The following is a 56665-nucleotide window of genomic DNA, read 5'->3' on the forward strand; positions in this document are numbered from 1 at the left end:
AGGAAGCGCTCGGCCAGGATGGCGTTGCTCGGCACTTCGCACATCATGATGACCTTGAGGTCGTCCTTGCCGCGCTGAAGGCCATGGGTGGCCAGCAGCTTGGTCACGCGCTCGGCCTGGCCCAGCGTGCGCACAAACGGCACCATCACCTGCACGTTGGTCAGGCCCATGTCGTTGCGCACGCGCTTGAGCGCCTCGCACTCCATGGCAAAGGCTTCACCGAAGTCTTCGCTGATGTAGCGGGCTGCGCCACGGAAGCCGAGCATCGGGTTTTCTTCCTCGGGCTCGTAGCGGCTGCCGCCGATCAGCTTGCGGTATTCGTTGGACTTGAAGTCAGACAGGCGCACGATGACGGGCTTGGGCCAGAAGGCGGCGGCGATGGTGGCCACGCCTTCGGCGACCTTGTCCACATAGAACGCCCTGGGGCTGGCATGGCCACGAGCCACGGACTCCACGGCCTTCTTCAGGTCGGCATCGATCTGGGGGTAGTCCAGGATGGCCTTGGGATGCACACCAATGTTGTTGTTGATGATGAACTCCAGCCGGGCCAGGCCTACGCCTTCATTGGGCAGCTGGCAGAAGTCAAAGGCCAGCTGGGGGTTGCCCACGTTCATCATGATCTTGGTCTTGATGGGGGGCATCGCGCCGCGCTGCACTTCGGTCACTTCGGTTTCAAGCAGGCCGTCATAGATCTTGCCCGTGTCGCCCTCGGAGCAGCTCACCGTGACCAGCGTGCCGTCCTTCAGCCGCTCGGTCGCGTCGCCGCAGCCGACCACGGCCGGGATGCCCAGCTCGCGCGCGATGATGGCGGCGTGGCACGTGCGGCCACCCCGGTTGGTGACGATGGCGCTGGCGCGCTTCATCACGGGTTCCCAATTAGGGTCGGTCATGTCGGTCACGAGCACATCGCCGGGCTGGACCTTGTCCATCTCGGAGATGTTGTGCACCAGGCGCACGGGGCCGGTGCCAATCTTCTGGCCAATCGCGCGGCCCTCGGCCAGCACGGTGCCATGGCCCTTGAGCTTGTAGCGCAGCTCGGCCTGGCCCTTGGACTGGCTCTTCACCGTCTCGGGGCGCGCCTGCAGGATGTAGAGCTGGCCGTCGGTGCCGTCCTTGCCCCACTCGATGTCCATGGGGCGGCCATAGTGCTGCTCGATCACCAGCGCATAGCGGGCCAATTGCTCCACGTCGGCATCGGTCAGCGAGTAGCGGTTGCGCTGCTCGGTGGGTACATCAATGGTCTTGACCAGCTTGCCGCTGGCGGCCTTTTCTTCCGCGCTGGAGAACACCATCTGGATCAGCTTGCTGCCCAGGTTGCGGCGGATCAGCGCCTTCTTGCCCGCCTGGAGCATGGGCTTGTGCACGTAGAACTCATCGGGGTTCACGGCGCCCTGCACCACGGTTTCGCCCAGGCCGTAGCTGCTGGTGATGAAGACCACGTCTTCAAAGCCGGATTCGGTGTCGATGGTGAACATCACGCCGGCAGCGCCGAGGTCGGAGCGCACCATGCGCTGCACACCAGCTGACAGGGCCACCACATCGTGCTCGAAGCCCTTGTGCACGCGGTAGGAAATGGCGCGGTCGTTGTACAGCGACGCGAACACTTCCTTCATCTTGTGCATGACTTCGTCGATGCCCACCACGTTCAGGAAGGTTTCCTGCTGGCCGGCAAACGATGCATCGGGCAGATCCTCGGCCGTGGCGGACGAACGCACGGCAAAAGAGGCAGCGGGGTTGCCAGCACTCAGCTTGGCAAATTCGTCGGCAATGGCCTTTTGCAGGTCGGCCGGGAAGGGCTGGGCCTCAACCATCGCGCGGATTTCTGCACCGACTTGTGCAAGGGCGCGCACGTCTTCGGTGTCCAGGCTCTTGAGCTTGGCGCTGATGCGGTCGGCCAGGCCGTCATAGGCCAGGAACTCGCGGAACGCGTGGGCGGTGGTGGCAAAGCCCGTGGGCACACGCACGCCCTGCGGCAGCTGGGAGATCATCTCGCCGAGGCTGGCGTTTTTACCGCCAACGACCTCGACATCGGTCATTCTCAGGTTTTCAAACGGTACGACCAGGGCGGTCGGGCTGAAAAGTGCAGACATGGGAAAGCTCCAGAAGTTGAAACCGGGTCTGCGTGCCGGGCCCTGGATGGCTCCTGGCAGGCGGCCATGCACGGCCTGAGGCTTTGTCGTTGTGGTTGTGGGCCGACGCGGTGCATGGTGAGAATTGGATAATTGTGACAATTGTAGGCCCGAGCATCTGGCAGCGGGCTGACGCTTTCACGCGACTTACGCAAATCGGGCAATCACCACTTCTTTGTGGTGGCAACCCGGCTGGCGCAAGCCGCATCCAAAAAAAGGGGCTCCATGCACTCGCGCACCGTATTTTTTGTCTCTGACGGCACCGGTATCACCGCCGAAACCTTCGGCAACGCCATCCTGGCCCAATTCGAGATGAAGCCGCGCCATGTGCGCCTGCCCTTCATCGACACGGTGGACAAGGCCCACCAAGCCGTGCGGCAGATCAACCACACCGGAGAAGTCGAGGGCAAAAAGCCCATCGTCTTCACCACGCTGGTCAACATGGAAGTGCTCAAGGTCATCCAGGACGGCTGCAAGGGCATGCTGCTCGATATGTTTGGCACCTTCGTCCACCCGCTGGAGCAGGAGCTGGGCATCAAATCGCACCACCGTGTGGGCCGCTTCAGCGACGTGAGCCGCAGCAAGGAATACACAGACCGCATCGAAGCCATCAACTTCAGCCTGGCCCATGACGACGGCCAGAGCAACCGCGACCTGGCAGGTGCCGACGTGATCCTGGTGGGCGTGAGCCGCAGCGGCAAGACCCCCACCAGCCTGTATCTGGCCATGCAATGTGGCCTGAAAGCCGCCAACTACCCGCTGATCCCCGAGGATTTCGAGCGCCGCCAGCTGCCCCCTGCCCTGGTGCCGTTTCGCAGCAAGATCTTTGGCCTGACCATCAGCCCCGACCGCCTGGCCGAGATCCGCGCCGAGCGCCGCCCCAATTCGCGCTACGCCAGCCTGGAGAACTGCCGCATGGAGGTCTCCGAAGCCGAGGCCATGATGCGCCGCGCAGGCATCCGGTGGTTGTCCACCACCACCAAGTCGATTGAAGAGATTGCGACGACCATCCTGCAGGAGATTCGGCCGGAGAGGCTGGTGTATTGAGCAGCGTTGCATGGCAAGTACGACTCAACCTCCCTCGGGGGCCATGGCAGAATTTATGCAAAAACAGGCTCTACCGCCCTACTGACAAGCGCAACACGCTATAAATAATATAGCAATGTTCTCACAGGACCGGTGGTGCAGTCTGGCTTGCGCCGCAAGCCCCGCCCGCAGATCACGGCAGACCACCTCCTGCGGGGCCATCGCCCCCAAACAATTCAAACACCATGCTGCGCAGCCATTGGTTCACCGGCTCGCGGTGCACCTTGGCGTGCCAAAACACGCTGATGGGCGCGTCAGGCAGTTTGACGGGGTGCGTGCGCACCACCAGGCCAAAGGGCTCGACCAGCTTGAGCGCCAGCCGCTCGGGCACCGTCGCCACCAGCGCCGTGCTTTGGAGGATGTGGCCCACGCTCACAAAGTGCGGCACGCTCAGCCGCACCAGACGGTCGATGCCAGCCTTCTGGATAAGCTCGTCCACCTTGCCGTGCCCCGTGCCCGCTGACACGATCACCAGGTGCTCTGCCGCCTTGTAGTCCGACAACAGCAGCTTGGGCCGGTCCAGCGCGTGGCCCTTGCGGAACAGGCACACATAGCGCTGGCGGAACAAGCGCCGCTGGAAGAACCCCGCTTTCAACTGCGGCAGCAGGCCGATGGCCAGGTCCACCTTGCCAGCCTCCATGTCTTCGCGCAGATGGGCGGCGTTGTTGCGCACGGTGTTCAGCGTGACGCCCGGCGCCTCCCGCCCCAGGCGCTCCAGCAGCGCGGGCAGGAAGACGATCTCGCCAATGTCCGTCATGCCGATGGTGATGGTGCGCTTGAGCGTTGCGGGCGTGAACTGTGTGCGCTGGTTCAGCCCGCTGTGGATCATGCCCAGCGCATACCCCACGGACTCGCCCAATTGCTCGGCAAAAGGCGTGGGCACCATGCCGCCCGAGGTGCGCAAGAACAGCTCGTCGCCAAAAATGCGCCGCAGCTTGGCCAGCGCGTTGCTGACCGCAGGCTGTGTCAGCCCCAGGTTGTCGGCCACCTTCGACACGCGCCGCTCGACCATGAGTTGCTGAAACAGCACCAGCAGGTTCAGGTCGATATCCGATAGCTCCATCGCTACTCCATCAGCTCGGGTGATATGAAGTGGCGATGGTATTGCAGCCAGTGATTCGCAGGCGCTTTCGTGGGCACAATGGGCTGGATGAAATCGAACGCAGCCCGCCATGGACATCCTCGTTCAGCCGCTTAACCGCGTGATCCGCGCCGAGCCCGGCGTGAACCTGCTCGACGCCCTGCGCGCGGCGCAGGTTCCGATGTCGTATTCGTGCCTGTCAGGCCGCTGCGGCATCTGCCGCTGCCGGGTGCTGTCTGGTGAGGTGCTCGATGGCGGGCGCGAGCAGCAACGCCCGCTGGACGGCGTGGACGGTGCCGTGCTGGCCTGCCAGACCTATGTGACCGAGTCCTGCACCATCGAAATCCCCGCACCCGAAGAGGCCGTGGTGCACCGCGCCCGCGTGGCCAAGGCCACCGTGGTGGCCATCGAGCCGCTGGCGGCAGACATCCGGCGCCTGCTGCTCAAGGTGGCAAAACCCATTGCGTTTTCACCAGGCCAGTACGTGCAGCTAGGGTTCACGCCGACGCATGTGCGCCCCTACTCCATGGCAAACCTGCCGGGCGAACAGCTGCTGGAGTTCCACATACAGCTCATGCCCCAGGGCCGGGTCAGCGGCTACATCGCCGGGCAGCTCAAGGTGGGGGACAAGGTCAAGGTCAGCGGGCCACTGGGTGCGGCCTATCTGCGCCAACAGCACACGGGGCCCATGCTGTGCGTGGCTGGGGGCACCGGGCTGGCGTCGGTGCTGTCGGTGGTGCGCGGCGCAGTGGCCGCCGGGATGCGCAACCCCATTCACCTGTACATCGGTCTGCGCTCGCCGCGCGAGCTGTATGGCCTGGCATGGCTAGAACATCTGCGCGGCGTGCACCCTGCCCTGCAGGTGCATGTGGTGGTGGCATCAGGCGCCGACCCTGCCACGCAGCGGCGCGGGCTGGTGACCCAGGCCATCGAGCAGGACCACGCCAGCCTGCAAGGCTGGCAGGCGTATCTGTGCGGATCGCCGCCGATGGTGGAAACCACCACACTGCTGGCGCTGGGCAAAGGCCTGGAGGCGGCTCACCTCCATGCCGAGGCTTTTTACATGCAGGGCGACTGATCCCATCTCCAAATCATCCGTGTCGTTGTTGCTTCGCCTTGCCGTGCTACAGCACTGTCTGCGGCTTCGCGCCTAGACACGAATGATTTGGAAACGGAATGAGGTTCTTGGAGTCGCCTGAATCCACTTGAACCGCTCACTCAGCGCGGTCGAAGCGCCGCGAGGGGCTTCGACAAGCTCAGCCCGCATCCGGCTGCGCACTGGGCGCCGCCTTGCGGAACGCTTCCAGCTGCCCGCAAGCAGCGTCCACTGCCTGGATTAGCGGCCAGCGCGACAAGTCCACCTTGAAGCGGCGCGCGCTCTCCACCTGCGGCACCAGGTACACATCGGCCAGCGTGGGGGTGCTGCCAAAGCAGAAATCACCGCGCTGCAGGTCCTTCGACAGCAGCGCCTCGATGGCATCAAAGCCCGCGCTGATCCAGGTGCCGCACCAGTCGTTCACAGCAGCCTCGTCGGCACCAAAGCGATGGCGCAGCGCCTCCAGAATGCGGCGGTTGTTGATGGGGTGGATGTCGCAGCCCACGATGGCGGCCAGGGCACGCACCTGGGCGCGATCGCCTGCATCGGCGGGCAGCAGCGGTGGGGTGGGATAGCGTTCTTCGAGCCACTCGATGATGGCGGGCGACTGGATCATCAGGCGCTCGTCGGCCTCCAGCACGGGCACGAACTGCTGCGGGTTGATCGCCTTGAAGGCATCGCCCAGATGTTCCTCACGCCGCAAATCGACCGCAACCTGTTCGTAGGTAAGCCCCTTGAGGTTGAGCGCAATGCGCAAGCGGTGGGAGGTTCCGCTGCGGAAGAAGGAATAGAGTTTCATGCTCAGTCTCTGTTTCAGTCCCTGTGTCAGTCCAGGGCAATCTTGGCACGCTTGACGACTTCACTAAACGTGCGCGAATCGCGTTCAATGGCCTTGGTGAGTTCGGCGGGCGGGCCGATGTAGGGCTCAAACCCGAAGGTCGCCAGGCGCTCCTTGACCTCCGAGGTGGCCAGCACCTTGCCCACGTCGGCATTGATCTTCTCGATGGCGGCCTTCGGCGTGCCAGCAGGCGCGAACAGGCCCACCCAGGTCTTCACTTCAAACCCGGCCGGGCCGCCCGCTTCGCCCATGGTCGGAATGTCGGTGAAGCCCGCCAGGCGCTGGGGCGCAGCCAGGGCCAGAAACTTCACCTTTTTGGCCTGGAACATTGGCCCGGCCGTCGCTGCCGTGCCAAACGCCCACTTGATGTCGCCCGTGGCCACAGAGGTGTAGACGCTGCCCATGTCCTTGTACGGCACATGCATCATCTTCGTGCCCGTTGCTGCCTCCAGACTCGCCGCGCCCACATGGGCCACGCTGCCGATGCCCCAGGAGCCGTAGGTGATGTCGCCCGGCGCCGCCTTGGCCGCCTTGATCAGATCGCCCACATCCTTCCAGGGCGAGTTGGCCGCCACCACCACAAAGAAGTTCGTGAAATACACCGGAGCGACTGGCTCAAAGTCTTTCACCGGGTCATAGGGCAGCTGCTTGAACACATGCGGCTGCAAGGCCATGTGCGTGTTGTCCACCTGCAGCAGCGTGTAGCCGTCTGGCGCAGCGCGCTTGGCATCGCCGATGGCGATGAACCCGTTGGCGCCGGGCTTGTTGTCGATGACAAGTTGCTGCCCCCAGTTGCGCGACAAGCGCTCGCTGAGGATGCGCATCACCGCGTCAGGGCCGCTGCCGGGCGAATACGGCGCGACGGAGCGAACGGGTTTGGAGGGGAAGGTCTGCGCCACGGCGTTGGGCACGCTCGCGGCGGCCACAAGAGCCAGCGCGCAAAGCGCCAGGGCAGGTCTCAAAATCTGTGAACGAATGGCGGTCAGCATGGGGGTGTGTCTCCTTGGTTTTATGAAAGCCGAATCCGGCTTGGTGAGTGATGGATCAAACAGTGACTTGCGCACGGTGGCTGTGCAGCGCCTCAAAAATCGGTGCGTCGCTGAAGCGGAACAGGTCGAGCGCGCCAGCGGCCGATGCCTGGGCCGAGAACGGTTGCCACGACGGCACCACAAACAAGTCGCCCCGCGCCATCTGCCAGGTGCGTTCACCCACCGTGACGGTGCCGCTGCCTTCAAACACCTGGAACACCGAAGAACCCACCTCACGGTGCACCCGCGTTGCGCCGCCCGCACGCACGCGGTGCATTTCGGTCCGCATGGTGGGCAGCACATCAGCGCCGGTGGTGGGGTTGGTAAAGCGCACCGCTGCATGCCCGGGGCTCAGCGTGCCCGCCTGGCCTTCGTCCTCCAGCGCGAGCTGATCGGCCAGCGCGCGGTCGGTATCCACCCAGCGGTAGGCCAGCAAGGGCGTGGCGGGCTGCGCCTGCACCATCGATACCGGGCGCAGGCCCGGGTGGCCCCACAGCCTTTCGGAATAAGAACGCTCGGCGGTGGTGCGCTCGGCGGGCGGGAGCTTCTCGCGCCCCACTTCAAAAAACTGGCTCTCGGTGTAGTACGAGAACGGAATGTCCAGGCCGTCGATCCAGGCCATGGGCTCGGTGGCAGCGTTGTGGTGGGCATGCCAGTTCCAGCCGGCCTGGGGCAGAAAGTCGCCCCGCGACATGCGCACCGCATCGCCATTGACCACGGTCCACACGCCCTCGCCTTCCACCACAAAACGAAACGCGTGCTGCGTGTGCCGGTGCTCGGGGGCGTCTTCGCCGGGCATCAGGTACTGGATGGCGGCCCACAGCGTGGGCGTGGCAAACGGGCGCCCGCCCAGCGCCGGGTTGGCCAGCGCAATCGCACGGCGCTCGCCGCCACGGCCCACAGGCACGATGGCGCCCGCCTGTGCGGCCAGGGCTTTCAAGCGGTCCCAGCGCCACAAGTGCGGCACGGCCTTGGATTGGGGTTGCCGGGGCATCAGGTCGCCGATCTGCGTCCAGAGCGGCACCAGCAGCTCTTGCTCAAAGCCCCGGTACAGCTGCTCCAGTTCGGGCGTCGGATCGGGCTGGCCCTTGCCCGCAACGGCATGCAGCCGCACGGGGGAAGGCGTGAGGTCGGTGGTCATGGTGGGGTTGTCTCCTGGATGTGGTTTTTTCTTATTCCGCCGGGCCAACGTGGAGCACGATGCTGCCCACGCCTTCAATGTGGCCTTCAATGCGGTCGCCTGCCAGCACGGGGCCTACGCCCTCGGGCGTGCCGGTAAAGATCAGGTCACCCGGCTGCAGGTGGTAGAACTTGGACAGGTCGGCAATCAGCTCGGGGATGTTCCAGATCAGCTTGGACAGGTCGGACTTCTGGCGCACGGTGCCATTGACCGACAGCTCCAGGTTGCCCTGGCCCAGCACCACCTCGGGCATGGGCACGACCTCTGAGACCACGGAAGACTGCTCCACATCCTTGCCCAGATCCCAAGGCCGGCCCTTGTCGCGCGCTACCAGCTGCAAGTCGCGGCGCGTCATGTCCAGGCCACAGGCATAGCCATAGATAAGGCGGGGCGCATCGGCCTCGCTCACACGAAAACCGGGCGCACCAATGGCCAGCACCAGTTCCATTTCGTGGTGGTAGTTCTGCGTGCCGGGTGGGTAGGCCACGGTCGCGCCAGACTCGACCAGCGTGGACGGTGCCTTGGTGAAATAGAACGGCACCTCCACCGCCTTGTCCACCGGGCGCCCCATCTCGACCGCATGCGCGTGGTAGTTGCGGCCCACAAAGAACAGCCGGTGGATGGGCAGGCGCTCGCTGCGGCCACGCACAGGCAGCGAATAGACGGGGGGCGGGGTCCAGAGGTAAGTGGTTGACGTGGTTGCGGTCATTGGTGGTTTCCTTAGCGAGTTGTCGTGTTCGGTTCTGGTGGGCTTGGGTGCAGGTGCGGGCTTCTGTGCTGCGCGGCATCCATGCGGGTTCACAGCTTTGCCATCGGTGTGTTCAGGTCTGCCAGCCGCTCGGCATCCACCAGCTTGCGTTGCTCGATCAGCCTGCGGGCAAAGCGCAGATCGCGCGCTGCGTTGGCCCCTACGGCGGCCTGCACCACATCGCCCGCCAGGTAGAACAGCACAAAGCTGCCGCTGGCCGGGTCGCCTCGCTGCACCACGCGGTGCGCAGGCGCGGGCATGCCGTAGATCTGCAAGTTCATGCCGTACTGGTCGGACCAGAACCACGGCAACGGCTGGTAATCCACGGCCTGGCCCAGGGCCGAGCGCGCAGCGGCCATGCCCTGCTCCTGCGCGTTCTGCCACGACTCCAGCCGCAGGCTGCGGCCCGCCCAGGGGTTGGGTGCCACGGCCACATCGCCTGCGGCCAGGATGTCGGGGTCGGACGTGCGGCACTGGGCATCGACCAGCACGCCACCTTCGCAAGCCAGGCCCGCCTCGCGCGCCAGTTCGTCGTTGGGCACCAGGCCAACGCCCAGCACGATGGTGTCGCACGCCAGCGCGCTGCCATCGGCCAGCAAGACCTCCGAGCGAATATCTGCGCCGTCTGCGCCATCTGCAGCGCGGGCAAAGCCCCGCACCCCCGCGCCCAGCAGCACGCGCACGCCCTGGGCGCGGTGCAGCGCCAACAGATACGCCGACACTTCGGCAGGCACGGTGCGTTCACACAAGCGGCTTTGCGTCTCCACCACCACCACTTCCGCGCCCTGCTGGCGAGCGGTGGCTGCCACTTCCAGGCCGATCCAGCCACCGCCCACCACCACCACGCTGCGGCCAGGCCGAAGGGCCGGGGCCAGCGCCTGCGCATCTTCAATGGTGCGCAGCGTGTGCAGCGGCACCTGGTCTGCCCCCGGCACGGCAAGCCGCCGGGCGCGCCCCCCGGTGCACAGGATGAGCTTGTCGTAGGGCTGTGCTGTGCCATCCGACAGGAGCACCTGCTTGACAGCGCGGTCAATGCGGCGCACCTGCACGACGGGCCGCCATTGCACCGCCAGTGCGTCAAAGGCCTCGGGTTTCATGAGGCGCGTGCTCTCCGGCGCGGCTGCGCCCGAGAGCACCGCCTTCGACAGCGGTGGCCGCTCGTGCGGCGGATGGGCTTCGTCACCGATCAGCACCACGCGGCCCGCAAAGCCTTCGCTGCGCAGCGCCTGCGCCGCCCAGCCGCCCGCCTGGCCCGCACCGACGATCACGATGGTGTGGGCCGAGTGGGCGTTAGCGCCTTCATGCGGCAATGCAGCAGCCTCGACCTCAAGTCGTTCGGCAGTCATGGGGGTCTCCTTGAAAGGGGTTGCTGCGCTCAGAGACTCTCAGTCCAGGGCCAGCCACACTCGGCCGCCCTCGATCTTCACGGGGTAGCTGCGCAGCGGCTCGGTCACCGGCGCGCAGGTGGGCTGGCCTGATCGCACATCAAACTTGCCCTGGTGCAAAGGGCATTCGATCTCGTGCCCTTCCAGAAACCCATCGCACAGGCGCGCATGGCCGTGGGTGCAGATGTTGTCTGTGGCAAACACCTCGCCGCCCACGCCATACAGCGCAATGTCGCGCCCGGCGATGGCCAGGCCGATCACGTCATCCTGCGGCACATCATCCTGCGCGGCGGCGTCAATCCAGTTCGTTGTCATCGTCGTCATGGCGGCTCCTCAGATGGGGTAGATCAGCGAGTTGGGGATCATCTCGCTGTCGTAAACGACGAGGCGCGACGCGAACTTCAGGCCCTCGGGCGTGAGCACCACCTCATCCAGCGTGCGCCCCACGTTGAACACCGTCGATTCCTTCGACAAGCGCGTGCGCAGCACCGCATAGTTGGCCTCGCAGTGGATGCGACCATCCGCATCCACCTTGTGCACCAGCGGCGCACCCACCACATGGCGCTGGTAGTAGGGGTCGTGGAACAGCGTCTCGCGGATGCCGTAAACGCGGTCCTTCAGCATGCCCTTGCTGTCAAACGCCAGCGTGGCCAGCGGAAACCCGCGCTCGTGGTTCTCGCGCGGCTGCAGCTTGTAAACGCAGTTCTCGATGAAAAACTCTGGCCACGCCTCCCAGTCCGCCGCGTCGAGTGCGCGGGCGTAGCGGGCGTAGAGCTGGTTCAGTTCAAAGTAGGTCTGGAAGTCCATGGTCATGCCTCCGCCTCCATCACCTTGCGCCAGTATTCGTACATGCCCCGGATCAGCGTCTCGGTCACCATGTGGTCCGTGTCGCCCACATCGCGCCCGCCCAGCTCGGCCAGCGTGCGGTGCGCGGGCTTGGTCTCAAAGCCTTCTTGCGACCACTCGATCACCTCGCCATCGTCGGCCGACACAAAGCCCGCCGGGCCGAACAGATTGGCCTGGCGCAGGCGGCGCTGCGTCATTGCTTCGCTGTCGTCCTCAAAGCCGAAATGCGTCCACACAAAATCAAAAGCGCCCTTGCCATCGGGCTGGATGTGGCGCGTGGACACGCTGTTGACCTGCTGCTGAAAAATCACGCTGGGGAACACGGTCATCATCACCGCCGTGGGCACAGATGCCGGTGCGTTGGGCGCCGCAGCATCACCACTGCTGGCAACCAGGGGTGGCCCCGCCCACCAGTCCTCCTGCGCAATGTCCAAAAAGCGCGGGTCGTTCAGCTCCATGCCCGCCTTGAAGCTGGACACCTGCGTCACATCCGCCGCCTTGCCCGCCGCGCCACGGGTTGAGACCATGGCCGCGTGGCGGTGCTGCGCGTCCATCAGCAGTTGCGACTTGTTGTCCGCACGCCAGAGCCCAAAGGTGACGAACCAGGTGTGCAGCAGGCCGGGGTGGTACGGGTCCTTGATGTTCTCTTGCATCAGCTTCCAGTTGCCCGGAATGCGCTGGCGGTTGTAGCCCAGGATAGTGAGCTTGCGGCCATTGAACAGCCGGTCAAAGTAGCCCAGGATGGTGGGGCCCAAGAATTCCTCCAGCGGCTCCACGCTGTGGTCAAACGACGCAAACACCACGCCGCCACGGGTGGCCACCTTGAGCTTGGTCAGCCCATGCTCTGCCGGGTTGAAGTCCGCAGGCATGCCGCCATTGACCTTGCCATCCTGCTTCACACCGCGCCGAAACGGCACGCCCTGCAAGTCGCCCGACAAGGTGTAGTTCCACTGGTGGTACGGGCAGGTCAGGCTCTCGCGGTTGCCATGCCGCTCACGGCAAAACGCCATGCCTCGGTGGGCGCAGACGTTCTCCACCACATGGATCGAAGCATCCTTGTCACGCACCAGCAGCACCGAGCGCTCGCCAATCACCGTGCGCTTGAAATCCCCCGCGTTGGGAATCTCTGCCTCCAGGCCGACATAACACCAGTGCCCGTTGTAGAACAAACGGTCCAGCTCCTTGCGGTACAGCGCCTCATCGGTGTAGGCCTGAAAGGGAATGCGGCTGGTGCCATCCGTCTCCCAGCGGATCTGCTGCGGGAACACGGTGACGGGGCATTCATGCATGGGCGTCTCCTTTATTGTGAAAGCCAATTGGGGCCGAAGCGAGTGCATCCAGCGCCTGGGGATCGATCATTCCCTCCACTGCAATATCAGTCAATGGAACGCTGGTGATGTTCAACATCACCGGCATGAATATGACCTCTCACACTGACTTAGGAGACTTAGGAGATTGCTGCGCAAAGTTTCGATTTAGAACGGCAAACAAAACTACACAGGCGATGTTGTCCCGTCTTGTCGTACTACTCATACTGTCTGCGGCGGAACGCCTAGCTAAGATCACTTCTCTGAGGTTTGTTAACTGCTCTCAATGTGCCCAAGGCCGGGCTACAGGGAGGTGGCAAGAGCCAGTCAAACTTGGGGTGACCCCGAGGCGGGTATCGACACGTTGGTGGCAATGTCACACCGCCGTGCCGACCGAAATCACGGTATGTCCGTTTCCGTGCACCACTGCGCAATGTGTGCCAGCAGGTCACGAACGAAGCAACGCACTTATAGGCGAAGGCGCACACTGTGGGACCAGACTATCGCGCCACCTCAAATCTGCATCCTGGCCGTTGTCAGGCGGCAGGTTTGCATCACCAATAGTCGATGCGCCACAACCTTGTCTGAACTCATTCAGGAAGTCGACCCTCCCCAGCGTCACCATTTCGTTGGGCGACGACATCTTCATCACCCTGCGCACGATTGCGTCGCTTCAAATGAAGGTCCCTGAGCAGCAAGTATTTATCCAAAGCTGCTTGGTCCATCAGTTTGCTAGCTTCCAGATGCTCCGCGCGTCCACTGACGGCCTGAACCACGGTCATTGTGTTGCGCACCGATACGCTGGCAATATGACCCTTTGCGTTGCCCATGCTGTCCACGGGTGAGGCCAACGTATCGCGGAGATTCGAGGGGCCAAAGATGGGCAGCACCATATAGGGACCGGTGCCGACGCCCCAGCTGTCCAATGTCAGACCAAAGTCTTCCTTCTTCTCGGGCATACCCCAACCTGTAGCGACGTCCATCAGTCCCAGGACCCCCACGGTGGAGTTCGTCCCAAAACGGGCGAGTGTTGAGGCGCTATCACCGACCCGTCCCTGGAGCATCAGATTGGCCGACGACCACGGCTCCTGCAAGTTCGAGAAAAAATTCGAGATGCCTGTCTGGGCCGCAGCGGGCACCACTTGTTTGTAGGCCGAGGCCACTGGTTTGAGCACCACCTTGTCCACGCCTTCATTGAAAGAAAACATCTTTCGATTCACTGGCTCCAGCGGGTCCGGCTGCGTTGTGGTGGCGCAGCCTGAGAACAGCATCGCCGCAGCGCTTGCAATACAAAGGAGGATAGGAGTTCGCGCGCTCAGGCGCGTGCGGGGGGATGATGCGAGTTTCGGCATGGGGTCCTTCCAGAGAGGGGTTTCAGAATCCGCGTGGGTCTGCCCACACGACGAAACGCCATCCTCATGCCGTCTGTGTTGCCAGATACTTACTCGACCACCTTGTCGATCGCCTCGGAAGGAATCAACACGTGCATTTGCAGCCCGGGGTCACCGAGCCGTGCTTCGATATGCCATCCGTGCGCCGAAACGATCTCCTTGCAAATGGACAGCCCGAGTCCCGCGCCCTCATCGCGCCTGGATGCGCCCCGCCAGAAGCGCTCAAAGAGCTTCTCCAGGTGCTCGGGAGCAACACCAGGCCCCTGGTCAGAGACGGAAAATCCGTTGGCATGAACCCGCAAATACACCGTGCCACCGGCCGGGCTGTGCTGAATGGCGTTCTCCAGCAAATTCTTGAGGAGCGTGAACACGGCTCCGCGATCCGCCATCCAGGTTGTTCCCACCGCATCCTCGAAAATCAGGCTGATCTGCACATGGCCGCGCTGCGCTACGCGGTCCATGAAATCAGATGCCTCCATCATGGCTACGCGGGGATCGCATGCCTCCATGCGGTAGTTCCGCTCCTCGCTGGCTTCGGCCAGAAGCAGTAGTTGTTGCACCTGGCGTGCCATTCGGTCGATGTCCTGAAGGAGATGCGGATTGCGCGTTTCTGGCGCTTCCATCTCTACCTGCGCCCGAATCAGCGCCAGTGGCGTCTTGAGCTCGTGGGCAGCATTGGCGAGGAATTCCTGCTGTGTCTGAAACCCCAGCTGGATGCGGTCCAGGGCCCGATTGAACGCATCGACCAGCGGGACCAATTCGCTGGGGAGGCTCTGCAGATCAAGACGATCACCCAGCGACTGCGGCGTGATGCGCTGCGCTTTGAGCGATGCAACCCGCAAGGGCCTGAGTGCACGCTGTAGCGTGAAATGCGTAGTGATCAGAAAGACCACCAGAAACGTCACACAGGTCGCCACAACGCCCTGAAACAGCGCCGGCCGACCAATGCTTTGCTGCACCTGCAGCACCAGCCGGTCACTGAGGGCAAACTGCACGTACCAGGTGGTATCGCCACGCCTTGCGGGCACGGTTGCAGCATGCATGACAACACCGTGACGAACCAGTTGGAAAGACTTTCTCGAAGGATCAAACTGCGCACCGTCGGGTGCCAACGGCTGCTTGTTGCCGTCTGAGGTGAAGTGCACCACACCTTGACTGTCGAGGATGCGCGCCGCCACTTCCTCCTGCAAGCTGCTGAACGCCCAATGCTCGATCACCGTGTGGTCAAACCCCGTCGGCATTCCAGCAGCATCAAACTGCACCCTGGCAGCAATCTGCTGCGCCTTGTCGATGGTGCCGCTCTCCAGCATGTACCGGTTGAACGGGTCGGCCAGCACCACGACAACGACGCCCACGAGGGCAGCACTCAGCGCCATGCCTGCCACATAAACGAGCAGCAGGCGCGCGCGGAAACTACGGGGCCACCGAATGGTCACGAAGCGCATAGCCATGGGCCCTGATGTTCACGATCTCCATGTGCGAGCCGATCGCCAGGAGTTTTCTGCGCAGGCGATGCAACGCCACGTCCAGCGCATTGGGGGTGACCGCTTCCGAGATGCCCCAGGCTGCAGCCTCCAACGCAGACCTGCGCACGACTTGGTCTGTCTTTCGCATCAGGCACAGCATGATCTGCATCTCTGCGGGCGGCAACGTGATGGACTCTTGGCCGCATGCCAGACGGGCTTGGTCCGGGTACAGACACAGATCCCCTAAAGCCGGGTTCATCGCCCGCAAGGCGGCGGGACGCCGCAGCAGCGCCCGCACCCTGGCAATCAGCTCTTCCATGGGAAACGGTTTGGTGAGGTAGTCGTCCGCCCCGGACTCCAAGCCATCGACCCTGTCATGCAATGCGTCCCTGGCCGTCAGCATCAGACACGGGATGGTGTTGTCCGCCAATCTCAGCCGTCGGACCAACTGGAGTCCATCCCCGTCTGGCAGCCCCCGGTCCACCACCAAGGCACCGTAGCCGATGTCTCGCAAGGCAAGCCATGCTGACTCAATGTCAGGGAATACGTCCACGCCAATACCTGCGCCCGCCATGGCCCGGCTGACCAGGCCGGCTAGGCGTTCGTGGTCTTCCACCAGTGCGATGCGGTTCATCTTTGTATCAATAGAGAGCGCCAAGCTTAGTGCATGCATGCTGGGAATGCCGCTGACAAATCAACAGCCGTCTGGCTGGCACACCATCTCATGCGTTCGTCAACGCCAGGAGTCGCTGTTGCACAGCGGCGACGTGATCTGGCCCAGACACTCTTTCCAGGGCATGGTCCAGCCAAAGACCTTCCGCTGCGTAGCGACAGGCCATCTGCGTTGCAGGGTCCACAGCGTCGCCACTGCAGACCTCGTCGATGAAATCTGACCAGATCACCCGATATTCGGGAGCGCACATCAGCGAAGCCACTGCAGCACGCTCGTTCGGTCCCATGGCCATAGCGCTGACGCATACCGCCCGGACATAGGCCCGAACATGCCGCGCAGGGCCAGGGACTTCCGCGCCCAGTGCCTCTTCCAGGGCATGACGGAACAGAGAAACGTGGTACTCAAAGAGCTCATCCAGCGCAATGTCGTGGACCTGCCCACTGAAAGGCGGCACGCACGCGAAGACACTGGACCGTGCCAATGACAGCCCCATGTCTGTGCCGACCGGCCCCCCACCAGGAATGGGCCGTGCGAAAGCGAGCGCGCAGCCCCGCATCTCAGAACCGGTAGAGATAGCCAACAGACACCCGCGATACGCTGGAGCGGCCCACAATGGGGCTGCTCTTGATTTCTTCGGGCAGGCTCGTGGCGTTGACATCCACAAAGACCGTTTGCTTTGGCCGGACCATGTAGTCCATCCGGACACCCACTTCCAGCGTAGCGGCGGCCTTGCCTGTGAATTGCGAGCGCCCTGGCATCGCCTCATGCGCCCGCACGCCGAAGTAGTAGTCGACGTACTTCTTGTCGAGCCATTGGGCCTGTAGCCGTGGCGTAACGGCAAAACTACCAAATCCAAAGCGGCGGTCCACCTGCAGTTGCAGTTTTTGCCCCTTGCTGTTGCTCGAGAGATCGGAAAGCCATTCGCCCGAGACCCGGACCACGGGATGGTTCCAAGTTACAGCAGCGCCGCCCCATAGTCCCCCTTGCCGCTCGTCCATCCCGGTGAGCGATGGCGAATCATCGGCTTTGAAGCCGCTGTCCTCGTATTTCAATCGCCCCGCAAAAGCCAGGGAACCGTTGGAGCCAAAGTCCTTGTTCGCAAATTTGATGTCTGCACTGCCGCCGTTGACCCGGAGCCAGGCGTTCTCGTAGTACAAAAGGGGAATGGCGCTGTTCTTGTTCTCCACACCGGGATACGGGCGTTGGGCAGATGAAATACCCAGACCCAGCCCCCAGGCTGAGGAGTTTTCTGGGGTTCCAGCCGCCCCAGCATCTGATCGCACCTGGGCGCCAGCGGTAGCGCACCCCATGGTGCAAAGAACGGCAGCGGCGACGGTGTAAATACGCCTTGAGCGATGGACTGCGGGGAGTTGGAGTTTTTGCATGAGCTATTGCAAGGGTTTGTGAAGCGCTCATCGTGTCTGGGGTTCTATTACCAGGCACTTACTGACGAGAGAGTGATTGACGGGCTCCCAAGCCGCTCTGAATCCACAGCGGCATTTTTCGCCGCGGCAACGGCTGAGGGTTTTGCTTTTGTGCAGCGTGTATTCCTAGCGGAAACAGCGAGTTCGGGAATGCCAGTTCATCGCTGGCGTGAGCAGCCGGGCCTAGACTTCAACCGGTCGGCCTTGTTCAAGCGACCGGCCTGAATGGCCGGGAGGTTGTTGGGGCCATTTCGCGGCGAAAGACCGGTTGAGGCCCGGGCGAACATTCCGGCGTCAAGTTCAAATACTTAGGTGCAGCCGGAAGTCGACTTTGCCAGTGATTGCAGTCATGCGTTGTTCGCAGTCGAACGCGTGCCACCGTTTAGGGTTGTGAGATACCTGCCCGGGACACTAGCGTTGATCCGCCCCCGACCTGAGGGCAGGTGTCGCACAACCCTGAAGAAAAGCAGCTGCACAGTCTCCGCGAACACCGGTCGATTCCCACCCATGACCAGTTAGCGCTTTGGCCCAGCAATAATCAATAGCTACAAATTTAATAGCTTCCAGCGCTTTATGGATAAGCGCCAGAGCCTGATTTCCCTTCAAATCCCAGCGCACCACACCATCTGCACAGCGCAAGCACCTACCCCGCCCGTGTACACCACACACGACGCCGCGTCAGCAAAGGCCAACGCGGCGGCGCGTTGTGCGGAACGCTTTCTCTCTTTGGCGGCGACTTACTTCACCGCAAATCGCACATTCGCAGCCTTCTTGCCCGGCAGCGTCACCAGCGCCACCACCTTGGTGCCTGCTACGACCTTGAAGATGCCCTTGGTTTCGAGCCTGCCCTCGCCCGCCGGTACAAGCACGGCCTCGGATTTTTCGGTGCCGTTCAGCAGGGTGAGCTTGGCGCTCACGCCCTCGGTTTTGGCAGGCTTGCCGTGGTCGCGCAGGTGCAGGGTGATGGTGTCGGGTTTGGCGACGAGTTCACAGTCCATGTCGTTGGCTTCGACCACGATGCCGCCGTGTTGGGGCTTGTGGTCGTGGCCTTCGCCGTGGTCGCCAGCGGCATGGGCGGCGGTGGTGGTCACCGCAGCAAGGGCCAGGGCGGCGAAAAGTTGGCGGGTGATTTTCATGGGAGTCCTTTCAAAGGGTGAATGAAAAAGCAAACGAACAAATAAAGAGAACAAGTACAAAACAAGAAAAGCTCAGAACGCCTCGGCGTTCTTGTCGTCCAGCAGGCGTTCGGCATCCTTGCGGCCAAACAGCCAGAACAGGGCGGGGGTGAGGAAGGTGTCGAGCAGCGTGGAGCTGATGAGGCCGCTGAAGATGACCACGGCCACGGGGTGCAGGATTTCGGTGCCGGGGCGTTCGGCCTCCAGCAGCAGCGGGGCCAGGGCAAAGGCGGTGACCAGGGCGGTCATCAGCACGGGGCTCAGGCGCTCTAGCGAGCCGCGCACGATCATGGCGATGTCAAAGCGCTCGCCTTCCACGCGCATCAGGTTGAGGTAGTGGCTCACCTTCAAAATGCCGTTGCGCACCGAGATGCCCGCCAGCGTGATGAAGCCGATCAGCGCCGCCACCGACAGCGGCTGGCCCGACACCCACAGCCCCAGCACCGCGCCCACCAGCGCCAGCGGAATGTTGGCCATGATGAGGGCCGACAGCGTGGCCGAGCGGTAGCGGGTGTAGAGCACCACAAACATCAGCACCAGCGAGACGATGGCGAGCAGGCCCACCAGGCGGCTGGCTTCTTCCTGCGCCTGGAACTGGCCGCCCAGGGTGATGAAGTAGCCCTCGGGCAGGCGCGTTTCAGCCACGGCTTGGCGGATGTCGGCCACCACGTCGGACAGCGCCCTGCCCTGCGCGTTGGCCGAGAGCACGATGCGGCGCTTGCCGTCGTCGCGGCTGATCTGGTTGGGGCCGTCGCCTTCTTCGATGGTGGCCAGGCGCGACAGGGGCACGGGGCCACGGGGCGTGTCGATCAGCACGCGCGCCAGGCCGTCAATGGAGCGCGCGCTGTCGGGCAGGCGCACCACCAGCGCAAAGCGGCGGCTGCCTTCCACCACCTGGGCCACTTTCTCGCCCTCTACCAGCGTCTGCAGCGCGGCCAGCACCTGGGGTGCGGGCACGCCCATTTGGGCGGCGGCGGCGTAGTCCACGCGCACGGTGATCTGCGGCGCCAGCACCTGCTTTTCCACCTCCAGGTCGGCCAGGCCGGGGATGCCCGCCAGCCGCGCGCGCAGGGCTTCCGCCTGGCCGCGCAGGGTGTCCAGGTCGTCGCCAAAGAGCTTGATGGCAATTTGCGAGCGCACGCCCGAGAGCATGTGGTCGATGCGGTGCGAGATGGGCTGGCCGATGGCGATGGCCGCAGGCAAGTGCGCGAGGCGGCTGCGGATGTCGGCCTGCACCTCGGCCATGCTGCGCTTGAGCTCGGCCGCAGGCAGCAGGCCCACGTCCAGCTCGCTCACGTGCACGCCTTCGGCATGTTCGTCCAGCTCGGCACGGCCACTGCGCCGGCCCACGTGCGTGACCTCGGGCACCTGGCGCACCAGCACCTCGGCCTGGCGGGCCAGCGCACTCGATTCGGCCAGCGTGACGCCGGGGTTGAGCCGCATGCCGACGAGCAGCGTGCCCTCGTTGAACGGCGGCAAAAACGTGGTGGGGAAGAACGGCACCGCCGCTGCCGACAGCGCCACCGCCGCCGCGCTCACGGCCAGGGCTGTGCGCGGGCGCGCCAGCACAGCCGAGAGCCCGTTGCGGTAGCGCGCTTTGAGCCAGGCCACCACGCGCGTGTCGCCATGGTCCAGGTTCTTCATGCGCGGCAGCAGATAGAAGGCCAGCACCGGCGTGACGGTGACCGACACCAGCAGCGAGGCCAGCGTGGACACGATGAACGCAATGCCCAGCGGCACAAACAGCCGCCCCTCGATGCCCGGCAGCGCAAACAGCGGCAAGAACACCAGCACGATGATGGCCGTGGCATACAGGATGCCGGAGCGCACTTCCATGGACGCGAGCTTGACCACCTCGATGGGGTGCAGGCGGTGGTGGGGGTGTTTGGCGCGGTCCATCTTCAAGCGGCGCAGCACGTTTTCCACATCCACCACCGCGTCGTCCACCAGGCCGCCGATGGCAATGGCCAGGCCGCCCAACGTCATGGTGTTGATCGACAGGCCGAAATACTTGAACACCAGCGCCGTGATGAAGATGGACACCGGGATGGCCGTGAGCGCAATCACCGTGGGCCTGAGCGTGCCGAGGAACACGAACAAAATCACCGCCACGAACACCGAGGCGCCCATGAGCTTGCCCTGCAGCGTGGTGACCGATGCCTCGATGAAGCTCGCCTGGCGGAAGGTGACGCGCGGCGCCTCCATGCCTGCGGGCAGGGAGTTCTTCAGGTCCACCAGCGCGGCCTCGATGCTGCGCGTGAGGCCGATGGTGTCGGCCGTGGGCTGCTTCTGGATGCCCAGGATGACGGCGCCCTGCCCTTCAAAGCCCGCGTCGCCGCGTTTGGTGGCAGCGGCAAAGGTGGCATCGGCCACCTGGCGCAGCAGCACGCTCTGGCCGTTTTTGGCGGTGAGGGCCAGGTTCTGCAGGTCTTCGAGCCGCGAGGTGCGGCCCAGGTGGCGGATGAGGTATTCGCGCCCGCCCAGCTCCAGAAATCCGCCCGAGGTATTGGCCGCAAAGCCCTTGAGCGCGCCCGTGAGCTGGTCGTGCGTAATGCCCAGCGCCGCCATGCGTGCCGTGTCGGGCAGCACCTGGAACTGGCGCACCTCGCCCCCGATGGGGATGACCTGCGCCACACCAGGGATCGCCATGAGGCGCGGGCGCAGCACCCAGTCGGCGTACTCGCGCACGGCCATGGGCGTGGTCTTGGCCGCGTCGATGGGGATGGCCACCTGCATGATCTCGCCCATGATGGAGCTGATGGGCCCCATGCGCGGCGTGATGCCGCTGGGCAGGCCTTCTTCCATGGACGACAGGCGCTCCGACACCATCTGGCGCGCCCGGTAAATGTCGGTGCTCCAGTCAAAGGTGACGTAGATGAACGACAGCCCCGCGCTGGAGGTGGAGCGCACGCTCTCCACACCGGGCAGGCCGTTCATCGTGGTCTCCAGCGGGAAGGTGATGAGCTGCTCCACCTCTTCAGCGGCCATGCCGCCCGCCTCGGTCATGAGGGTGACGGTGGGTTTGTTGAGGTCGGGGAACACGTCCACCGGCGTGCGCGAGAGCGTGAAGGCGCCGTAGGCCATGAGCACGGCGGCGGCGATGAGCACCAGCAGCCGGTTGACCAGGCTGTTTTCGAGAAGCCACTTGAACATAGCGACTCCTTAGCGGACCTGGTTGATGAGCGTGGCGCCCTGCGTGGCCACGCGGTCGCCGGGCTGGAGGCCCGAGGTCACGGCCACCGAGGTGCCATCCAGCGGCACCGCCGTGACCACCCGTGGCGCAAAGCGCTCGGGCGACTCCTTGACCCAGACGATGGTCTGATTGGCCGGGTTGCGCAGCAACGCAGCGGCGGGCACTTGCACGCCATCGACCTTGTCGGTGGACTGCACGAACACGCGCACCGGCTGGCCCAGGGCCAAGGCGCCAAGCGCAGACGAGTCGCCCGCAAACTGCAGCGGCTGCGCCTGGTCGTGCAGGCTGCGCGCCGCGCCCAGAAAGCGCAGAGGCACACGCTGCCCACCCACGGCCAGCGTGGCACCGGCCACGCTGTGCGCCTGGGCGGTGTCGTAGGCCAGGGCCTCAATGCGCAGGCGCGATGGGTCTACCACCTCGAACACCTGCTCGCGCGCATCCACCACCTGCCCCGCCACGGCGTTGGCCGAAGCGATCACGCCCGACACGGGGGCCACCAGCGCATCGCGTGTGGCCAGGCCCGCGCCCACGGCGCCCAGGCGCTGGGTGAGGCTGTGCAGCTCGCTCTCGGCCGCCTCGATGTCCTTGCGCGGCACGGTGTCGGCCAGCTCCGTGAGGCGCGCCACGCGCCGTGCGGCCAGGTCGCGTGCGGCGCGCAGCTCGGCCTGCTGGGCCAGTTGGTTGGAGCGCTCGATGGCGCCCGCCGTGGGCACCACGTAGGCCAGCACCTCGCCCTTGCGCACCGCCTGGCCCACGCCAGGCAGGCCCTTGGGCCCGGCCTCCAGCCGCCCGGCCAGCACGGCCTGCACCTTGCCACCCGCGTTGGGGTCCATCACCACGGTGCCCGCCAGTTCGAAGGCCTTGGCGTGTTGCCCGGTGGCTGCCACAAAAGTGCGCACGCCCAGTTGGCGCTGCGCGGGCTTGGGCAGAAACACGCTGCCATCGGGCTGGCGGCTGGGGCCGTTGCCGGTGGGCGTGGGTGGCGCGTCGCCATGGTCGTGGCCGGGGCCTGCCAGGGCTGGCAGGGGGGCACTGAGCGCGGCGGCCATCAGCAGGGCCAGCAAGGAAGGCATGGGGTGGAAGCGCTTCATGCTGCACCTCCCACGCGCTGGGAGTTGCCCATGCGGGCAGCACGGCCCCGGCGCAGTCCCCAAACGGCTAACAGCGCCAACAGCACGGCGGCCACGGCGCCTGCAATCAGCACAGTGCGGCGGGCCAGCCCTACCGGTGCAGCATCGGTGTGGGCGGCGGGGTGTAGGTCGATCTCGCCTGCGAGCAGGTCGGTGTCAGTGCCTGCGGCCACGGTGGCGGTGACAGGGCTCACGCCCTCGGCCAGCGGGGCGGCCAGGGTGGCCTGGAACTCGCCCTCGGCCACGCGGGTGACGGGCACGCTGGTGCCCGCAATGTCCAGCTCCAGCCGGGCGTCTTTCACGGGGCTGTTGTCGCCCGCGTGGTCCAGGTAGAGCGCGATTTTTTGCCCGTCGAGCACACCCACCAGTTCAAACAGGTCGGAGGTGGCGGCAAAGCGCGGCAGGGCTGTGCCCGCTGCGGCGACGGGGGCTTCGCCATGGTCATGGCCTGCGCCAGCCAGCGCGGTCGGCGGTAGCAAGCCCAGCAGCAGGGCCAAGCCCAGTGTGGAAAAAGCGGAAGAGAGTTTCATGGTGTTCAGCAAAAGTGGTGAGGGCCTCAAGGGCGTCATTGCGGCAGCAGGCCCAGGGCCTGGCGCAGGTGGGAGATGGCGGCCGCTGCGTCGATGCGGGCGCGGGCCAGCTGGCGTTCGGCCTGGGCGGCCTCCAGCTCCACACGCAGGCGCGTGGGGCCGTCGGCTTCGCCCAGTCGGAAGGCCTTGTCGATAAAGCCGCGTGTGCCCTGCGCCAGCGCCGCGTGGCGTGCCAGCGCATCCCGCTGGGCCTGGGTGGCTTTCACGCGGGCCATGGCGGCGGCGATGTCGGCGGCCAGGCGCCTCTGCTCCACGGCAGCACGTGCCTCGGCATCGATGGCATCGGCGCGTGCTGTAGCCTGCTTCGCCTGCGCACGGTCGCCCCCGCCCAAGGGCACGCGCAGGCCCACGGTGAAGGTCTGCTGGTAGCGGTCGCCCGCCTGCTCGCGGCCGCGCGTGGCGGCCACCGTCAGCTCGGGGTTGGCACGGGTTTGCACAGCGGCCAGGTCGGCGGCGCGGCGGGCTACCTCGGCCTGGTCCTGCCAGTCGGTCGCCGCAGGGTGCTGGGCAGCGGCTGCCGCGGCGTCGGGCACGGCGGGCTCGGGCTCCGCCCCGTCCGCCAGCGCCAGGGTGGGCGCGGCCTCCTGCACACCCCAGGCGGCCAGTGCGGCCTGCGCTGCGTCCCGCGCGCCCTGGGCCTCGGCCAAGGCGGCTTCGGCCTGGGCCACGGCGCCGTCGGCCTGGGCTTGGTCCGCACGCGACAGATCCCCCGCACGCACGCGGCGCGCCACGTCGGCGGCCAGGCGCTGCGCGTTCAGGAGACGGTCTTGCGCCAGGGCCTGGTCAGCCTGCGCGCGCTGCGCCGCCCACCAGGCTTCGCGCACAGTGGCGGCCAGCTGCAGTTGCGCGGCGCGCTGACGGCTGTCCAGCGCCTGCGCTTCGGCATCGGCCAGCGCGGCCTTGCGGGCGCGCTCGCCGGGCAGCCACAGCGGCAGGGCCAGGCCCACTTCGGCTTCGCGGCTGCCCTGGTTGCTGCCGGGGCGGTCGGTTTTGGTGGACAGCTCCAGTGCTATGGGCTCGGCCGTCCAGGCCGTTGCGGCGCTGCGTGTGGCCTGCGCGGCCTCGCGCCGCAAGGCAGCAGACTGCGCTTCGGGCTGGCGCTGCCAGGCCTGCTCGAACAGGGCCTGGAGCGTGAGCGGCGCTGTGCCGGGGTTGGAGGTCTGGGCCTGTGCGGCACTGCCCAGCAGTGCCCAGCCCAGCGCCATCACCACCAGCGCGGCGATGGGCGTGTGTTGTCGTTGTTTCGTTGGTTGCATCCGATTCCTCTGCAGTGGCCAGGGCCACAGGTTGAAATCGGCGAGGCGCGATGGATGAAGGGGACGGTCAGCGGTGCACGCATGCCAACAGCAAGACGCGCACCGCTACTGCCAGGGAAGGCAGGTCTCCAACATCATCAGGAAAAGAAACGGAGCCACCCAAGCCCCCGCCTCGCCGCTCAGGCGAGAGCAGGCCAGTTGGGGCGCTCGGGGCGCGTAAGGGGTGCAGGCGGCCAGGCGGGTGCGGCCTGGCCCGGCGGGTGCGCCACGGCCACTACGATGGCCTGGGCGCTGGCACTGTGCGCCAAGCCGCCGCCTGTGCCGTGGCAGGCATGGCAGTCCATGTCGGCCAGGGTACTAGGGGAGCCCCCCGGGACCGAGTGGTCGGCCCCTTCGTCACCATGGTGCTCGTGCACATGGTGGCCAAAGTGCGATGCCTGCGGCGCTGACTCGTGCCCGCAATAGGGCGAGGCCGCCGCCCAGATGGAATGGAGCGGCATGAACACCAACAAAAAGAGGAGCAACAGGCGGCGCATGGGTTGCGGCATTCTATGCAAGCCGTGCCAACCGCCCCGGGCCATAGCCTGACGCGCTGAGGGGCCTCCTCGTGCCGGGTCCGGGGCCGGGTGCCAGGAGCCTGCGCGGTAGCGGGAATAGGAATATCGGCTGCGAGACGCGATCCAACGGTCTCGCGCGGCACAGCCACCTGGACCCGCGGGCCCGGGTGGCCTATATTGGCGCTGGCGCGACTCCGGCAAGGCTTATGGCGCCAGCGGCCTTTATCATCTCGGCGCCATGCCGCCGCCCGCCCAGCCTCTGCCCTCTACCACCTTTGCCACCACGCAGTCGTCCGGCGAGGACCGCTTTGAAGCCTGGCGCAGCGGTATCTCCGTACTGTTTGACGTGGCCCCGCTGGTGCACAGCGGCCCGCCGAAAGGATTTCACGCACAGGTTGATGCCGTTCACCTGGGCCAGTTGCTGCTGGGCGACCTGCGCTTTGGCGCCCAGCGCTTTGCACGCAGCCAGGCGCGTGCCGCGCAGGATGGCCTGGACCACTATCTGGTGCAGTGGTACCGCGAGGGCGGCTTCATCGGCCAGCACAGCGACAGCGACGACCTGCAGGTGCGCGCGGGGGATGTGGTGGTGTTTGACATGGCCCGCACGCAGCACACAGCCGCCCAGGACTCGCGCGTGCTGTCGCTGATCGTGCCGCGTGCGCTGGGCGACGAGGCTTTTGGGGGTGGGGCCAACCCCCACGGCACGGTCCTGCGCTCAGACAACGTGCTGGGCGGCCTGCTGGCAGACCACCTGGGCGCCCTGCACCGGCGGCTGCCTTCCATCGGCATGGACCAGGCCGATGACGTGGTGCGCGCCACCACGCAGATGCTTGCCGCGTGCCTGCGCCCCAGCCAGCGCACCCTGGCCGAGGCCCGTGCGCAGGTGGAGGCTGTCACGCTGGAACGCATCCAGCGCCACATCGGCCACCACCTGGGCGCCCTCATCACGCCCGAGGCGCTGTGCCGCACCTTCGGCATCTCGCGCCACCGGCTGTACCAGCTTTTTGAGCCGCTGGGCGGCGTGGCGCGCTACGTGCAGCAGCGCCGCCTGCAGCGCGCATTCCAGACCCTGTCGAACGCGGCCTACCGGCACCTGCGGGTGGCAGACGTGGCCACCCGCCTGGGCTTTGCCAGCGAAGCCCACTTCAGCCGCGCCTTCCGCGCCACCTTCGGCCACACGCCCCGGGATGTGCGCGCTGCCGCCGAATCGGCCCGCAGCAACGGCCAGGCGCCAGCCCTTTCCAACTCCCTATCGGTCGAGTACGCAGACTGGCTGCTCGGGCTTTGAGCCAACGCACAGTCAAGCCGCGCGCAAACGCTGGGTCAAGGGAAATGGGCAGAGCCCCCGCAAGATCCGGGTCAGCGCGCGTCCACCCGCGCTGTATGCTCCCATAAAGATAGCTAATAGCGATTGCCAGTAAAGCGCTAGCGGCCGTTTTTATGCCAAAAACCTCCTGGGTGGCACGCCACCCCACGAGCCCCATCTCCATGAAAACCTTCGCACTTCGGATCGCTGCACTGGTGCTGGCAACTGCTGCCACAGCGCCCGCCTTTGCCGCCACCCTCTTCGACAACCTGGAAGCCGCAGGCAAGGCCGGCAACGTTTCGTTCCAGGAGTCTTACCCACCCTACTACGCCGCCCGGAGGTTGGCCAACCGCATCCCGGTGGGCCCAGGCCCCGCGCGCATAGAAACCGTCACGATGGACGTGTACGTTTTCAACGGCCTGACCCTGCAGGTGTGCGACACCGCACCCACCAGCAACGGGCCCGACACCAGCCGCTGCACCACCTTCACGCCAGACGGCACCGCCCCGGGCCGACGGGTTTTCACCGGCAGCCAGGACATTGCCGGGGGCAACGTCGCCTGGATCGTGCTGCGCACCGTGGGGATGAGCACCGTGAGCTCCATCATTGCCGACGGCTTGGCATGGATCACCAACAACGGAGGCATCGACTGGAGCCAGATGCCCACCACGCTCGGCATGGCCATTACCGGTACGCCTATGCCTTGGAATGGTGCTTGCGGCACGGCGGCGCTGCAGCCACGGGCCACTGCGCCTGCCACCTACCTGTGCACCGCAGGCACAGCCAGTGCAGTGCAATCTGCCAACGGCGAGTACACCTGGGAATGCGCGGGCGCCAACGGCGGTGCGGCGCAGCAGTGCAGCGCGCCATGGGCCAACGCGGGCCAGGGCACGGGCACGGTGCAGACCGATGGCGCGGGCGGCTGGCAGATCACCAGCGCCACCTTTACCTCCTTGCCCGCCCCCTTGCCCACGGGCGCGCAGGCCACACAGGGGCCCCTGGCACTGGTGCTGGACGGCGGTGCAGATGGCACCAGCGCCCAGGTCACCGTGCACTACACCACGCCGGTGCCCGCAGGCGCCGTCTACCTCAAATACGGCCCGAGCCCCGAGGGCCTGGGCTGCACGGGCACCACCGCCTGCGCGCAGCCGCACTGGTATGTATTGCCCGGCGCCCAGTTTGCCCCCGACGGCCTGAGCGTGACCTTCACCCTGACCGATGGCGGCGCGGGCGACAGCGACACCACCCCCGGCCGCATCACCGACCCCGGTGTGCCCGTGCTGCTGGCCGTGCCCCCTGGCAACGCACAGGCCATCCCCACACTCGGCCCGTGGGCGCTGGCCCTGCTGGGTCTGCTGGCGGCCGCTGTGGCAGGCCGTCGGCTGACGCACAGGGCGTATTGAGTCGGCACGTTTGAACTTGCATCCATTGTTCGGGCCGAGTCGGTCGAGGCCTTGTGAGGCAGTTCGACAAGCAGGAACAGATTCAAGTAGATGGATGCCAACCCCAGAGGAAAGCGCCGGACCTGGATATCAGCGGCTGCCAATACGCCGCAGCGATCCATTCGGGTTTCGCCGCTTTTCGAGAACACTGTCTTTTCGGCCTGGGTTGCTTTGCAAATCCTCGCGATCCCTTCAGGGATTGGTATTTCTTCATAAGCAGAAACCGCTCTAGCGCCTGATGGACGAGCGCTAAAAGCTATCAAAAATATAGCAATTAATGGGTTACCCATTCTGGAAATCGCGCGCTAGCCCGACCTGCCGCAAACGCTGAAGCAAGTGCAGACCAAACAGCCAGTCAAGCCAGCGGCATTTCTTGCACGCACCATCCAGGCAGCGGCTGCAATCTCGCCGGGCTCACGGGCGGCCGGGTAGACAGCGCAGCGCTCCAGACGCCGGGGATGCAGATCCACTGAGCCCCCACACACAGAGCAGCCACACCACGTGCGGCCCGTGTGCAAGGCACACAGCGTGGGCATGCATCTGCGTCTGGTTTGCGTCTGTGCTGGGTTTGGACCTGCGCGCGAGAGCGAGGGGAGGCGTTGTCACCAACGCCGCGCAGGTCCGCGCGAGAGGCTCACTGAGCTTTTGCTGTTTTGTTGCTGTTTTGTTGCTGCTTTAGTTTTTGCTATCTCTTCTTTTCTTGCCTACAGGGACCATTCCAATGACCAACACCCCCTTGCTTCGTTTTCGCCCATGGGCCAGCCTGCTGGCCACTACCGCCCTGGCGGCGTCCGGCTCGGTCTGGGCACAGGCACAGCCCCCGGTGGGCGCCATCACGTATGTGGCCGGGCTGGCAGGCCCTGCGCAGCCGGTGCCTACGCTCGCAGAATGGGGTGTGCTGGTTCTGTCGCTGCTGATGGCATTGATGGCCTGGCGTGCGGCGCGCGGCCACCTGGCAAGCCTGATGCTGGCCATTGCCCCCGGTGTGCTGGCGGCTGCCATGCTGGTGGCCACCTCCTGGAGCAGCCCGGTCGAGGCACAGCCCATGGGGGTCAGTGTGCTGCTGGACAACCCATCTGGCGCCACGGCAGACATTCCGTACCACGAGTCGCTGGACTGGCCCGCCGCCGACTACATGCACCAGTACGAGGTGCGCAACACCACCGGGCAGACCGTGCGCATCACCGACATCACCCTCACCGCAGGACACAACAACCGCAACCCGCTCGACATACCACGCTGCACGGTGGGCATGGTGCTGGCCGCTGACGAAGGCTGCTTCCTGCTGGTCTCCAAGCCACACTGACCGCGCTGCACCCAGCGGGTGAACGCCGGGCTGCACAGCAGTGCACCCGGTTCGGCACGGCGCCGGGCGCCATGGCAATCAGCGCCCGTGCCCACTAGCATTCACTATCAAATTAATAGCTGCTAGCGCTTGATAGATAAGCGCTAACGGTCATTTTTACCAGTTTATCGACCTACCGAGCCGCCACCAGGTACTGCGGCACCCCATCGGCCGCCAGCACCGGCGTGCTGTGCACGCCCCACACCTGCGCGATGGTGGCGGGAGTGAGCAGGTGGGTCGTGGCGTGCACGCTGCGCGGGCCTGCCAGGCCCGGGGCGAGCAGCAGGCTGTCGTGGGCGTAGCGCAGGGCCAGGTTCAGGTCGTGCAGCACCGCGACCACGCCCACGCCCTGCTCCACCGCCCAGCGGCGCACCAGGGCCAGCGTGTGGTGCTGGTGCGCCAGGTCGAGGGCGGCGGTGGGCTCGTCCAGCAGTAGCCAGCGGGTGGCGCCATCGGGCAGAGGCTCCCAGATCTGGGCCAGCGCGCGGGCCAGGTGGCTGCGGGCGCGTTCGCCGCCCGACAAGGTGTTGATGCTGCGCCCGGCCAGGTGGGCCACGCCGGTGGCCTGCATCGCCTCGTTCACGATGCGCGCCTCTTGGCGGCTGGGCTGCTGGCGGTGGGGAAAGCGCCCCATCTCCACCACTTCCTGCACCGTGAAGTCGAAGGCCACGGCCGTGTCCTGCGGCAGCACGGCGCGCTGGCGGGCCAGGCCCTGGGCGCCTTTGCCAGACACCGGCTGCCCGCCCATCCACACATGGCCCGAGCGCGGCGCGCGCTGGCCCGAAAGCATGGCCAGCAGCGTGGACTTGCCCGCGCCGTTGGGCCCCAGGATGGCCGTGACGCGCCCGGGCACCAACTGCGTATGCACGGTGGCCAGCAAGGGCCTGCCGGACACGCCCACACCCAGCTGGTCGCACACCAGCAGATCGGCGGTGGTGGTGACCGGAGATGCGACGGCGGCATTCATACCTTGCTCCGAAACTGGCGCAGCATGGCCAGAAACAGCGGCACGCCAATGAAAGCCGTGAGCACGCCCAGCGGCAGCTCGGCAGGCTGCACGATGGTGCGCGCCACGCCGTCGGCCGCCAGCACAAGCGCAGCGCCCAGCAGGGCCGAGCCCGGCAGCACCACGCGGTGGTCTGGCCCCGCCACCAGGCGCACCCAGTGCGGTGCCACCAGGCCGATGAAACTGATGATGCCGGTGGCAGCCGTGACGGCGCCCACGGCCAGCGCGGTGACCAGCACGGCCAGGCGCTTGGTGCGCTCCACCGGCACGCCCAGCAGCGCGGCCTGCGCCTCGCCCAGGGCAATCGCGTTGAGCGGGCGCGCCAGCACCAGGCCCAGGCCGCAGGCCACTGCCACGATGGCGCCCACCAGCGCCACGGCGCTCCAGCGCGCACCGCCCAGGCTGCCCAGCAGCCACATTTGTAGGTTGCGCAGCTGCTCGTCGGTGGAGATGAAGTTGAGGTAGCCCAGCCCCGCCAGCGCCAGCGCATTGACCGCCACGCCCGCCAACAGCATCAGCCCCATGCGCGTGCCGCCATCGGCCTGCGCCAGTGCATAGATCAGCGCCGTGACCAGCAAGCCGCCACCAAAGGCCATGCCCACCAGTGTCCAGCTGCCCAGCGTGCGCGGCAGGTCGGGCAGCCAGTGGCTGCCCAGCACGATGGTGATGGCCGCCGCCAGCGCGGCGCCGCTGCTCACGCCCACCAGCCCAGGGTCGGCCAGCGGGTTGCGAAACAGCCCCTGCATCAGCGCACCGGCCAGCCCCAGGCCGGCGCCAGCGGCCACGCCCATCAACAGGCGCGGCAGTCGGATGTTGATGAACACCAGGTATTCGGGTGCCTGCTCGGCAGAAGGCGCTGCGCCCAGGGCCTGCAGCAGCACCTGCCACAGCTGGGCGGGTGCAATGGCGTACGCGCCCCGCGTGCTGGCCCAGACCAAGGCCAGCACGACCAGCACTGCCCCTAGACCTATCGCCGTGCGGGGAGACAGACGCCCGGGCCTCCAGCGCGCACCCGACTGCGCCACGGCCACGCTGCTCACGCGGTGATCGCCTGGGTGCGGGTGTGCAGCTCGCGCACGGCAGCAGGCAGGCGCGGGCCAAAGCCCAGCAAGTGGCTGGCCTCCATGGCCACCAGGGCCTTGCGGCGGTAAGCGGGCGTGAGTGCCAGCTCAGGCCGCTGCCAGAAAGCGGCCTCCCCACCCAGCGCCTCGATGCCCTGCGTGCTGTTGAGCAGCACATCGGGGGCGGCGCTGGCCATGGCCTCGGCTGTGAGCGGCCGGTAGCCCGCGAACTGGGTGATGGCATTGGTGGCGCCTGCAAAGCGGATCAGCGCATCGGCCGCCGTGCCCGTGCCCGCCACCATGGGGCTGCCGCCGTGCGACAGGATGAAGATGGCGCGCGGGCGCCGCGTGGCGGCTGCCACCTGCTTTTGCACCGCCGTCCACTGCGCATCCAGGTCCGCCTGCAGGGCCTGGGCCTCGCGCTCGCGGCCCGCCACGCGGCCCACGGTGGCAACCTTGCGGCGCACTTCGTCCCAGGTGTGGTCGGCCTGCACCAGCTCCACGCGCACACCGGCGCTGCGCACCTGGTCCAGCACCACGGGCGGCCCGGCCTCGGTGGTGCCCACCACAGCGTCGGGCTTGAGGGAAAGCAGACCCTCGGCCGAGAGCTGGCGCATGTAGCCGACCTTGGCGGTCTTGAGCGCGGCCTCGGGGAACAGGCTGGTGGTGTCAGTACCCACCAGTTGGCCCTGGGCGCCCAGCAGGTAGACCACCTCGGTCAGCGCGCCGCCCAGCGAGACGATGCGCGCAGGGCGGGCCGCCCAGGCGGCCCCTGGCCCCAACGCAGACAACCAAGGCAACGCCACCACACCGCGCAGCAGCCGCCGACGCGCGCCACCTGGCCCCCGGCTTTGCACGGCCATCGGATCACGCAGCATGGGCCAGCTCCTGCACGCCAGGCAAGCGTGCCACCAGGTCGCGCCAGCCCTGCAGTTCGGGCTTGCCGGGTTTGCGTGCACCGAAGAACATGACCATCAGCTCGCCCGTGTGGTCGAACGCCTCGACCGAGGTGACAACACCATCGGCCGTGGGCTTTTCCACCACCCACACGCTGGCAATCATGTCGGTGCGCAGGTGCAGGTTGAAGCCCGCGTCCAGCACGTTGATCCACTGCGCACGCGGCGTATCGAGCGGCTGGATATTGCGCACCGGCCCGGTGTGGATCTGGATGCAGCCGCCGCTGCCCACAAACACCATGATGGGCAGGCCGTCCACCGCGGCCTCGTCCAGCAGGCGCGCCACAGCCTGCGGTGCGGCGCGCCAGGCAAACTGGCCTTCGACCAGACGAAAGCTCTGCTGGCGCTCCACGCCGAATTTCTTGGTCAGGCCGAAGAACTCGTGGGTGTCCTGCATGGCAGCCCAGGCCTCGCGCAGGCCCTGGGCGTCGATGTCGGCGTCGGGCAGCACAGCCGCTGGCGCGGGCTCCGGACCAAACACGTAACCGGCGCTGGGTTGCACGAAGCGGCTCACCACTGCGTCGAACGCAGCCAGGTCGGTGGCATCGCGCGTGAATATCTTGTGCACAGCACGGCCATGCGCGTTGTAGAACTGCAGGCTGCGCGATGGCGGCTTGGTGGGGTCCTGGGCGGCGTCATGCGCCAGCTCCGTCACCGCAAAACCCGCATGCCACTGCGCAAAGAACAGGCGCAGGTCGATGTCTTCGCCCAGTGCGATCCCCACCGGCCCGGTGGCCGACACGTGCGTATACACGCCGGTCTTCTCGTGCACCGTGCTCTCGTTGCGCGTGAGCGCCATCAGCGGGCCGCAGGCTTCGAGCGACTGCAGCAGTTCCAGCCACGAGCCCTGCAGAGGCACGGCCTTGAGCGGGTGGCCATGCTCGCCCGCATGGGCGGCCACGGCGGCGCCTTCCGACAGCCCCAGGCTCTCGGCGGCGTCCTTGGCACGCTTGCCCGCTGCGCGGGCTGCGGCGAACCGCTCACGGATATCGGGGGCGGCCTGCGGCGGATGGGCCGGAGCGCTTGGGGGGTTCGTTGCAGCGGCATTCATTGCACGGCCTCCGGTGCGGTGTGCCACAGCACACGGCGTTGTTCGGCAGCCACCATCGCGGCGCTGGCGGCCACGTCCTGGCGCGCCTTGCATTGCTGGTCCCAGCGGCCTTGCAGGCTCCAGACCACGGTGCGAAAGTGCGGCGTGAAGCCCTGGGCGTCGGCCAGCATCTGCAGGTTGGCCGCGATCTTGCTGCCCATGGCGTCGCGGTGGCTGTCGCAGCAGGCTTGCACATAGCCCGTCATCAGCGCCAGGGTGCCCGCCAGCAGTGCCTCGGCGCAGGGCAGGCTGTATTCCTCATCGCAGTGGGCGCCGGATGTGGGCAAATCGGGCATGTCAGGTGCATGGCTCATGGTCTGTCTCCTTGATGGGGTTCATCGGGATGGGCTGTGCCTTAAAAGTCCGCCACCAGCGAAACGCGCACTGCGCGGCCAGGTTGGCTGTAGGCGTCGATGAAGCTGGCGTTCGCGGCCAGGCCGCGCACGTCGGCCCAGCGCCAGTGCTTCTTGTCGGTGAGGTTGTAGATGCCCGCGTTCAGGCGCAAGTCCTTGCGAATGCGCCACTGGGCGGCCAGGTCCAGCACCGTGTACGACGGCGTGAGGAACTGCGTGCTGCCTGTAGCCACGCTCACGTCGCTGGCCTTCTTGGCGGCGGCATGGGTCATGTCCAGCCGGGCCATCCAGCCGCCGCTGTCGTAGCGCAGGCCCGCCGTCAGGCGCGATGGGTCCACGGTGTTCACCGGCTTGCCGGTAGTGGTGTCGCGGCCACGCGTCTGGCCGTAGGCAAACGGACTGCTCCACTGCCCGCCCGCCCACTGGCCCCAGCGCATGTCGCCCTTGACCTCGAAGCCGCTCAGCTTGACGCGGCCGATGTTGACTGACTGGAACACCAGCGGGTTGCCCGGTGCGCCCGTGCCGCTGACCTGGCGCAGGTCTTCGATGAAGTCCTTGTAGCGGCCAGTGAACGCGGCAGCCTCGATGGACAGGCGCTCCAGGCGCCCGCGCACGCCCAGCTCAAAGTTCTGGCTCTTCTCCGGCTTGAGGTTGGCGTTGGGCACCGTGCGGTAGTTGCCCACCGGGTTCTCGAAAAAGGCGTTGACCTGCCCCGCATTGGGCGCACGGAAGCCCGCCGCGTAGTTGCCAAACACGCTCCACTGCTCGCTGGCACGGTACAGCACGCCGAACTTGGGCGAGGTGGCATTGCCCGACAGCGACACCGCCTGCGCGCCAAAGCCCGCCTGGTCGGCCTTGATGCGGAAGGTGTCGAAGCGCACGCCGGGGGTGATGCTCCAGGGCCCGCTCACGAACTCGTCCTGCACATACAGGGCCGTGCTGGTCTCGGTGGTGTCGGGGAATCGCTTGAGCGGGAAGGTCTCGCCCGTGGGCGGCGTCACGCCGGTCTGCAGGTTCTCGACCTTGGCCGCCGTGTAGTCCAGGCCGTAGGTGATCTTCTGCACCCATGGCCCGCCATTGCGCAGCACCTTGCTGCCTTGCAGGTTGGCCTGCCAGGTGCGCTCGTCATAGGTCACGTCGCGCACGCGGTCGGCGGCGGTGTTGCGGTCTTCGGTGATGTACTCGCGCGAATGGGCGTCCTGCCAGCTCAGCGTGGCCTTCACATCGTCGGCAAACGCGGTGTTCACGCGCCAGTTGCCTTCCCACGTCGCGCGGCTGCGCTGCATGTCGGTGAACGAGGTGGAGCCCAGCACCGAGGTGGCAGCCAGCGGCGGCTTGGAGCGTGCGGTGAGCAGTTCGTAGTCGGACGTCTTGTCCACATGCTCCAGCGTGAACACATGGCGCTGGCCGCCGCCGGGCGTCAGCACCACCTTGCCCAGCAAAGCGCCGCTTCTGTCCTTTTGCGGATTGGGCTTGGTGCGGTCGGCATTGGCCGCATCGTTGGTGCCCATGTTGTCCAGCTCGCTGGCGCGGGTGACGTTGCCGCCCAGCAACCACTGCACCGTGTCGCCCGCCTTGCCTGCCACCGTGGCGCCCACGCGCTTGCCGTGCTCGTCGCCGTCATAGCCCAGGCTCACCCGGCCGCCGATGCGCTTGTCGCCATCGAGAAACGCCGAGGGGTCTGCCGTGATGAAGTTGACCAGGCCCGCCATGCCATCGGAGCCATACAGCGCCGAGGTGGCGCCGCGCACCACCTCAATGCGCTGCAGCAGCCCGATGTCCAGGTAGTCGCGCCCGAAGGCATTGGCGCTGAAGACATAGCTGCGCGGCAGGCGAATGCCATCCACCATCATCAACACGCGGTTGCCGTCCAGCCCCCGGATGTTGAAGCCCGCGTTCTGCTCGCGCCCGGTGGAGCCACTGGCCAGCGAGAAGCGTGCGGGCGACCGCGTGACCGACACGTTGGGCAACTCGCGCGCCAAGTCGCGGATGTCGCGCACCTGGCCTTCCTCGATGGCCTGCGCATTGATCACGTCGATGCTCATGGGCAGCTCGTCACGGTCCTGCTCGCTGCGCGAGCCGCTGATGACCACTTCTTTGAGCTGCGGCGCTGCAGCCACCAACTGGGCCGCATCTTGCGCATGCGCGTTGCCGATGGCGGCGCACGCACAGGCCACCAGCCATGCAAGCGGCAGCAGACGGCCTTGCAACCATTGATCGGAGGGGCGCGCCTGTGCGCACCGGGAAGAAAACGGAGGGGAACGGAATGCCTGCGCCACGGAGGGGAGTCCTTCTCTGAAACGACAACGAATACAGAGCTGGCTCCATGCAGACGGCCTTGGCTTCTGCGCGCAGAAGATCGGGCGGTTGTGGCTGGCTGATGGGATGAAATTATATGAGAATAATTCTCAATAGCAACAATTTAAAACCCTTCTTGATGGTGCTTTACAGGCCCAAGCACAGCCGCTTTCTCCGCAAACGCCGGCGCCATCCAGCCATCCAACGTAACACCGCCTGGGCGACTCCAGCCCCTCCCGGACAGACACCCAAAAACAAAGCGACTGGATGCCGAAACATCCAGTCGCTCTTATTTTTATAGCTATTAGCACTTATCCATCAAGCGCCAGAGGGCAACTTTGTTGGAATATTCCCCCCAATCACTAACCCTACCTTTGCGGGAAAGAGTTAGGGAGAGGGGTCGTGCGGTGCAGCTTTACGCTGCCACGGCTTCGCGCTGCGCTTCGGGAGCCTTGGCGCCTTCGGCCGCAGCCACCACCGGCATGCGGATCAGGTGGTCAAACGCACTCAGCGCCGCCTTCGATCCGTCGCCCGCAGCAATCACGATCTGCTTGAAAGGCACCGTGGTGCAGTCGCCCGCGGCGAACACGCCGGGGATGTTGGTGCGGCCGTGCGAGTCGACGATGATTTCGCCGAACTTGGACAGCTCCACCGTGCCCTTGAGCCACTCGGTGTTGGGCACCAGGCCGATCTGCACGAACACGCCTTCGAGCGGCACCAGGTGCTCCACGTTGGTGGCGCGGTCCTTGTACTTGAGGCCGTTGACCTTGCCGTCGGCGCCGGTGATTTCAGTGGTCTGCGCGTTGGTGTGGATGGTCACGTTGGGCAGGCTCTTGAGCTTGTTGACCAGCACGGCGTCGGCCTTGAGCTGGTCGGCAAACTCGATGAGCGTGACGTGGGCCACGATGCCCGCCAGATCGATGGCAGCCTCGACACCCGAGTTGCCGCCGCCGATGACCGCCGTGCGCTTGCCCTTGAACAGCGGGCCGTCGCAGTGCGGGCAGTAGGCCACGCCCTTGTTCTTGTACTCGGCTTCGCCGGGCACGTTGACATTGCGCCAGCGGGCGCCGGTGGACAGGATCACCGTCTTGGACTGCAGCGTGGCGCCGTTGGCCATTTGCACGCTGATGAGGCCACCTGGCTCGGCCGCGGGGATGAGTTTGTCGGCGCGTTGCAGGTTCATGATGTCCACGCCGTAGGCGCGGGTGTGGGCTTCGAGTGCGGCGGCAAACTTGGGGCCGTCGGTTTCGAGCACCGAGATGTAGTTTTCAATCGCCAGCGTGTCATTGACCTGACCGCCAAAGCGCTCGGCAGCGACGCCGGTGCGGATGCCTTTGCGGGCGGCGTACACAGCGGCCGCGGCGCCTGCGGGGCCACCACCGACGATGAGCACGTCGTACGGGGCCTTGGCGCTGAGCTTGGCGGCTTCGCGAGCGGCGGCGCCGGTGTCGAGCTTGGCGACGATTTCTTCAATCGTCATGCGGCCGGAGCCGAAGACCTGGCCGTTCAAAAACACCATGGGCACGGCCATGATTTCGCGCTCGGTCACTTCCTGCTGGAAGGCGCCGCCTTCGATGACGGTGGTCTTGACCTTGGGGTTGACGATGGCCATGAGCGACAGCGCCTGCACCACGTCCGGGCAGTTGTGGCAGGTCAGGCTCATGTAGACCTCAAAGTTGAAGTCGCCATCCAGGGCCTTGATCGAATCGATCACGTCCTGCTCCACCTTGGGCGGGTGGCCGCCCGTCCACAGCAGGGCCAGCACCAACGAAGTGAATTCATGGCCCAGGGGCAGGCCGGCAAAACGCAGGCTGTTGGTGGCACCCACACGCTGCAGGCTGAAGGATGGCTTGCGCGCATCGTTGCCGTCGGTGCGCAGGGTGATCTTGTCGCTGCGCAGGGATTGGATGGTTGTCAGCAGCTCGCGCATGTCGCGCGCAGTCTCGCTGTCGTCCAGGGATGCCACCAGCTCAAACGGCTGCTGCACGCGCTCCAGGTAGGCGGCGAGTTGGGTCTTGAGTTGTTCGTCGAGCATGGTGGTGTCCTTTGAATTTGGAGTTGTATGTGGGGAGCGTGATGGCAAGCGTGGTTCGGATCAAGCCTGCCGGTCAAACTCCGGGCGTAAAAAAGCCGGACGGCACGGCGCACAGGCGCCATGACGCTGTCCGGCTTCAGAGGCCGAGAAAAGCGACTAGAAGGTGGGAAGGGGCCCGGCGTGCCAGAGCGGGCCGCACAAACGTGCTCCGTCTAGGCGCAAAGCGCAGGCATAGCTTGGGCTATGGCGAGCATTTGCAACGACGAGGGTGCGCGTTTTTGCGGGACGAGCGGGCATGGCGGGCTCTTTCACACCTTCTTAAATCTTGCCGACCAGGTCCAGCGAAGGCGTCAGGGTCTTGGCGCCTTCCTTCCACTTGGCGGGGCAGACTTGGCCAGGGTTGGCGGCGGTGAACTGGGCAGCCTTGAGCTTGCGCAGGGTTTCCGACACGTCGCGGGCGATTTCGTTGGAGTGGATTTCCAGGGTCTTGATCACGCCATCGGGGTTGATCACGAACGTGCCGCGCAGTGCCAGGCCTTCTTCAGGGATGTGTACGCCGAAAGCGTTGGTCAGCTGGTGCGTAGGGTCGCCAACCAGGGGGAATTTGGCCTTGCCGACAGCGTCGGACGTTTCGTGCCAGACCTTGTGCGAGAAGTGGGTGTCGGTGGTCACGATGTAGACCTCGGCACCGGCTGCCTGGAAAGCAGCATAGTTGTCGGCGGCGTCTTCGATTTCGGTGGGGCAGTTGAAGGTGAAAGCTGCGGGCATGAAGATCAGCACGGACCACTTGCCCTTGAGGGACTGCTCGGTCACTTCGATGAATTCACCCTTGCCATCACGGTTGACGAAAGCGGTGGTCTTGAAGGGCTGAACTTGCGTATTGATCAGGGACATTGCTGTTTCCTTGGTGGTTGGTTAACTGAACAGGACTGAAGTCTAGGCCTTTCGAGACCATCAATCCAATTAATTGATTTGATTGAATCAATTGCCTGTGACTATACAGTGACACCCTGCCCTCAGGCCGGGGCGGGCATTTTGCCCCCTTTTAAACCCCCAAAGACCGCAACGAAGCCGCTGCACGAACCACCGCCCACCTGGTCAACCCTTGCGGCATATCAAACATTCAAATACAACTGATTCGCGTTTAGTTTTATCATCTGCCGCACCGCAGCAACACCACCCAGGCCACTTTGCTGCAGTGGGCCAGCCAAAGCTCGACGCCTCTGAAATATTGGTCAAAACGGCCTGTAGCGCTTTATTGATAAGCGCAAGCAGCTCATAAATTTATAGCAAAGACCTCAAACACCATGTTCCAAACACTTCTGATCTGTTTCCGCGAAGGGCTGGAAGCCCTGCTCGTGGTGGCGATTGCCACCCTGTACCTGCGCAAGACCGGGCGCCTGCACCTGTTGCTGCCACTGCGCGCGGGCGTAGGCGTGGCAGCCCTGCTCTCGCTGGTGCTGGGCTGGGTGCTCTCGCAAGTGGGCGCGCTGTCGCCCGCAGCCGAGGGTGGCATGGCGCTGGTGGCTGCCGCCACCGTGGCCTGGTGCGTGGTGCACATGCGCCGTGCGGGCCAAGGCATGGGCCAGGACATTGCCCAGCGCATGGACCGCGCCAGCGTGCTGGAAGGCCCGCGCGCCTGGGTGGCGGTGTTCCTGTTTGCCCTCTTCATGGTGGGCCGCGAAGGCGTGGAAACCGCCACCATGCTCGCCGCTCTGGCCCGCAGCGCCGAGCTGGGCTACATGGCCTGGGGCGGTCTGGCGGGCCTGGCGCTGGCCATTGCCATCGCCTGGGCCTGGACGCGCTACGGCCGCGCGGTGAACCTTGCGCGGTTCTTCCGCGTCACGTCGTGGTTCATGGCGGTGTTTGCGGTGCAACTGGTGGTGTATGCGTTCCATGAGTTCACCGAAGGCGCAGCGATACCCGGCATCGACAACGCTTACTGGCATGCGGCCACCGAAGACCTGGCCGAAGGCACCATTGCCCAGGCCATCTCGCTGGCCCTGGTGCTGGTGCCCACGGTATGGCTGGGCCTCGCGCACTGGCGTGAGCGGCGCACGGCGCCATCGTCTGCAGCCGCAACCGCCATGGGCACACAGGCGGCCGCGCCACGCGCCGCACAATAGCCCCGCGCACGGCCTGCGCAGCCCCATCGGGCCTACCGTGCCGGATAGGGTCGACCGGGGTGAACGCGAACGCCTATCAACCTCACACGCAGCCAGCGCGCTCTAGCAGGGATATGCCTTGCGCGTGTTGATATGGCTCACGACAATCGGGGCCGAATCAACACAACACAACAAGGAGTCCCCATGAAAGGTGACGCACAGGTCATTGGCCATCTGCAGGCCCAGCTCAAGAACGAACTCACGGCCATCAACCAGTACTTCCTGCACTACCGCATGCTCAAGCACTGGGGCTTCGACAAGCTGGCCAAGAAGGAGTATTCGGAATCCATCGGCGAGATGAAGCATGCCGACTGGCTCATGGACCGCATCTTCACGCTGGATGGCCTGCCCAACCTGCAGGACCTGGCCAAGATCCAGGTCGGCGAAGACGTACCAGAGATCCTGGCCTGCGACCTGCGCGCCGAACAAGGCGCCCAGGCCACCATCAAGGATGGCATCGCCCACTGTGAAACGGTGCGTGACTATGTCTCGCGCGACCTGCTGCAAAAGATCCTGGACGACACCGAAGAGCACATCGACTTCCTGGAAACCCAGATCGATCTGATCGGCAAGGTGGGCCTGCAGAACTACCTGCAATCGCAGATGGGTGACGTGGAGTAACGCCAAGACTGCACCAGAGCGCTCCACGAAAAGTACCAAGAAGAACAACAAAAAACGGGCCGAGGCCCGTTTTTTTGTGCCCACGCCATCACCAAGCGCCCCCGACTGCACGGGGCTGCGAAGCACAGCCCTACCCCCATGTCACAAGCTGTTGCAAGCACACATCAAACCAGCGCAAATAGCATTTTTATAAATGCGAATGCTTCTCAACAAAAGTAGAATGCGTTCTTACGACCAAGGCCATTCCTTCTTGCAGATCCCGATCTGCAAGGGCAGGTCCCGTGATTCCCTTTAACACCTAGCCAGCCAGTCAGCCGGGCTCTCCGCCGCTGCAGCCAGCGTTTGTACGTTTGCCGTACGACACCTACTGCCTGGAGCCTTTCTGATGCCGCGCAGCACCGCCAGCCCCTGCCCTGCAGGAGTTCTGCTTCTCTCCTTTTTTGAAGGCTGCACCGCCCTGGGTGCCGCCGCAGGTCGGCCATGAAGGCGGCCCGCGTTGACTGGCGCTACCGCCTGGCCGTTACCTCCCGCGCCATGGCGGCCATTGGGGGTGGGTATGCACTGGCCGCAGGGTTCACGGCCGCGCTTTCGCTTGCGTTGGCGCTGTGGATGCCGCGCGTGGAGGCCGTGCTGACCGCCACCATGCTGGCCTGGCTGGCCTATGCCATGGCGGCGGGATGGGCGTTTTATGCGCGCACGGCCTGGGGCGCCTGGGGCGGCACACTGCTGCCCGCCCTGGCAATGGGCGCGTGCGCCATGGCGCCGCAATGGATGAGGGGCGCGCCATGACAACAGCGACCTCCACCGTGCGCAAGAGCGCCGACCGCGAAGGCTTTCGCCAGGCGATGTCGTGGCTGCACACCTGGGCAGGGCTCATCCTGGGCTGGCTGCTGTTTGCGATCTTCCTCACGGGCACGCTGTCGTTCTTCAAGAACGAGTTCAACCTGTGGATGCGGCCCGAGATGCACGGGCTGCCGCGCACCGACGCGGCCGATGCGCAGGTGGCCCAGAAGTCCGTGGACGCGCTGGTGCGCAAGGCCCCTGACGTCACCCAGTGGATCCTGCACCTGCCCGATGACCGCGACCCAGCTGTCAACATGCTCTGGCGCGGCACCGGCAACGGGCGCTTTGAAACGCTGCGCATGAACCCGCAGACGGGCGAGCCCATCGAGGCGCGCCAGACCATGGGCGGTGATTTTTTCTACCGCTTTCACTTCGAGCTGCGTACCGCGCAAAAGGGCCGCTGGACTATCCAAGGCCGCTGGGTGGTGGGCGTGGCCACGATGCTGATGTTTGTGGCGCTGATCACCGGCGTGATCACACACCGCCGCATCTTCAAGGACTTCTTCACCTTCCGCCCTACCAAGGGCGGGCAGCGTGCCTGGCTGGATGCGCACAACGTCAGCGGCGTGCTGGTGCTGCCGTTCTATCTGATGATCACCTTCAGCGGGCTGATGATCTTCCACACGCTGTACATGCCCGCGGGCATTGCCGCCAACTACAAGAACGAGAAAGGCGTGGACTCCAACGCGTACTTTGCCGACCTGCAGGGCGAGAAGCCCGAAAGCCGTCCCCGCCGGGGTGCGGGCGACAAGGTGGCGCCCCTGCCCGCCATCACCCTGCAGCCCATCATCGACGCGGCCACCACCCGCTGGCAGGGCGGGCGCATCGGCAGCGTGCAGGCGCGCCGCGATGCCAACGGCCGCGCCGTGGTGGAGGTAACGCGCCACGAAGGCGACCGCCTGCAGTACCGCCCACCGCGCCTGCTGTTTGATGCCACCACCGGCGAGTGGCTGGACCATGCCGACGCCACCAGCCCCGCCGTCAAGACCTATGGTGTGCTGTATGGCCTGCACATGGCGCGGTTTGCCGATGTGGGCCTGCGCTGGGCGCTGTTCGGTTTTGGGGTGCTGGGCAGCCTGATGATTGCCACGGGCATGGTGCTGTGGTCGGTCAAGCGCAGCGCCAAGTCGCAGACACAGGCCAGCCGCCAAGGGGCGGCCAAAACGACCAGCAACACAACCAGCAACGCGCCCGCTGCGCACCCCAAAGCGCCGTTCGGCGAGCGCCTGGTGGCTGGCATCAACATCGCGACACTGGCCGGGCTGCCGCTGGCCTGTGGCGTGTACCTGGCCGCCAACCGCCTGATCCCTGTGGGCATCGAGGGCCGAGCGGATGCAGAGCTGGCCTGGTTCTTCAGCGCCTGGGGCATCACGCTGCTGTGGGCGCTGGCCTGCGCGGTGGTGCGCCCGCACCGCCTGGGCTGGACGGTGCCGCTGGCCGCTGCGGGCCTGGTGTGGGTCGCGCTGCCGCTGATCAACGCGCTGACCACACACACCCACCTGGGCGTGAGCCTGCCCGCGCGCGAATGGGTGTGGGTCAGCATGGACCTGTCGTTTTTGGCCACCGGGCTGCTGCTGGGCTGGCTGGCGTGGCGCGTGCGCCCTGGTCGCACGCCCCGGCGCGGTGCGCCTGCACGGAGTGCGCGACCCGCGCGACCTGCCCCGTCGGTGCCCGTGGCGCCTGCCGAAACCTCCACCTCGGGAGCCTGAGCCATGTCTGCCTTTCTTCTGTGCTTTGCCGCCTGGTCGGCCATTGCGCTGGGCATGGATCGCCACCACGAAGACGCCCTGGGCCAGGAAGGCGCCGCGCGCCGCCTGGTGGCGTTGCGCCGCTCGGGCTGGCTGCTGCTGGTGCTTTCGCTGTGGCTGGCAGCGGCGCACCCGCCGGGGGGCGTGCCTGCATCCCTGGGCGTAACGGCATGGTCCGTGGCCCTGTCGGTGGCCGCCGTGGCGGTCACGGCAACCGTCACCTGGCAGCCCCGGCGCACGCCCGAACTGGCTGGCGCCGCCCTGCTGGCGGGCTTGCTGGCGCGGGCGCTGGGGTGGTGATGGACAGGCTCCACGCTCCCGCAGCCGTGCGCTGAGCCGCTCGGGCTCGAACTCGCTTTTCTGTTTTCACGGCCCCACCACATCCCAGACAGCGGGCCTTCGCGGCGCGCGCCAGGCCACGAGGTGCAAGGGCTTTTCGCCAACCGCGTTGCGCTCACTCCAAGGAAAACCATGCACGCTTACACACCAACCCCCTATCGGCTCCACCCGCTGGTGGCCGCCCTGCTTGCCACGCTGTGTGGCACGGCACTGGCGCAGACGACGGCGCCGCCCCCTGCAGTTGCGCAGACCACGCCGCAGACGCTGGGCGAGGTCACCGTGCAATCCAGCGCGGACGACGACGGCTATTCACCCGCCGCCGCCAGCACGGCCACCAAGGGCAGCGCGCCGCTGCGCGATGTGCCCCAGGCCGTGAACGTGGTGCCCGCGCAGCTCCTGCGCGACCAGGGTGCGCGTTCCATGGAAGACGCGCTGCGCAACGTGCCCGGCGTGGCCATGAGCCACGGCGACGGCCAGCGCGACCAGGTGGTTATCCGGGGCTTCACCGCCATTGCCGACCAGTTTGTGGATGGCGTGCGCGACGACGCGCTGTACTTCCGTGACCTGGCCGACATCGAGCGTGTGGAAGTGCTCAAGGGCCCTGCCGCAGTGCTGTACGGGCGCGGATCGTCGGGTGGCCTGATCAACCGTGTGACCAAGAAGCCCAAGTTTGGCGAGACCTCGGGCGAGGCATCGCTGGGCCTGGGCAATTTCGACTACCGCCGCGCCACGGCCGACGTGAATGTGGGCATCAGCGACACCGCCGCCTTCCGCATCAACGCCGCCGTCGAAGACTCGGGCAGCTACCGCGACCAGCAGTTCGTCAAGCGCCACAATTTCGCGCCGTCGCTCGCGCTCAAGCTCGCGGCGCAGACCGACCTGCTGCTGCAGTACACCAACGCGCGCGACAGGCGCCTGACGGACTTCGGCATTCCTGCGCTCAACGGCCGCCCAGTCAACGTGCCCGCGAGCACCTACTACGGCTCCAGCAACGCCGCGCAGGACGACACCACCACCAGCACCATGCAGTCGTTCGCAGCCACGCTGAACCACCGCTTCAACGACGACTGGTCGGTGCGCAACGTCACGCGCCTGTACGACTACGCGCTGGACCGTTACAACACCCTGCCCGGCGGCACCACCGACCCGGTGAACCTGACGGTGGGCCGCACGCGCTCGTTCATCCTGCGCGATGAAAAAGGCTTCTTCAACCAGACCGACGTGACGTGGCGCAACCAGCTCGGCGGCTTCAAGCAGGAGTGGCTGATGGGTGTGGAACTGGGCCAGCAAAAGAAACGCTCCGAGTCCGTCACCGGTGGCGCAGACCGCGTGCCACTCTTCAACCCCGGCAATCGCCCTGCTCCCGCCATCCCAGCGGCCAACTACAACGCCGACAGCGCCATCCCCAGCCACACCACGCAAGACACGGCCGCGCTGTACTGGCAAAACCAGATCACGCTGGCGCCCCAATGGAAGGCGCTGGTGGGCGCCCGCTACGACGTCTTCGGGCAAGAGACCACGTTCGACCGCAAGCTCGCAACGCTCTCGCGCACCGACAAAAAGTTCAGCCCTCGCGCGGGCCTGGTGTGGCAGCCGAGCGATGTGGTGTCGTACTACGTGTCGTACAGCAAATCCTTCCAGCCCTCGGCCGAAGCGTTTGCGCTGGCCGCCAACAACACCGGCGCCGAACCCGAGATCACCGAGAACAAGGAAATCGGCGTCAAGCTCGACCTGCTGGACGGCCGCCTCAATGTCACCGGTGCGCTCTTCAACCTGGAGCGCACCAACATCAAGAACACCGACCCCGCCAACCCTGGACGCCAGATCAACGTGGGCACCCAGCGCACCAACGGCCTGGAGCTGACCGCCAACGGCCGCCTGCCCGGCCGGTGGGACGTGAGCACCGGCTACGCCTGGCTGGACGGCCGCATGACGAAGTCACTGGCCACCACCACATCCACACAGCTGCCCACCGCCGCCATCGCCGCCCAAGGCAAGGTGCCCGCGCTCACGCCGCGCAACTCCGCCTTCCTGTGGGCCATGAAAGACCTGGGCCACGGCCTGCGCATGGGCGGCGGCGTGAACTATGTGGGTGCGCGCTTCACCTCGCTGACCAACCTGGTCACCCTGCCCGGCTACACCACGCTGGACGCGGCCCTGCAGTACACGCTGGGCCAGTGGGATGTGGACGTGAACATCAAGAACCTGGCCAACCGCAAGTACTACGTGTCGGCCCACGGCAGCAACGACAACCTGATCCTGCCCGGCTCGCCGCGCGCGGTGCAGGTGACGCTGCGCACGCGGTTCTGACGCTGCGTCTGCAGGCGCAGCACGCAAACTTGAACAAATTTTGGCTTCTAGCGCTTGATGGATAAGCGCTAAAAGCTATCAATTTAATAGCATATATCAAACACCGAGGAGGAGAAGCACCATGCAAATGCACCCACTGGCCTTTGCCGCCCTGCTGGTCGCCGTGGCAACGGCGCAAGCACAGACCAGCTCCAGTCCCACCACGGGCAACCCCACCACGACAGCGCTGCCCGAAGTGAAGGTGACCGACGAGGCCAACAGCGCGGGGACCGAAGGCTCGGGCCAGTACACCGCCCGCGAAGTCAGCGTAGGCAAGCTCCAGCAGGCACCGCGCGAGACGCCGCAGTCCCTCAGCGTGGTCACGCGCCAGCAGCTGGATGACCGCAACCTGACCAAGGTGGAAGACGCCATCAAGCTGAGCACCGGCATGACGGTCACGCGCTTTGATGGTGCGGGCAACTACAACACCTTCCAGGCGCGCGGGTTCGATCTGGGCTCCATCCAGCTCGATGGCGTTCCGATCCCCCAGGGCAACTACAGCACGCTCGACACGGCCATGTATGACCGCATCGAAGTGCTGCGCGGCCCGGCCGGCCTGCTGCAGGGCGCGAGCGAGCCCGGCGGCACCGTGAACCTGGTGCGCAAGCGCGCCCCGGCCAAGCTGGCCATTGGCGCCGATGCGGCGGCGGGCTCCTTCGGCCTGCGCCGGGGCACCGTAGACGTGGGCGGCGGCCTCAATGCCGAAGGCACGATCCGCGCGCGCGCCGTCGCGGTGGTGGAAGACAAAGACAGTTTTGTAGACACCCTGTTCAACAACAAGCGCCTGGGCTACGGCACGCTGGAATGGGACATCGCCCCCTCCACCACCGTGTCGGTGGGCGCGGCGCAGCAGCGCGTGCGCGCCGCCATCGACCAGGGCCTGCCCACCTATGCCGATGGCCGCCCGGCCGACCTGCCCCGCAGTGCCTTTGCCGGCCTGCGTGCCAACCGCCAAGACCTGGAGACCACCGACGTTTTCGCAGAGCTGGAGCACCGGCTGGATGGGGGCGGCTTGGTGCGCCTGTCCGCGCGCGACATCGACCGCACGGCGTTCTACCGCTCGGCCCGCGCCAACAGTGCCCTGGCCGCCGACGGCAGCTTCACCATGGAAACCGTGGACGGCGACTTTCACGTGCGCACCCGCAACTACGACGCCTTCCTGGCCACACCGGTGCAGATGGCAGGCCGCACCCACAAGCTGCTGGTGGGCGCGAGCCATAACGAGGGCAAGAGCTGGGACGGCAACTACGCCTACGGCCCCAGCGTGCCGTTCAACCTGCTGCAGCCCCACTACGACCTGGCCTACCCAGACATCCGGCTACCGGGCTTCACCTCGATCGTCACGCGCCGCGAGAACGCGCTGTACGGGCAGGCGCAGATCGGCCTGACCGACACGGTCAAGCTGCTGGCAGGCGGGCGTCTGTCGTGGGCGGAGGTGGTGACGCGCAGCACCAGCACGGGCGCAGTCACCGCATCGGCAGACCCTGGCCGCCAGTTCGTGCCGTCGCTGGCTCTGATGTGGGACTTCCACCCGCAGTACACCGGCTACGCCAGCTATGCAGAGACCTTCGTGGTGCAAAGCCAGCTCAACGCGGCCAAGCAATTGCTTGCCCCACGCACAGGCAAGCAGGTGGAGCTGGGCGTGAAGGGCGAGTTTTTGCACAAGCGCCTGCAGGCCCATGCAGCGCTGTTTCGCATCATTGACGAGAACCGCGCCATCGCCGACCCGGTGGTGGCAAACGCCTACATCGCCGGCGGCAAGGTGCGCGCGCAAGGCTTCGAAACCGAGATCAGCGGCCAGCCCCAGCCCGGCTGGGACATCGTGGCGGGCTACGCCTACAACGACACCCGCTACCTCCAGGCCCCCGTGGCGCAGCAGGGCCAGGTGTTCAGCCCCGTCACGCCGCGCCACAGCGTGAACCTGTTCACCCGCTATGCCTTCACCAGCCCGGCGCTGCGCGGCTTCAGCGTGGGCGGCGGAATGACCTACCGCAGCGAGTTCTTTGCGCAAAGCGGTGCGTTGCGCATCAACGCACCGGGCTACGCAGTGTTCAACGCCCAGGTGGGCTACCAGATCAACGACCACCTGTCTCTGAACCTGTCGGTGGACAACCTGCTGGACAAGACCTACTACGAGAAGGTGTCAGGCATTTCGCGCCAGAACTTTTATGGCGAGCCCCGGCGTGTGACGGTGGCGCTCAAGGCGCGGTATTGAGGCGGGACGAGGGAAAAGACATAGGCATCGGTGAAGATGCCATGCACCTTGAGCCGATTCCGCGCGAGGCACTCCCGCACTGCGCCCGACCGCTCGGCCAGGCTGAGACTGGGTGTGTTGTGCTGGGCCACGACGATTTCAACGCGGCTCAGCTTGAGCTCTGCAAAGGCGAACTGACTGAGTGCCTGAACGGCGGCGAGCGCTGCGCCTTGGCGCTGCCAGGACTGGCGGACCCAGTAGCCCAGGTTGCAGAAGCCGTTGACTAGGTTGAATTGATTGAGGCCGCAGCCGCCCACAAGGGTATTGGACCCGGCGTCGAAAATGCCGAACTCGTAGCTGGAACCGCGCTCCCACTCGGCCTCGCAATGCGCAAACCAGGACGCAGCATCGGCGGTTGAGTAATTGGGATGGGCCCAGGGCATCCACTTCCCGACGGTGGCAGTGGACTCCAGAACGGCCTCGACGAAGGAGGGGAGATCGGATTCAGCGAAGGGGCGGAGCTCGAAACGACCGGAGGCAAGCATGGGGCAGGAACTGCAGAGGTTTAACGTCGAAGCTGACCGGAACGCAGCGCCTTGCGATAGCGTTTGAGGTTCTTCGCCTTGCGTCCCGTCGGAAACTGAGTTAACTCCATGCCGCAGCCAGCGACCGCCAGCGCCGCAATCAGGTCGGCGGGAAAATGGTCAGACTGTACGACCACATCGCGCATAGCGATCCCAAAGTCCAAAGTCGCGTGCTCCACGCCTGCGACTTCGCTCATGTTCTTCAAGATGCTTGAATGGGCACGGAGAAACTGGATTGCATCGGCCTGTTGCTGCTCCAGGTCTTCAAACTCAGCGTCACTCACCACCAAGGTCAGCCCAGAAGTCACTGCAGGCCGACTATTCGGCCGGGAACTGCGCGGCACACCTCGCCGCCAAATGTTGCACGGTTCAACCGGACTCAGCGCGACGAGGCTTTCCACATCAGCCTCGCGGCCCACGAAATGAATGATGCAACCCATGCGATTCAAGGTTTGTTGAAAGGAGATGAGAGGCGTGACCAGACCGATGGATTATTTTGCGAAATTCGCTTTTTGCTTAGGAATGCGCGCGGACGACACATGCGACTGCAGCTACGAATGCAACGGCAACAAGCGTAGAAATGAGGTACCACAGTACGCGAAGCCCCGAGATCGACCGCTGCTTGGTTTTTTGCTCAACAAACTCATTAGCGTGGCGGAGACCTGGCAAACGGGAGTAGACAAACCCTAGTAGATCCCCGGCCGCGCTGAGCAGGAGGTAGGCCGGTGGAGCAAACATTGCGAGAAGCAGCCAACGGAGCAGACCTTCGGGATGCCCTTGCCACAGGAAAACTCCAGCGCACACAGAGAGACCTAGCCAAATAACGAGGAGCAAGCGTGGTTTCGACATTGATATGCGCTAGGACTGGCTTGGTGCTACTTAACGAATGAGAGTGGCGTCCCCGCCCCGAGCGATGCGCGTAGTTGCAGGGTACGGCACCAAGTGCCGCGATGGGAAGTATGGAGTCTCGTCGACGCAGCCGTTGTTGGAGGGGGCGCCCATGGCAATCAAGCTTGTCGAGCTTGTCAGGCACAGTCCACACCACCCTCGATGATTTCTTGAAGTTGAGAACGCAAACCTTCATAGAGTTCTGTGACGTCCACCTTCTCGCCCCGCTCAATCCGTTTAATGAGCATGTCCTGCGGATGAAAAGTCAAGCTTGACTGCAGATACCGTACGGCCGGGTCTCGACCATATTCATCGTCAATCATCCACCAGTCGTAGTCTGGCTCGGCGTTAACGAAGACTTTTCCAAAGGCAATGCCAAGGGCGTGAATAGTGTATTCCGCCTCTGCATCAATAACGCCGGAGTCGAGCGCTCGTTGAATCAGGTCAAGGTTGCGCTTTGATCCATCGAGTTCAGCATGAAGAACATCCACGATAGCTTGCCGGGCATGAACCAGGGACAGAGCAATCTGTTGCAAGTCGTCCGGAGTCGGGGCTTCAATCATCTGCTTACTCACCTGTGGCAGTAAAAATGTGTCCGGCGGCACTTAGGGAACCATTCCCCGGCGAAGCCGAGCGCATTCGATATGTGAACCGCTTTCATCCCTGTCCACCGTGTGCGTTCTTTCGTTTGCTTGGCGGCTCACGATCGAAAGTCTCTACGGTGGACACCCCCCTGAAAAGTCAAACTTTCCCCGGCCCAGCCGGGGGCCTCCCTTTGGAAGCTTGAAGTGCTTTTCGGTAGAAGATTCTGTCGTAGCCCGTCATATGCTTGCGCTCGTACTCGACGTAGCCGATCTTCGTGTAGAGGGCCTGGTTCTCAACCATCTTGGAATTCGTGCACAGGTACAAGCTGTCGAAGCCGCGACGCAGCGCCTCGTGCTCTGCAAACTTGAGCAACTCCCTGCCGACCCCGTGGCCGCGCAGATGAGGGAAGGTGGCTACTGCGTCGATGTAGAAGCCCTCTGTTGTTTCGTACTGAACGAGCGCGCCGACGATCGCGTTCTCGTACTGCGCGACCCAGACATGACCGTCCTGGGTGTGTGCGTTGAAGTCGAGCAGCATCGGCGCTGGAGGCCTGCCGATCCTAGCGATACAAGGGCTGAAGGCCTCTACGACGCATTGGCGTGCGGCAGGAGCATCGCCTGCAAGTGCTTGACGGACGATCAGGTCCAAGTTGGGCCTCCAGTGCTCGTTGTGACGGCTAGCTCGCCGTATCCCGCAGAACTTGCGAGACAAGCTCGACGGATCGGAATATTTTGACATGGCACCATCTTGAAAACGGCATCCAGCTTGGGCTGCAGCCAAGCTGTGTGCTTGGGCCAACTTTGGGGCTCAGCTTCAACATGCGTCTATCGAAAGCAGCGGCCATCGTTCGCTAAACCGCTTCGATTTCACACGTTGCCGGTAGACGGTGAAACACGCTCTGATCGGGTTGTGCCGCACACGAAGCGCAAACAGATCGTCTAGCCCGTGGGGGGCAACAACACCTATCGATTCGTCATCGGTCAGGTAGACACCAACACAGGTCGCGAACTCTGGCCAGGTTGCCACGCCTTCTTCGAGGGACCCAAGAGGATGCACCACCTGCCCCAGGTTGCTGGCGAACCATTGATGCACCGTGGCTTGGTTGGTGACTTCCCACTGCACCGTCGGCATGATCGCGCGGAGGCGGTTTTCGAGATATGCATCTTGCTCCGGGCCGAGAGCTTTGCGGTCAAAGTGGACGACATCGACGTCCTCAAGCACCGAGGGGGTTTCAAAGCCATGGAGAGCATCCCACACCAGAGACCGCACGGCGCCAGCGCCAATGCACCAAGAGTCCAATCCAAGAGAACGGACCGCCAACAGCGCTGCGATCAAGTGGCTTGAAGAGCGCACCATGGCCACAAGCCGCCGTTCAAGCTCCGGTCGTGAAGTTTCGTTTCGGTGCATAGCTTCACAGGAAATTAGGCGGAAATTTCTGGTGCATGGTTCTGGCAGAACGTAGCACTTTAGCCCTTGCGCAGAGGCCACCGACCGCCAGCTCTGCAGAGGGTTCATCCAGCCTCTCGAATCACTTTTCTGCACCATCTACTTGCGGTTTTCGCAACCGCCTGAATCACAACATCACCACAAATACAAACAATTCCCATTTGCAATGTAAAATTCAGTTTCCGCAAGCCACAGCCTCCCCTTTAGACCTGCTCTAAGGCTGCAGCCAGCACCCACCGTCCTTCGATGTTTTCGGGTTGTCTGGCTTGAACCACTCCTTCCTCTGCACCCTTCCTGCTGCCGCCATGCCCGCCCCCGCTCTGGGTGCCGGCGATGCGGGTGTGCGCCAGCCCAGCCCCTGCCGCCCCACCTCCACACCATGCTGAGCCCCACCGCCCTGCGCCGCTGGAGCTGGACCCACAAGTGGTCCAGCCTGGTGTGCACCGTCTTCATGCTGCTGCTGTGCCTCACGGGCCTGCCGCTGATCTTTCACCACGAAATTGGCCACCTGCTGGGCACGGAGGTGGAGGCGCCTGCGATGCCCGCCAACACGCCGCGCGCCAGCCTCGACAAGGTGCTGGCCACTGCGCAGGCGCTGCACCCGGATCGTGTGGTGCAGTTCGCGTCGCACGCGGAGGACGATGACAACGTGTGGTTCGTCACGCTCACGCCCACACCGGCGCCCACGGACGATTTCCGCTCCGTGGCGGTCGATGCGCGCACGGGCCAGGTGCTGGCGCAGCCACGGTTTGACGAGGGCTTCATGTACGTGATGTTCAAGCTGCATGTGGACCTGTTTGCAGGGCTGCCGGGCAAGTTGTTTCTGGGCTTCATGGGCTTGCTGCTGCTGGTGGCCATCGTCACGGGGGTGGTGCTGTATGCGCCGTTCATGCGCAAGCTCGCGTTTGGCGAGGTGCGGCGTGATCGCTCGACCCGCGTGAAGTGGCTGGACCTGCACAACCTGCTGGGCATCGTCACGCTGGTGTGGGCGTTTGTGGTGGGCGGCACGGGCATGATCAACACGTGGGCCGATCTGCTCATCAAGTACTGGCAGTACGACCAGCTGTCGGTGCTGCTCAAGCCCTATGAGGGCCAGCCCATCGTGCCCGCCGCAGAGCGTGGCCCGCTGCAGCAAGCGCTGGAGGTGGCGCAGGCCCAGGCGCCGGGCACCAAGCTGTCGTTTATTGCGTTCCCGGGCACAGCGTTCTCCAGCCCGCATCACAACACGTTTTTTCTGCGTGGCAACGAGCCGCTCACCTCGCGCCTGCTCAAGCCCGTGCTGGTGGATGCGCGCACGGCGCAGGTCACAGCAGCGCCCCAGCTGCCGTGGTACCTGACGGCGCTGCTGGTCTCGCAGCCGCTGCACTTTGGCGACTACGGCGGCATGCCGATGAAGATCCTCTGGGCGCTGCTCGACATTGCCACCATCGTGGTGCTGGGCAGCGGGTTGTACCTGTGGTTGCGCAAAGGTGCGCAGGCGGGCAGCGCCAGCAACGCCAGTACCAGCACCGCCACGGCGGCAGCCACCGTGCACAGCCACACCGGCCTGCCGCCAACGGCTGCCGCACGCACTGGCGGCGCGCTGCCAAGCACGGAGGGCCGCGCATGAAGGCGAGCCCTTTCTGGTCGCTGTGGGGCTGGCCCCTCGTGATGGGTGTGCTGACCACCACCGGCCTCATCACGGCACTGGTGTCTGACACCTGGGGCGACTGGTGGTCGTGGGTGGGTCTGGGCATTCCGGTGGCGGTGATGGGCTGGACCTGCTGGCCGCGCACCACGCCAAGGGCCACTGCGCAACGCGCCCATGACAAACCCCACACCGATGCCGACGAAGCGGGCACCAACGCCAACGCCACGCCACTCTGAACATTCCCCGCACCTTCACCACGCCATGCGCAATTCCCATTCCCCTCGCCGCCCTGCCCTGACCCCAGCCGCACTGGCCGCCGCCCTGCTCTTCACACTGGGCGCGCCTGCCGCTTGGGCGCAAGCGACGACCAGCGGCACCGAGCCCGACGGCAAAACCCTGTCCACCGTCACCGTGAACGCCAGCGCCGACGCATCGGCGCAAGGCCTGTCGCCCGCTTACCCCGGCGGCCAGGTGGCCCGTGGAGGCCGTGCGGGCATCCTGGGCACCAAGGACGCGATGGACACGCCGTTTTCCATCACCAGCTACACCAACGAACTGATCCAGGACCGCCATGCCCGCAGCGTGGGCGATGTGCTGCAGAACGACCCCACGGTGCGCGTGGCACGTGGCTTTGGCAATTTTCAGGAGGCGTTCTTCATCCGGGGGTTCATCCTCGATTCGGACGACACGGCCTACAACGGCCTGTACAGCCTGCTGCCGCGCCAATACATTGCCACCGAACTGTTCGAGCGTGTGGAGGTGCTGCGCGGCGCATCGGCCTTTTTGAACGGCGCCAGCCCCAACGGCGGCGGTCTAGGCGGCAGCATCAACCTGCTGCCCAAGCGCGCGCCCAACGAGCCTTTGAACCGCGTGACCTTTGGCGTGGCCAGCGGCGGCCAGACGCAGGTGGCGGCCGACATTGCCCGGCGCTTTGGGCCCGATGGCAATACGGGCATCCGCGTGAATGCTGCTGCCCGCAATGGCGGTACGGCGGTGGACCACGAAGACGTGCAGCTCGGCCTGCTGGCCGTGGGCCTGGACTGGCGCAGCCGTGACGTGCGCCTGTCGGGCGACGTCGGCTGGCAGGACCACAAGCTCAAGAACACCCGCACCAACGTCACGCTGGGCAGCGCTGTGACCACGGTGCCGAACGTGCCCGACAACCAGACCAACTTTGCCCAGCCCTGGAGCTACTCCAACGAACGCGATGTGTTCGGCACGCTGCGTGGCGAGTGGGACCTGTCTCCCAGCACCACGGCCTGGGCTGCGGCGGGTGCGCGCCGTGGCGAAGAAGCCAATTCACTGGCCAACCTCACGGTGACCAACGCCGCCAGCGGCGCCGCCTCCACCTACCGCTTTGACAACACCCGCAAGGACAGCGTGAACACCGGCGAGCTGGGCCTGCGTGGCAAGCTGCAGACCGGCAGCGTGGGGCATGAATGGGTGGCGGTGGCGTCGCACTACGACTTCGAAAAGAAGAACGCCTACGCCATGGATTGGCGCAACACGCACGCCACCAATCTTTACAACCCCATAGCCACCAACCTGCCCGGCTTCAGCGCCAACACCCTGTTTGGCGGCGACCTGGCCAATCCCCTGCGCACCGGCAGCACGCGCCTGTCCAGCGTTGCGCTGAGCGACACGATGGCTTTCATGGACAACCGCCTGCTCTTCACCGTGGGCTTGCGCCACCAGAAGATGGAGATCGCCAATTACGACTACGGCACCGCGCTGCAGACCGACCGCTACGACCAGAGCCGCACCAGCCCGCTGCTGGCGGCTGTCTACAAGGTCAACAAGGGCCTGTCGGTGTATGCCAACTATGTGGAAGGCCTGAGTCAGGGCCAGACCGCGCCCAGCACGGCGACCAACCGGGGCGAGATGCTGGCGCCCTATGTCTCCAAACAAAAGGAAGTGGGCATCAAGTTTGACGCCGGCCGCGTGGGCGGCAGCGTGGCGCTGTTCTCCACCACCAAGCCGCGTGCGTTTTTGAACACGGCCAACCTCTTCAGCACCAGCGGCAAGGACCGCCACCAGGGCATCGAGCTGGCCGTGCAAGGCGAGGCCACCCAGGGCCTGCGCCTGCTGGGCGGCCTAACGTGGCTGGATGCCAAGCAGCTGACCACCGGCGCTGCCGCCACCGACGGCCAGCGCGTCATCGGTGTGCCCAAGCTGCAAGCCAACCTGGGGGCGGAATGGGACGTGCCCGGCGTGCCGGGCCTGGCCGTGGACGGCCGCTGGGTGCACACCGGCGCCAGTTATGCCAACGCCACCAACACCCTGCGCGTGCCCGGCTGGAACCGGCTCGACGTGGGTGCCCGCTATATGACGGAAGTGCAAGGCAAGCTCGTTACGCTGCGCGCCCGCATCGACAACCTGACCAACCGCAACTACTGGGCCTCAGTCGGCGGCTACCCCGGCTCGGGCTACCTGGTGGTGGGTGCGCCGCGCACCTTGTCGCTGAGCGTGAGCGTGGACTTCTAAAGCGGCAACCCGCGCCACACAGGCACTGCCAAGATCCATTTCAGGGTCAAAAAAGCCACCCAGCGCTTATCCAACAAGCGCAGGCAGCTATCAAAAAATGAGTATTTTTCCCCCGTAGCGCCGGGGGTGTGGAGCACTGCGCTCCGCTGTTTTTTGCTGTCACTAAACCACCGAAAGGAAAACGTCCATGTCCTCGAACCAACGCCTCCAAGCCCCGCTGCTGTCCGCCCTGCTGGCCTGCGGCGCCCTCACCGCGGTGAACTCCGCCCAAGCCCACCAGGTCTGGCTCGAAAACGCTGGAGGTCAGGCGCGCCTGCA

At 65.3% G+C, this 56665-nt stretch carries 51 protein-coding genes (2 of these 51 cut by a window edge); 16 read left to right on the forward strand and 35 right to left on the reverse strand.

The genetic code is table 11. The features are described 5' to 3' along the window. On the reverse strand, window positions 1–2090 hold the 5' portion of the coding sequence (ppsA, locus tag ACSQ22_RS05425; RefSeq protein ID WP_306555721.1) for a phosphoenolpyruvate synthase. Its footprint begins 301 nt before the window's first position; only the first 2090 of its 2391 coding nucleotides appear in the window; it begins with the start codon at window positions 2088–2090; its stop codon lies off the left edge, out of view. Between the two features lie 264 nt (window positions 2091–2354). On the opposite strand from ppsA, the gene ppsR reads away from it, so the two are divergent. Beyond that, entirely contained in the window at window positions 2355–3176 is an 822-nt protein-coding gene (ppsR, locus tag ACSQ22_RS05430; protein ID WP_055398690.1) for a posphoenolpyruvate synthetase regulatory kinase/phosphorylase PpsR, read from the forward strand. A 172-nt stretch (window positions 3177–3348) separates the two neighbouring features. Here ppsR and ACSQ22_RS05435 read toward each other — a convergent pair whose 3' ends face one another. Further along, window positions 3349–4278, reverse strand: coding sequence for a LysR family transcriptional regulator (locus tag ACSQ22_RS05435; RefSeq protein ID WP_436129677.1), 930 nt, complete (start codon window positions 4276–4278; stop codon window positions 3349–3351). A 109-nt stretch (window positions 4279–4387) separates the two neighbouring features. Here ACSQ22_RS05435 and ACSQ22_RS05440 point away from each other — a divergent pair, with 109 nt between their 5' ends. Continuing rightward, a complete protein-coding gene (locus tag ACSQ22_RS05440) occupies window positions 4388–5374 on the forward strand; it encodes a 2Fe-2S iron-sulfur cluster-binding protein (protein WP_436129678.1) in 987 nt (328 codons plus the stop codon). 178 nt (window positions 5375–5552) lie between these two features. Here the strand turns inward: ACSQ22_RS05440 and maiA are convergent, their stop codons facing one another. From maiA to ACSQ22_RS05540, 20 genes are all read right to left on the reverse strand, one after another. Further along, window positions 5553–6191 carry a maleylacetoacetate isomerase gene (maiA, locus tag ACSQ22_RS05445; RefSeq protein ID WP_436129679.1) on the reverse strand — a complete coding sequence of 213 codons (639 nt, stop codon included), beginning with the start codon at window positions 6189–6191 and terminating at the stop codon, window positions 5553–5555. A 26-nt stretch (window positions 6192–6217) separates the two neighbouring features. Next, window positions 6218–7219: a Bug family tripartite tricarboxylate transporter substrate binding protein gene (locus tag ACSQ22_RS05450; RefSeq protein WP_436129680.1), complete on the reverse strand. Its 1002-nt coding sequence runs from the start codon at window positions 7217–7219 to the stop codon at window positions 6218–6220. 55 nt (window positions 7220–7274) lie between these two features. Further along, window positions 7275–8399, reverse strand: coding sequence for a cupin domain-containing protein (locus ACSQ22_RS05455; protein WP_436129681.1), 1125 nt, complete (start codon window positions 8397–8399; stop codon window positions 7275–7277). Window positions 8400–8430: 31 nt separating this feature from the next. Next, window positions 8431–9147: a fumarylacetoacetate hydrolase family protein gene (locus ACSQ22_RS05460; RefSeq protein WP_436129682.1), complete on the reverse strand. Its 717-nt coding sequence runs from the start codon at window positions 9145–9147 to the stop codon at window positions 8431–8433. An 89-nt stretch (window positions 9148–9236) separates the two neighbouring features. Then, window positions 9237–10532: an NAD(P)/FAD-dependent oxidoreductase gene (locus tag ACSQ22_RS05465; protein ID WP_436129683.1), complete on the reverse strand. Its 1296-nt coding sequence runs from the start codon at window positions 10530–10532 to the stop codon at window positions 9237–9239. A gap of 39 nt (window positions 10533–10571) precedes the next feature. Beyond that, window positions 10572–10895 (reverse strand): non-heme iron oxygenase ferredoxin subunit, encoded by a 324-nt coding sequence (locus ACSQ22_RS05470; RefSeq protein WP_436129684.1) that lies wholly within the window; start codon window positions 10893–10895, stop codon window positions 10572–10574. Window positions 10896–10904: 9 nt separating this feature from the next. Continuing rightward, window positions 10905–11378 carry an aromatic-ring-hydroxylating dioxygenase subunit beta gene (locus ACSQ22_RS05475; RefSeq protein WP_436129685.1) on the reverse strand — a complete coding sequence of 158 codons (474 nt, stop codon included), beginning with the start codon at window positions 11376–11378 and terminating at the stop codon, window positions 10905–10907. A 2-nt stretch (window positions 11379–11380) separates the two neighbouring features. Then, window positions 11381–12706 (reverse strand): aromatic ring-hydroxylating dioxygenase subunit alpha, encoded by a 1326-nt coding sequence (locus ACSQ22_RS05480; RefSeq protein ID WP_436129686.1) that lies wholly within the window; start codon window positions 12704–12706, stop codon window positions 11381–11383. Continuing rightward, the gene (locus ACSQ22_RS05485) at window positions 12699–12833 is read right to left on the reverse strand and encodes a hypothetical protein (RefSeq protein ID WP_436129687.1); all 135 of its coding nucleotides are present in this window, start codon (window positions 12831–12833) and stop codon (window positions 12699–12701) included. The genes ACSQ22_RS05480 and ACSQ22_RS05485 overlap by 8 nt, the downstream gene beginning before the upstream one ends. Before the next feature lie 481 nt (window positions 12834–13314). Continuing rightward, on the reverse strand, window positions 13315–14076 hold the full coding sequence (locus ACSQ22_RS05490) for an MlaA family lipoprotein (protein WP_436129688.1): 762 nt from the start codon (window positions 14074–14076) through the stop codon (window positions 13315–13317). 89 nt (window positions 14077–14165) lie between these two features. After that, entirely contained in the window at window positions 14166–15560 is a 1395-nt protein-coding gene (locus tag ACSQ22_RS05495; protein WP_436129689.1) for a sensor histidine kinase, read from the reverse strand. Further along, window positions 15529–16215, reverse strand: a complete 687-nt coding sequence (locus ACSQ22_RS05500) for a response regulator transcription factor (RefSeq protein ID WP_409860259.1) — start codon at window positions 16213–16215, stop codon at window positions 15529–15531. The genes ACSQ22_RS05495 and ACSQ22_RS05500 overlap by 32 nt, the downstream gene beginning before the upstream one ends. A gap of 88 nt (window positions 16216–16303) precedes the next feature. Next, window positions 16304–16912, reverse strand: a complete 609-nt coding sequence (locus ACSQ22_RS05505) for a hypothetical protein (RefSeq protein ID WP_436129690.1) — start codon at window positions 16910–16912, stop codon at window positions 16304–16306. After that, entirely contained in the window at window positions 16812–17639 is an 828-nt protein-coding gene (locus tag ACSQ22_RS05510; protein WP_409860263.1) for a MipA/OmpV family protein, read from the reverse strand. Before ACSQ22_RS05510 ends, ACSQ22_RS05505 begins: the two co-directional genes overlap by 101 nt. A 776-nt stretch (window positions 17640–18415) precedes the next feature. Next, complete coding sequence (locus ACSQ22_RS05515) at window positions 18416–18814, reverse strand: hypothetical protein (RefSeq protein WP_436129691.1); 399 nt, start codon at window positions 18812–18814, stop codon at window positions 18416–18418. 72 nt (window positions 18815–18886) lie between these two features. Next, a complete protein-coding gene (locus ACSQ22_RS05520; RefSeq protein WP_436129692.1) occupies window positions 18887–22006 on the reverse strand; it encodes an efflux RND transporter permease subunit in 3120 nt (1039 codons plus the stop codon). A 9-nt stretch (window positions 22007–22015) separates the two neighbouring features. Next, window positions 22016–23137 (reverse strand): efflux RND transporter periplasmic adaptor subunit, encoded by a 1122-nt coding sequence (locus tag ACSQ22_RS05525; protein WP_436129693.1) that lies wholly within the window; start codon window positions 23135–23137, stop codon window positions 22016–22018. Then, complete coding sequence (locus tag ACSQ22_RS05530; RefSeq protein ID WP_436129694.1) at window positions 23134–23706, reverse strand: hypothetical protein; 573 nt, start codon at window positions 23704–23706, stop codon at window positions 23134–23136. Before ACSQ22_RS05530 ends, ACSQ22_RS05525 begins: the two co-directional genes overlap by 4 nt. Window positions 23707–23741: 35 nt before the next feature. Beyond that, the gene (locus ACSQ22_RS05535; protein WP_436129695.1) at window positions 23742–25022 is read right to left on the reverse strand and encodes a TolC family protein; all 1281 of its coding nucleotides are present in this window, start codon (window positions 25020–25022) and stop codon (window positions 23742–23744) included. Between the two features lie 179 nt (window positions 25023–25201). Further along, on the reverse strand, window positions 25202–25558 hold the full coding sequence (locus ACSQ22_RS05540; RefSeq protein ID WP_436129696.1) for a hypothetical protein: 357 nt from the start codon (window positions 25556–25558) through the stop codon (window positions 25202–25204). 259 nt (window positions 25559–25817) lie between these two features. On the opposite strand from ACSQ22_RS05540, the gene ACSQ22_RS05545 reads away from it, so the two are divergent. The 3 genes from ACSQ22_RS05545 to ACSQ22_RS05555 all read left to right on the forward strand — a co-directional run bounded on the left by ACSQ22_RS05545 (window position 25818) and on the right by ACSQ22_RS05555 (window position 29633). Beyond that, a complete protein-coding gene (locus ACSQ22_RS05545; protein ID WP_436129697.1) occupies window positions 25818–26867 on the forward strand; it encodes a helix-turn-helix domain-containing protein in 1050 nt (349 codons plus the stop codon). Between the two features lie 200 nt (window positions 26868–27067). Then, complete coding sequence (locus ACSQ22_RS05550; protein WP_436129698.1) at window positions 27068–28288, forward strand: IPTL-CTERM sorting domain-containing protein; 1221 nt, start codon at window positions 27068–27070, stop codon at window positions 28286–28288. 760 nt (window positions 28289–29048) lie between these two features. After that, window positions 29049–29633, forward strand: a complete 585-nt coding sequence (locus ACSQ22_RS05555) for a midcut-by-XrtH protein (protein WP_436129699.1) — start codon at window positions 29049–29051, stop codon at window positions 29631–29633. 172 nt (window positions 29634–29805) lie between these two features. Here ACSQ22_RS05555 and ACSQ22_RS05560 read toward each other — a convergent pair whose 3' ends face one another. From ACSQ22_RS05560 to ahpC, 8 genes are all read right to left on the reverse strand, one after another. Further along, window positions 29806–30639 (reverse strand): heme ABC transporter ATP-binding protein, encoded by an 834-nt coding sequence (locus ACSQ22_RS05560; protein ID WP_436129700.1) that lies wholly within the window; start codon window positions 30637–30639, stop codon window positions 29806–29808. Next, entirely contained in the window at window positions 30636–31718 is a 1083-nt protein-coding gene (locus ACSQ22_RS05565; RefSeq protein ID WP_228899559.1) for a FecCD family ABC transporter permease, read from the reverse strand. The genes ACSQ22_RS05560 and ACSQ22_RS05565 overlap by 4 nt, the downstream gene beginning before the upstream one ends. Beyond that, a complete protein-coding gene (locus ACSQ22_RS05570; RefSeq protein WP_228899558.1) occupies window positions 31715–32617 on the reverse strand; it encodes a heme/hemin ABC transporter substrate-binding protein in 903 nt (300 codons plus the stop codon). Before ACSQ22_RS05570 ends, ACSQ22_RS05565 begins: the two co-directional genes overlap by 4 nt. Next, window positions 32607–33746 carry a hemin-degrading factor gene (locus ACSQ22_RS05575; RefSeq protein ID WP_228899548.1) on the reverse strand — a complete coding sequence of 380 codons (1140 nt, stop codon included), beginning with the start codon at window positions 33744–33746 and terminating at the stop codon, window positions 32607–32609. The genes ACSQ22_RS05570 and ACSQ22_RS05575 overlap by 11 nt, the downstream gene beginning before the upstream one ends. Next, entirely contained in the window at window positions 33743–34099 is a 357-nt protein-coding gene (locus ACSQ22_RS05580; RefSeq protein WP_228899546.1) for a hypothetical protein, read from the reverse strand. The genes ACSQ22_RS05575 and ACSQ22_RS05580 overlap by 4 nt, the downstream gene beginning before the upstream one ends. Before the next feature lie 41 nt (window positions 34100–34140). Continuing rightward, a complete protein-coding gene (locus ACSQ22_RS05585; RefSeq protein ID WP_436129931.1) occupies window positions 34141–36348 on the reverse strand; it encodes a TonB-dependent hemoglobin/transferrin/lactoferrin family receptor in 2208 nt (735 codons plus the stop codon). A gap of 503 nt (window positions 36349–36851) precedes the next feature. Then, the gene (gene ahpF / locus ACSQ22_RS05590) at window positions 36852–38471 is read right to left on the reverse strand and encodes an alkyl hydroperoxide reductase subunit F (RefSeq protein WP_436129701.1); all 1620 of its coding nucleotides are present in this window, start codon (window positions 38469–38471) and stop codon (window positions 36852–36854) included. Window positions 38472–38789: 318 nt separating this feature from the next. After that, entirely contained in the window at window positions 38790–39365 is a 576-nt protein-coding gene (ahpC, locus tag ACSQ22_RS05595) for an alkyl hydroperoxide reductase subunit C (protein ID WP_426304638.1), read from the reverse strand. A gap of 413 nt (window positions 39366–39778) precedes the next feature. Here ahpC and ACSQ22_RS05600 point away from each other — a divergent pair, with 413 nt between their 5' ends. The 7 genes from ACSQ22_RS05600 (at window position 39779) to ACSQ22_RS05630 (ending at window position 48751) form a co-directional block, all read left to right on the forward strand. Next, window positions 39779–40597 carry an FTR1 family iron permease gene (locus ACSQ22_RS05600; RefSeq protein WP_228899542.1) on the forward strand — a complete coding sequence of 273 codons (819 nt, stop codon included), beginning with the start codon at window positions 39779–39781 and terminating at the stop codon, window positions 40595–40597. A gap of 183 nt (window positions 40598–40780) precedes the next feature. Then, a complete protein-coding gene (gene bfr / locus ACSQ22_RS05605) occupies window positions 40781–41257 on the forward strand; it encodes a bacterioferritin (protein WP_055398627.1) in 477 nt (158 codons plus the stop codon). Between the two features lie 480 nt (window positions 41258–41737). Then, entirely contained in the window at window positions 41738–42046 is a 309-nt protein-coding gene (locus ACSQ22_RS05610) for a DUF3649 domain-containing protein (protein ID WP_436129702.1), read from the forward strand. Further along, the gene (locus tag ACSQ22_RS05615) at window positions 42043–43809 is read left to right on the forward strand and encodes a PepSY-associated TM helix domain-containing protein (protein ID WP_228899539.1); all 1767 of its coding nucleotides are present in this window, start codon (window positions 42043–42045) and stop codon (window positions 43807–43809) included. The genes ACSQ22_RS05610 and ACSQ22_RS05615 overlap by 4 nt, the downstream gene beginning before the upstream one ends. A gap of 3 nt (window positions 43810–43812) precedes the next feature. Next, window positions 43813–44148, forward strand: a complete 336-nt coding sequence (locus ACSQ22_RS05620; RefSeq protein WP_055398625.1) for a DUF3325 domain-containing protein — start codon at window positions 43813–43815, stop codon at window positions 44146–44148. Window positions 44149–44319: 171 nt separating this feature from the next. Next, the gene (locus ACSQ22_RS05625; protein WP_436129703.1) at window positions 44320–46497 is read left to right on the forward strand and encodes a TonB-dependent receptor; all 2178 of its coding nucleotides are present in this window, start codon (window positions 44320–44322) and stop codon (window positions 46495–46497) included. Window positions 46498–46618: 121 nt separating this feature from the next. Further along, window positions 46619–48751 (forward strand): TonB-dependent siderophore receptor, encoded by a 2133-nt coding sequence (locus tag ACSQ22_RS05630; protein ID WP_436129704.1) that lies wholly within the window; start codon window positions 46619–46621, stop codon window positions 48749–48751. Here ACSQ22_RS05630 and ACSQ22_RS05635 read toward each other — a convergent pair. From ACSQ22_RS05635 to ACSQ22_RS05655, 5 genes are all read right to left on the reverse strand, one after another. Beyond that, the gene (locus ACSQ22_RS05635) at window positions 48703–49275 is read right to left on the reverse strand and encodes a GNAT family N-acetyltransferase (RefSeq protein ID WP_228899533.1); all 573 of its coding nucleotides are present in this window, start codon (window positions 49273–49275) and stop codon (window positions 48703–48705) included. The genes ACSQ22_RS05630 and ACSQ22_RS05635 overlap by 49 nt on opposite strands. Before the next feature lie 20 nt (window positions 49276–49295). After that, window positions 49296–49763 (reverse strand): hypothetical protein, encoded by a 468-nt coding sequence (locus tag ACSQ22_RS05640; protein WP_436129705.1) that lies wholly within the window; start codon window positions 49761–49763, stop codon window positions 49296–49298. Between the two features lie 576 nt (window positions 49764–50339). Continuing rightward, complete coding sequence (locus ACSQ22_RS05645) at window positions 50340–50765, reverse strand: DUF3806 domain-containing protein (protein ID WP_436129706.1); 426 nt, start codon at window positions 50763–50765, stop codon at window positions 50340–50342. A gap of 178 nt (window positions 50766–50943) precedes the next feature. After that, window positions 50944–51435 (reverse strand): GNAT family N-acetyltransferase, encoded by a 492-nt coding sequence (locus tag ACSQ22_RS05650; RefSeq protein WP_436129707.1) that lies wholly within the window; start codon window positions 51433–51435, stop codon window positions 50944–50946. A 165-nt stretch (window positions 51436–51600) separates the two neighbouring features. Then, a complete protein-coding gene (locus ACSQ22_RS05655; protein WP_436129708.1) occupies window positions 51601–52194 on the reverse strand; it encodes a nucleotidyltransferase family protein in 594 nt (197 codons plus the stop codon). A 418-nt stretch (window positions 52195–52612) separates the two neighbouring features. On the opposite strand from ACSQ22_RS05655, the gene ACSQ22_RS05660 reads away from it, so the two are divergent. The 4 genes from ACSQ22_RS05660 to ACSQ22_RS05675 all read left to right on the forward strand — a co-directional run. Then, complete coding sequence (locus tag ACSQ22_RS05660) at window positions 52613–53842, forward strand: PepSY-associated TM helix domain-containing protein (RefSeq protein WP_436129709.1); 1230 nt, start codon at window positions 52613–52615, stop codon at window positions 53840–53842. Further along, the gene (locus ACSQ22_RS05665) at window positions 53839–54099 is read left to right on the forward strand and encodes a hypothetical protein (protein WP_436129710.1); all 261 of its coding nucleotides are present in this window, start codon (window positions 53839–53841) and stop codon (window positions 54097–54099) included. The genes ACSQ22_RS05660 and ACSQ22_RS05665 overlap by 4 nt, the downstream gene beginning before the upstream one ends. 25 nt (window positions 54100–54124) lie before the next feature. Continuing rightward, complete coding sequence (locus ACSQ22_RS05670; RefSeq protein WP_436129711.1) at window positions 54125–56347, forward strand: TonB-dependent receptor; 2223 nt, start codon at window positions 54125–54127, stop codon at window positions 56345–56347. Window positions 56348–56534: 187 nt separating this feature from the next. Next, on the forward strand, window positions 56535–56665 hold the beginning of the coding sequence (locus ACSQ22_RS05675) for a TonB-dependent receptor (RefSeq protein ID WP_436129712.1). Its footprint extends 607 nt past the window's final position; 131 of the gene's 738 nt are visible here — the first part of the coding sequence; it begins with the start codon at window positions 56535–56537; the stop codon falls past the right edge of the window.

Origin of the sequence: Acidovorax sp. LjRoot38 (assembly GCF_964252975.1) — a bacterium.
GTDB lineage: Bacteria > Pseudomonadota > Gammaproteobacteria > Burkholderiales > Burkholderiaceae_C > Acidovorax > Acidovorax facilis.

Bases quoted from the DNA above. Each gene is read 5' to 3' on its own strand.
- ACSQ22_RS05600 (WP_228899542.1), top strand. From the start codon at position 39,779: ATGTTCCAAACACTTCTGATCTGTTTCCGCGAAGGGCTGGAAGCCCTG.
- ACSQ22_RS05490 (WP_436129688.1), bottom strand. From the start codon at position 14,076: ATGCCGAAACTCGCATCATCCCCCCGCACGCGCCTGAGCGCGCGAACT.
- ahpF (WP_436129701.1), bottom strand. From the start codon at position 38,471: ATGCTCGACGAACAACTCAAGACCCAACTCGCCGCCTACCTGGAGCGC.
- ACSQ22_RS05485 (WP_436129687.1), bottom strand. From the start codon at position 12,833: ATGCCGGTGATGTTGAACATCACCAGCGTTCCATTGACTGATATTGCA.
- ACSQ22_RS05500 (WP_409860259.1), bottom strand. From the start codon at position 16,215: ATGAACCGCATCGCACTGGTGGAAGACCACGAACGCCTAGCCGGCCTG.
- ahpC (WP_426304638.1), bottom strand. From the start codon at position 39,365: ATGTCCCTGATCAATACGCAAGTTCAGCCCTTCAAGACCACCGCTTTC.
- ACSQ22_RS05610 (WP_436129702.1), top strand. From the start codon at position 41,738: ATGAAGGCGGCCCGCGTTGACTGGCGCTACCGCCTGGCCGTTACCTCC.
- ACSQ22_RS05450 (WP_436129680.1), bottom strand. From the start codon at position 7,219: ATGCTGACCGCCATTCGTTCACAGATTTTGAGACCTGCCCTGGCGCTT.
- ACSQ22_RS05530 (WP_436129694.1), bottom strand. From the start codon at position 23,706: ATGAAACTCTCTTCCGCTTTTTCCACACTGGGCTTGGCCCTGCTGCTG.
- ACSQ22_RS05470 (WP_436129684.1), bottom strand. From the start codon at position 10,895: ATGACGACGATGACAACGAACTGGATTGACGCCGCCGCGCAGGATGAT.
- ACSQ22_RS05580 (WP_228899546.1), bottom strand. From the start codon at position 34,099: ATGAGCCATGCACCTGACATGCCCGATTTGCCCACATCCGGCGCCCAC.
- ACSQ22_RS05550 (WP_436129698.1), top strand. From the start codon at position 27,068: ATGAAAACCTTCGCACTTCGGATCGCTGCACTGGTGCTGGCAACTGCT.
- ACSQ22_RS05510 (WP_409860263.1), bottom strand. From the start codon at position 17,639: ATGCAAAAACTCCAACTCCCCGCAGTCCATCGCTCAAGGCGTATTTAC.
- maiA (WP_436129679.1), bottom strand. From the start codon at position 6,191: ATGAAACTCTATTCCTTCTTCCGCAGCGGAACCTCCCACCGCTTGCGC.
- ACSQ22_RS05615 (WP_228899539.1), top strand. From the start codon at position 42,043: ATGACAACAGCGACCTCCACCGTGCGCAAGAGCGCCGACCGCGAAGGC.
- ACSQ22_RS05620 (WP_055398625.1), top strand. From the start codon at position 43,813: ATGTCTGCCTTTCTTCTGTGCTTTGCCGCCTGGTCGGCCATTGCGCTG.
- ACSQ22_RS05575 (WP_228899548.1), bottom strand. From the start codon at position 33,746: ATGAATGCCGCTGCAACGAACCCCCCAAGCGCTCCGGCCCATCCGCCG.
- ACSQ22_RS05515 (WP_436129691.1), bottom strand. From the start codon at position 18,814: ATGAAAATCACCCGCCAACTTTTCGCCGCCCTGGCCCTTGCTGCGGTG.
- ACSQ22_RS05495 (WP_436129689.1), bottom strand. From the start codon at position 15,560: ATGCGCTTCGTGACCATTCGGTGGCCCCGTAGTTTCCGCGCGCGCCTG.
- ACSQ22_RS05455 (WP_436129681.1), bottom strand. From the start codon at position 8,399: ATGACCACCGACCTCACGCCTTCCCCCGTGCGGCTGCATGCCGTTGCG.
- ACSQ22_RS05475 (WP_436129685.1), bottom strand. From the start codon at position 11,378: ATGGACTTCCAGACCTACTTTGAACTGAACCAGCTCTACGCCCGCTAC.
- ACSQ22_RS05535 (WP_436129695.1), bottom strand. From the start codon at position 25,022: ATGCAACCAACGAAACAACGACAACACACGCCCATCGCCGCGCTGGTG.
- ACSQ22_RS05560 (WP_436129700.1), bottom strand. From the start codon at position 30,639: ATGAATGCCGCCGTCGCATCTCCGGTCACCACCACCGCCGATCTGCTG.
- ACSQ22_RS05665 (WP_436129710.1), top strand. From the start codon at position 53,839: ATGAAGGCGAGCCCTTTCTGGTCGCTGTGGGGCTGGCCCCTCGTGATG.
- ACSQ22_RS05465 (WP_436129683.1), bottom strand. From the start codon at position 10,532: ATGACTGCCGAACGACTTGAGGTCGAGGCTGCTGCATTGCCGCATGAA.
- ACSQ22_RS05645 (WP_436129706.1), bottom strand. From the start codon at position 50,765: ATGATTGAAGCCCCGACTCCGGACGACTTGCAACAGATTGCTCTGTCC.
- ACSQ22_RS05520 (WP_436129692.1), bottom strand. From the start codon at position 22,006: ATGTTCAAGTGGCTTCTCGAAAACAGCCTGGTCAACCGGCTGCTGGTG.
- ACSQ22_RS05525 (WP_436129693.1), bottom strand. From the start codon at position 23,137: ATGAAGCGCTTCCACCCCATGCCTTCCTTGCTGGCCCTGCTGATGGCC.
- ACSQ22_RS05655 (WP_436129708.1), bottom strand. From the start codon at position 52,194: ATGCACCGAAACGAAACTTCACGACCGGAGCTTGAACGGCGGCTTGTG.
- bfr (WP_055398627.1), top strand. From the start codon at position 40,781: ATGAAAGGTGACGCACAGGTCATTGGCCATCTGCAGGCCCAGCTCAAG.
- ACSQ22_RS05440 (WP_436129678.1), top strand. From the start codon at position 4,388: ATGGACATCCTCGTTCAGCCGCTTAACCGCGTGATCCGCGCCGAGCCC.
- ACSQ22_RS05670 (WP_436129711.1), top strand. From the start codon at position 54,125: ATGCGCAATTCCCATTCCCCTCGCCGCCCTGCCCTGACCCCAGCCGCA.
- ACSQ22_RS05545 (WP_436129697.1), top strand. From the start codon at position 25,818: ATGCCGCCGCCCGCCCAGCCTCTGCCCTCTACCACCTTTGCCACCACG.
- ACSQ22_RS05635 (WP_228899533.1), bottom strand. From the start codon at position 49,275: ATGCTTGCCTCCGGTCGTTTCGAGCTCCGCCCCTTCGCTGAATCCGAT.
- ACSQ22_RS05540 (WP_436129696.1), bottom strand. From the start codon at position 25,558: ATGCGCCGCCTGTTGCTCCTCTTTTTGTTGGTGTTCATGCCGCTCCAT.
- ppsR (WP_055398690.1), top strand. From the start codon at position 2,355: ATGCACTCGCGCACCGTATTTTTTGTCTCTGACGGCACCGGTATCACC.
- ACSQ22_RS05460 (WP_436129682.1), bottom strand. From the start codon at position 9,147: ATGACCGCAACCACGTCAACCACTTACCTCTGGACCCCGCCCCCCGTC.
- ACSQ22_RS05505 (WP_436129690.1), bottom strand. From the start codon at position 16,912: ATGTCAACGCCACGAGCCTGCCCGAAGAAATCAAGAGCAGCCCCATTG.
- ACSQ22_RS05630 (WP_436129704.1), top strand. From the start codon at position 46,619: ATGCAAATGCACCCACTGGCCTTTGCCGCCCTGCTGGTCGCCGTGGCA.
- ACSQ22_RS05625 (WP_436129703.1), top strand. From the start codon at position 44,320: ATGCACGCTTACACACCAACCCCCTATCGGCTCCACCCGCTGGTGGCC.
- ACSQ22_RS05660 (WP_436129709.1), top strand. From the start codon at position 52,613: ATGCTGAGCCCCACCGCCCTGCGCCGCTGGAGCTGGACCCACAAGTGG.
- ACSQ22_RS05555 (WP_436129699.1), top strand. From the start codon at position 29,049: ATGACCAACACCCCCTTGCTTCGTTTTCGCCCATGGGCCAGCCTGCTG.
- ACSQ22_RS05480 (WP_436129686.1), bottom strand. From the start codon at position 12,706: ATGCATGAATGCCCCGTCACCGTGTTCCCGCAGCAGATCCGCTGGGAG.
- ACSQ22_RS05435 (WP_436129677.1), bottom strand. From the start codon at position 4,278: ATGGAGCTATCGGATATCGACCTGAACCTGCTGGTGCTGTTTCAGCAA.
- ACSQ22_RS05570 (WP_228899558.1), bottom strand. From the start codon at position 32,617: ATGCTGCGTGATCCGATGGCCGTGCAAAGCCGGGGGCCAGGTGGCGCG.